The sequence below is a fragment of the Gilliamella sp. App6-5 genome (assembly GCF_001690525.1).
GTDB lineage: Bacteria > Pseudomonadota > Gammaproteobacteria > Enterobacterales > Orbaceae > Gilliamella > Gilliamella apicola_H.
The window spans coordinates 1-57,441 of sequence record NZ_LZGT01000050.1 but is presented as its reverse complement, the minus strand read 5'-3'; the positions used below and the strand labels follow the sequence as shown (position 1 = coordinate 57,441).

General features: G+C 37.8%; 70 protein-coding genes (1 of these 70 only partly in view). 18 read left to right on the top strand and 52 right to left on the bottom strand.

The window, feature by feature from the left end:
• Window positions 1-1,089: the 3' portion of an SLC13 family permease gene (locus A9G24_RS06710; RefSeq protein WP_218056242.1), read on the top strand. The gene continues 819 nt to the left of window position 1, outside the view; only the last 1,089 of its 1,908 coding nucleotides appear in the window; its start codon lies beyond the left edge, outside the window; it ends in the stop codon at window positions 1,087-1,089.
• Between the two features lie 1,523 nt (window positions 1,090-2,612).
• On the opposite strand, the gene A9G24_RS12710 is transcribed toward A9G24_RS06710, so the two are convergent.
• Window positions 2,613-3,077 (bottom strand): hypothetical protein, encoded by a 465-nt coding sequence (locus tag A9G24_RS12710; RefSeq protein ID WP_141673095.1) that lies wholly within the window; start codon window positions 3,075-3,077, stop codon window positions 2,613-2,615.
• Between the two features lie 477 nt (window positions 3,078-3,554).
• Between A9G24_RS12710 and fmt the strand changes: the two genes are divergently transcribed.
• Window positions 3,555-4,517, top strand: coding sequence for a methionyl-tRNA formyltransferase (fmt, locus tag A9G24_RS06700; protein WP_065638319.1), 963 nt, complete (start codon window positions 3,555-3,557; stop codon window positions 4,515-4,517).
• A 43-nt stretch (window positions 4,518-4,560) separates the two neighbouring features.
• Here the strand turns inward: fmt and tehB are convergent, their stop codons facing one another.
• On the bottom strand, window positions 4,561-5,421 hold the full coding sequence (tehB, locus tag A9G24_RS06695; RefSeq protein WP_065638318.1) for an SAM-dependent methyltransferase TehB: 861 nt from the start codon (window positions 5,419-5,421) through the stop codon (window positions 4,561-4,563).
• Between the two features lie 194 nt (window positions 5,422-5,615).
• On the opposite strand from tehB, the gene fabI reads away from it, so the two are divergent.
• The 4 genes from fabI to A9G24_RS06675 all read left to right on the top strand — a co-directional run bounded on the left by fabI (window position 5,616) and on the right by A9G24_RS06675 (window position 8,287).
• Window positions 5,616-6,404 carry an enoyl-ACP reductase FabI gene (fabI, locus tag A9G24_RS06690; RefSeq protein WP_065638317.1) on the top strand — a complete coding sequence of 263 codons (789 nt, stop codon included), beginning with the start codon at window positions 5,616-5,618 and terminating at the stop codon, window positions 6,402-6,404.
• Window positions 6,405-6,607: 203 nt separating this feature from the next.
• Window positions 6,608-7,183: a peptidylprolyl isomerase gene (gene slyD / locus A9G24_RS06685; protein WP_065638316.1), complete on the top strand. Its 576-nt coding sequence runs from the start codon at window positions 6,608-6,610 to the stop codon at window positions 7,181-7,183.
• A 172-nt stretch (window positions 7,184-7,355) separates the two neighbouring features.
• Window positions 7,356-8,024 (top strand): RadC family protein, encoded by a 669-nt coding sequence (gene radC, locus A9G24_RS06680; RefSeq protein WP_065638315.1) that lies wholly within the window; start codon window positions 7,356-7,358, stop codon window positions 8,022-8,024.
• Between the two features lie 59 nt (window positions 8,025-8,083).
• Entirely contained in the window at window positions 8,084-8,287 is a 204-nt protein-coding gene (locus tag A9G24_RS06675) for a SlyX family protein (RefSeq protein ID WP_065638314.1), read from the top strand.
• 191 nt (window positions 8,288-8,478) lie between these two features.
• Here the strand turns inward: A9G24_RS06675 and rplQ are convergent, their stop codons facing one another.
• From rplQ to iscR, 35 genes are all read right to left on the bottom strand, one after another.
• Complete coding sequence (gene rplQ, locus A9G24_RS06670) at window positions 8,479-8,865, bottom strand: 50S ribosomal protein L17 (RefSeq protein ID WP_034884211.1); 387 nt, start codon at window positions 8,863-8,865, stop codon at window positions 8,479-8,481.
• Between the two features lie 29 nt (window positions 8,866-8,894).
• Window positions 8,895-9,884: a DNA-directed RNA polymerase subunit alpha gene (locus A9G24_RS06665; RefSeq protein WP_034911133.1), complete on the bottom strand. Its 990-nt coding sequence runs from the start codon at window positions 9,882-9,884 to the stop codon at window positions 8,895-8,897.
• 25 nt (window positions 9,885-9,909) lie between these two features.
• Window positions 9,910-10,530: a 30S ribosomal protein S4 gene (rpsD, locus tag A9G24_RS06660; protein WP_034911134.1), complete on the bottom strand. Its 621-nt coding sequence runs from the start codon at window positions 10,528-10,530 to the stop codon at window positions 9,910-9,912.
• A gap of 41 nt (window positions 10,531-10,571) precedes the next feature.
• Window positions 10,572-10,961: a 30S ribosomal protein S11 gene (rpsK, locus tag A9G24_RS06655; protein ID WP_025314405.1), complete on the bottom strand. Its 390-nt coding sequence runs from the start codon at window positions 10,959-10,961 to the stop codon at window positions 10,572-10,574.
• Window positions 10,962-10,976: 15 nt separating this feature from the next.
• Window positions 10,977-11,333 (bottom strand): 30S ribosomal protein S13, encoded by a 357-nt coding sequence (gene rpsM / locus A9G24_RS06650; protein ID WP_065638313.1) that lies wholly within the window; start codon window positions 11,331-11,333, stop codon window positions 10,977-10,979.
• Between the two features lie 169 nt (window positions 11,334-11,502).
• Window positions 11,503-11,616, bottom strand: a complete 114-nt coding sequence (rpmJ, locus tag A9G24_RS06645) for a 50S ribosomal protein L36 (RefSeq protein ID WP_025314403.1) — start codon at window positions 11,614-11,616, stop codon at window positions 11,503-11,505.
• A gap of 26 nt (window positions 11,617-11,642) precedes the next feature.
• Window positions 11,643-12,983 (bottom strand): preprotein translocase subunit SecY, encoded by a 1,341-nt coding sequence (secY, locus tag A9G24_RS06640; RefSeq protein ID WP_065638312.1) that lies wholly within the window; start codon window positions 12,981-12,983, stop codon window positions 11,643-11,645.
• A gap of 8 nt (window positions 12,984-12,991) precedes the next feature.
• On the bottom strand, window positions 12,992-13,426 hold the full coding sequence (gene rplO / locus A9G24_RS06635; protein WP_065567153.1) for a 50S ribosomal protein L15: 435 nt from the start codon (window positions 13,424-13,426) through the stop codon (window positions 12,992-12,994).
• Window positions 13,427-13,431: 5 nt separating this feature from the next.
• Window positions 13,432-13,611, bottom strand: a complete 180-nt coding sequence (gene rpmD, locus A9G24_RS06630; protein ID WP_025314400.1) for a 50S ribosomal protein L30 — start codon at window positions 13,609-13,611, stop codon at window positions 13,432-13,434.
• Between the two features lie 6 nt (window positions 13,612-13,617).
• Window positions 13,618-14,118 carry a 30S ribosomal protein S5 gene (gene rpsE / locus A9G24_RS06625; protein ID WP_025314399.1) on the bottom strand — a complete coding sequence of 167 codons (501 nt, stop codon included), beginning with the start codon at window positions 14,116-14,118 and terminating at the stop codon, window positions 13,618-13,620.
• Window positions 14,119-14,132: 14 nt separating this feature from the next.
• Window positions 14,133-14,486, bottom strand: coding sequence for a 50S ribosomal protein L18 (gene rplR / locus A9G24_RS06620; protein WP_025314398.1), 354 nt, complete (start codon window positions 14,484-14,486; stop codon window positions 14,133-14,135).
• Window positions 14,487-14,495: 9 nt separating this feature from the next.
• Complete coding sequence (rplF, locus tag A9G24_RS06615; protein ID WP_065638311.1) at window positions 14,496-15,029, bottom strand: 50S ribosomal protein L6; 534 nt, start codon at window positions 15,027-15,029, stop codon at window positions 14,496-14,498.
• Window positions 15,030-15,040: 11 nt separating this feature from the next.
• A complete protein-coding gene (rpsH, locus tag A9G24_RS06610; protein WP_065567155.1) occupies window positions 15,041-15,433 on the bottom strand; it encodes a 30S ribosomal protein S8 in 393 nt (130 codons plus the stop codon).
• A gap of 17 nt (window positions 15,434-15,450) precedes the next feature.
• Complete coding sequence (gene rpsN / locus A9G24_RS06605) at window positions 15,451-15,756, bottom strand: 30S ribosomal protein S14 (RefSeq protein WP_025314395.1); 306 nt, start codon at window positions 15,754-15,756, stop codon at window positions 15,451-15,453.
• A gap of 11 nt (window positions 15,757-15,767) precedes the next feature.
• Window positions 15,768-16,307 (bottom strand): 50S ribosomal protein L5, encoded by a 540-nt coding sequence (rplE, locus tag A9G24_RS06600; RefSeq protein ID WP_065558584.1) that lies wholly within the window; start codon window positions 16,305-16,307, stop codon window positions 15,768-15,770.
• Window positions 16,308-16,324: 17 nt separating this feature from the next.
• Window positions 16,325-16,639: a 50S ribosomal protein L24 gene (gene rplX, locus A9G24_RS06595; protein ID WP_065561017.1), complete on the bottom strand. Its 315-nt coding sequence runs from the start codon at window positions 16,637-16,639 to the stop codon at window positions 16,325-16,327.
• A gap of 10 nt (window positions 16,640-16,649) precedes the next feature.
• Window positions 16,650-17,021 carry a 50S ribosomal protein L14 gene (rplN, locus tag A9G24_RS06590; RefSeq protein ID WP_025314392.1) on the bottom strand — a complete coding sequence of 124 codons (372 nt, stop codon included), beginning with the start codon at window positions 17,019-17,021 and terminating at the stop codon, window positions 16,650-16,652.
• 195 nt (window positions 17,022-17,216) lie between these two features.
• The gene (gene rpsQ / locus A9G24_RS06585; protein ID WP_034911151.1) at window positions 17,217-17,477 is read right to left on the bottom strand and encodes a 30S ribosomal protein S17; all 261 of its coding nucleotides are present in this window, start codon (window positions 17,475-17,477) and stop codon (window positions 17,217-17,219) included.
• A 1-nt stretch (window position 17,478) separates the two neighbouring features.
• Window positions 17,479-17,670 (bottom strand): 50S ribosomal protein L29, encoded by a 192-nt coding sequence (gene rpmC / locus A9G24_RS06580; protein WP_034902373.1) that lies wholly within the window; start codon window positions 17,668-17,670, stop codon window positions 17,479-17,481.
• Window positions 17,671-18,081: a 50S ribosomal protein L16 gene (rplP, locus tag A9G24_RS06575; protein ID WP_034911153.1), complete on the bottom strand. Its 411-nt coding sequence runs from the start codon at window positions 18,079-18,081 to the stop codon at window positions 17,671-17,673. It lies immediately after the preceding gene.
• A gap of 12 nt (window positions 18,082-18,093) precedes the next feature.
• Window positions 18,094-18,831, bottom strand: a complete 738-nt coding sequence (gene rpsC, locus A9G24_RS06570) for a 30S ribosomal protein S3 (protein ID WP_065638310.1) — start codon at window positions 18,829-18,831, stop codon at window positions 18,094-18,096.
• Window positions 18,832-18,845: 14 nt separating this feature from the next.
• Window positions 18,846-19,178, bottom strand: a complete 333-nt coding sequence (gene rplV / locus A9G24_RS06565) for a 50S ribosomal protein L22 (protein WP_034884235.1) — start codon at window positions 19,176-19,178, stop codon at window positions 18,846-18,848.
• A 13-nt stretch (window positions 19,179-19,191) separates the two neighbouring features.
• Window positions 19,192-19,470, bottom strand: a complete 279-nt coding sequence (gene rpsS / locus A9G24_RS06560; protein ID WP_024496505.1) for a 30S ribosomal protein S19 — start codon at window positions 19,468-19,470, stop codon at window positions 19,192-19,194.
• A 19-nt stretch (window positions 19,471-19,489) separates the two neighbouring features.
• Window positions 19,490-20,314: a 50S ribosomal protein L2 gene (rplB, locus tag A9G24_RS06555; protein WP_065558580.1), complete on the bottom strand. Its 825-nt coding sequence runs from the start codon at window positions 20,312-20,314 to the stop codon at window positions 19,490-19,492.
• An 18-nt stretch (window positions 20,315-20,332) separates the two neighbouring features.
• Window positions 20,333-20,635, bottom strand: coding sequence for a 50S ribosomal protein L23 (gene rplW, locus A9G24_RS06550; protein WP_034885052.1), 303 nt, complete (start codon window positions 20,633-20,635; stop codon window positions 20,333-20,335).
• The gene (gene rplD, locus A9G24_RS06545; RefSeq protein WP_065638309.1) at window positions 20,632-21,234 is read right to left on the bottom strand and encodes a 50S ribosomal protein L4; all 603 of its coding nucleotides are present in this window, start codon (window positions 21,232-21,234) and stop codon (window positions 20,632-20,634) included. Before rplD ends, rplW begins: the two co-directional genes overlap by 4 nt.
• A gap of 16 nt (window positions 21,235-21,250) precedes the next feature.
• A complete protein-coding gene (gene rplC / locus A9G24_RS06540) occupies window positions 21,251-21,877 on the bottom strand; it encodes a 50S ribosomal protein L3 (RefSeq protein WP_065634454.1) in 627 nt (208 codons plus the stop codon).
• A 31-nt stretch (window positions 21,878-21,908) separates the two neighbouring features.
• The gene (rpsJ, locus tag A9G24_RS06535; protein ID WP_006120582.1) at window positions 21,909-22,220 is read right to left on the bottom strand and encodes a 30S ribosomal protein S10; all 312 of its coding nucleotides are present in this window, start codon (window positions 22,218-22,220) and stop codon (window positions 21,909-21,911) included.
• A 374-nt stretch (window positions 22,221-22,594) separates the two neighbouring features.
• Complete coding sequence (gene fdx / locus A9G24_RS06530; RefSeq protein ID WP_065638308.1) at window positions 22,595-22,933, bottom strand: ISC system 2Fe-2S type ferredoxin; 339 nt, start codon at window positions 22,931-22,933, stop codon at window positions 22,595-22,597.
• A gap of 14 nt (window positions 22,934-22,947) precedes the next feature.
• On the bottom strand, window positions 22,948-24,807 hold the full coding sequence (gene hscA, locus A9G24_RS06525; RefSeq protein ID WP_065638307.1) for a Fe-S protein assembly chaperone HscA: 1,860 nt from the start codon (window positions 24,805-24,807) through the stop codon (window positions 22,948-22,950).
• Between the two features lie 36 nt (window positions 24,808-24,843).
• Window positions 24,844-25,362, bottom strand: coding sequence for a Fe-S protein assembly co-chaperone HscB (gene hscB, locus A9G24_RS06520; protein WP_065638306.1), 519 nt, complete (start codon window positions 25,360-25,362; stop codon window positions 24,844-24,846).
• Between the two features lie 15 nt (window positions 25,363-25,377).
• Window positions 25,378-25,701, bottom strand: a complete 324-nt coding sequence (gene iscA / locus A9G24_RS06515) for an iron-sulfur cluster assembly protein IscA (protein WP_065638305.1) — start codon at window positions 25,699-25,701, stop codon at window positions 25,378-25,380.
• Entirely contained in the window at window positions 25,701-26,087 is a 387-nt protein-coding gene (gene iscU / locus A9G24_RS06510; RefSeq protein WP_065586702.1) for a Fe-S cluster assembly scaffold IscU, read from the bottom strand. Before iscU ends, iscA begins: the two co-directional genes overlap by 1 nt.
• Before the next feature lie 15 nt (window positions 26,088-26,102).
• Complete coding sequence (locus tag A9G24_RS06505; protein WP_065638304.1) at window positions 26,103-27,317, bottom strand: IscS subfamily cysteine desulfurase; 1,215 nt, start codon at window positions 27,315-27,317, stop codon at window positions 26,103-26,105.
• 38 nt (window positions 27,318-27,355) lie between these two features.
• Window positions 27,356-27,811: a Fe-S cluster assembly transcriptional regulator IscR gene (gene iscR / locus A9G24_RS06500; protein ID WP_065638303.1), complete on the bottom strand. Its 456-nt coding sequence runs from the start codon at window positions 27,809-27,811 to the stop codon at window positions 27,356-27,358.
• Window positions 27,812-27,975: 164 nt separating this feature from the next.
• On the opposite strand from iscR, the gene sltY reads away from it, so the two are divergent.
• Entirely contained in the window at window positions 27,976-29,916 is a 1,941-nt protein-coding gene (sltY, locus tag A9G24_RS06495) for a murein transglycosylase (protein ID WP_065638302.1), read from the top strand.
• An 11-nt stretch (window positions 29,917-29,927) separates the two neighbouring features.
• Window positions 29,928-30,218, top strand: coding sequence for a trp operon repressor (gene trpR / locus A9G24_RS06490; RefSeq protein WP_218056241.1), 291 nt, complete (start codon window positions 29,928-29,930; stop codon window positions 30,216-30,218).
• Window positions 30,219-30,263: 45 nt separating this feature from the next.
• On the opposite strand, the gene robA is transcribed toward trpR, so the two are convergent.
• From robA to A9G24_RS06475, 3 genes are all read right to left on the bottom strand, one after another.
• Window positions 30,264-31,181 (bottom strand): MDR efflux pump AcrAB transcriptional activator RobA, encoded by a 918-nt coding sequence (robA, locus tag A9G24_RS06485; protein ID WP_065638300.1) that lies wholly within the window; start codon window positions 31,179-31,181, stop codon window positions 30,264-30,266.
• A gap of 95 nt (window positions 31,182-31,276) precedes the next feature.
• On the bottom strand, window positions 31,277-31,852 hold the full coding sequence (gene nfuA / locus A9G24_RS06480; RefSeq protein ID WP_065638327.1) for a Fe-S biogenesis protein NfuA: 576 nt from the start codon (window positions 31,850-31,852) through the stop codon (window positions 31,277-31,279).
• Between the two features lie 106 nt (window positions 31,853-31,958).
• Entirely contained in the window at window positions 31,959-32,522 is a 564-nt protein-coding gene (locus A9G24_RS06475) for a phosphoribosyltransferase family protein (protein WP_176701171.1), read from the bottom strand.
• 380 nt (window positions 32,523-32,902) lie between these two features.
• Here A9G24_RS06475 and A9G24_RS06470 point away from each other — a divergent pair, with 380 nt between their 5' ends.
• Window positions 32,903-33,475, top strand: coding sequence for a peptidylprolyl isomerase (locus A9G24_RS06470; RefSeq protein WP_442902756.1), 573 nt, complete (start codon window positions 32,903-32,905; stop codon window positions 33,473-33,475).
• A gap of 57 nt (window positions 33,476-33,532) precedes the next feature.
• On the opposite strand, the gene pepB is transcribed toward A9G24_RS06470, so the two are convergent.
• A complete protein-coding gene (pepB, locus tag A9G24_RS06465) occupies window positions 33,533-34,813 on the bottom strand; it encodes an aminopeptidase PepB (protein ID WP_065638297.1) in 1,281 nt (426 codons plus the stop codon).
• Between the two features lie 103 nt (window positions 34,814-34,916).
• Here pepB and A9G24_RS06460 point away from each other — a divergent pair, with 103 nt between their 5' ends.
• Window positions 34,917-35,690, top strand: a complete 774-nt coding sequence (locus tag A9G24_RS06460; RefSeq protein WP_065638296.1) for a tyrosine-protein phosphatase — start codon at window positions 34,917-34,919, stop codon at window positions 35,688-35,690.
• A 50-nt stretch (window positions 35,691-35,740) separates the two neighbouring features.
• Here A9G24_RS06460 and A9G24_RS06455 read toward each other — a convergent pair whose 3' ends face one another.
• Window positions 35,741-36,361, bottom strand: coding sequence for a 4'-phosphopantetheinyl transferase family protein (locus tag A9G24_RS06455; RefSeq protein ID WP_065638295.1), 621 nt, complete (start codon window positions 36,359-36,361; stop codon window positions 35,741-35,743).
• A 104-nt stretch (window positions 36,362-36,465) separates the two neighbouring features.
• Between A9G24_RS06455 and metC the strand changes: the two genes are divergently transcribed.
• The 5 genes from metC (at window position 36,466) to A9G24_RS06430 (ending at window position 40,960) form a co-directional block, all read left to right on the top strand.
• Window positions 36,466-37,683, top strand: coding sequence for a cystathionine beta-lyase (metC, locus tag A9G24_RS06450; protein WP_065638326.1), 1,218 nt, complete (start codon window positions 36,466-36,468; stop codon window positions 37,681-37,683).
• A gap of 32 nt (window positions 37,684-37,715) precedes the next feature.
• Entirely contained in the window at window positions 37,716-39,014 is a 1,299-nt protein-coding gene (gene tilS, locus A9G24_RS06445; RefSeq protein ID WP_065638325.1) for a tRNA lysidine(34) synthetase TilS, read from the top strand.
• A gap of 154 nt (window positions 39,015-39,168) precedes the next feature.
• Window positions 39,169-39,477, top strand: coding sequence for a hypothetical protein (locus tag A9G24_RS06440; RefSeq protein WP_065638294.1), 309 nt, complete (start codon window positions 39,169-39,171; stop codon window positions 39,475-39,477).
• Between the two features lie 29 nt (window positions 39,478-39,506).
• Entirely contained in the window at window positions 39,507-40,520 is a 1,014-nt protein-coding gene (locus A9G24_RS06435; RefSeq protein WP_065638293.1) for an FAD-binding oxidoreductase, read from the top strand.
• A 38-nt stretch (window positions 40,521-40,558) separates the two neighbouring features.
• Window positions 40,559-40,960 (top strand): hypothetical protein, encoded by a 402-nt coding sequence (locus A9G24_RS06430; RefSeq protein ID WP_065638292.1) that lies wholly within the window; start codon window positions 40,559-40,561, stop codon window positions 40,958-40,960.
• 59 nt (window positions 40,961-41,019) lie between these two features.
• On the opposite strand, the gene A9G24_RS06425 is transcribed toward A9G24_RS06430, so the two are convergent.
• Window positions 41,020-43,209 carry a heavy metal translocating P-type ATPase gene (locus tag A9G24_RS06425; protein ID WP_065638291.1) on the bottom strand — a complete coding sequence of 730 codons (2,190 nt, stop codon included), beginning with the start codon at window positions 43,207-43,209 and terminating at the stop codon, window positions 41,020-41,022.
• A gap of 121 nt (window positions 43,210-43,330) precedes the next feature.
• Window positions 43,331-44,134: an inositol-1-monophosphatase gene (suhB, locus tag A9G24_RS06420; RefSeq protein ID WP_065638290.1), complete on the bottom strand. Its 804-nt coding sequence runs from the start codon at window positions 44,132-44,134 to the stop codon at window positions 43,331-43,333.
• Window positions 44,135-44,309: 175 nt separating this feature from the next.
• Between suhB and A9G24_RS12705 the strand changes: the two genes are divergently transcribed.
• Complete coding sequence (locus A9G24_RS12705; protein ID WP_141673093.1) at window positions 44,310-44,459, top strand: transposase; 150 nt, start codon at window positions 44,310-44,312, stop codon at window positions 44,457-44,459.
• Window positions 44,460-45,610: 1,151 nt separating this feature from the next.
• Here A9G24_RS12705 and tssE read toward each other — a convergent pair.
• The 8 genes from tssE to A9G24_RS06380 are packed head-to-tail and all read right to left on the bottom strand — an operon-like array spanning window position 45,611 to window position 55,800.
• Entirely contained in the window at window positions 45,611-46,045 is a 435-nt protein-coding gene (tssE, locus tag A9G24_RS06415) for a type VI secretion system baseplate subunit TssE (protein WP_065638289.1), read from the bottom strand.
• Window positions 46,046-46,561, bottom strand: coding sequence for a type VI secretion system lipoprotein TssJ (gene tssJ / locus A9G24_RS06410; protein ID WP_065638288.1), 516 nt, complete (start codon window positions 46,559-46,561; stop codon window positions 46,046-46,048).
• A 19-nt stretch (window positions 46,562-46,580) separates the two neighbouring features.
• Complete coding sequence (gene tssG, locus A9G24_RS06405) at window positions 46,581-47,627, bottom strand: type VI secretion system baseplate subunit TssG (RefSeq protein WP_065638287.1); 1,047 nt, start codon at window positions 47,625-47,627, stop codon at window positions 46,581-46,583.
• Entirely contained in the window at window positions 47,591-49,354 is a 1,764-nt protein-coding gene (tssF, locus tag A9G24_RS06400; RefSeq protein ID WP_065638286.1) for a type VI secretion system baseplate subunit TssF, read from the bottom strand. Before tssF ends, tssG begins: the two co-directional genes overlap by 37 nt.
• Window positions 49,355-49,412: 58 nt before the next feature.
• Window positions 49,413-51,023 carry a type VI secretion system protein TssA gene (tssA, locus tag A9G24_RS06395; protein WP_065638285.1) on the bottom strand — a complete coding sequence of 537 codons (1,611 nt, stop codon included), beginning with the start codon at window positions 51,021-51,023 and terminating at the stop codon, window positions 49,413-49,415.
• A gap of 33 nt (window positions 51,024-51,056) precedes the next feature.
• On the bottom strand, window positions 51,057-54,395 hold the full coding sequence (locus A9G24_RS06390) for an ImcF-related family protein (protein WP_065638284.1): 3,339 nt from the start codon (window positions 54,393-54,395) through the stop codon (window positions 51,057-51,059).
• Window positions 54,396-54,398: 3 nt separating this feature from the next.
• Window positions 54,399-55,529 carry a hypothetical protein gene (locus A9G24_RS06385; protein ID WP_065638283.1) on the bottom strand — a complete coding sequence of 377 codons (1,131 nt, stop codon included), beginning with the start codon at window positions 55,527-55,529 and terminating at the stop codon, window positions 54,399-54,401.
• 4 nt (window positions 55,530-55,533) lie between these two features.
• Window positions 55,534-55,800 carry a PAAR domain-containing protein gene (locus A9G24_RS06380; RefSeq protein ID WP_065638282.1) on the bottom strand — a complete coding sequence of 89 codons (267 nt, stop codon included), beginning with the start codon at window positions 55,798-55,800 and terminating at the stop codon, window positions 55,534-55,536.
• A gap of 1,016 nt (window positions 55,801-56,816) precedes the next feature.
• Between A9G24_RS06380 and A9G24_RS12700 the strand changes: the two genes are divergently transcribed.
• The gene (locus tag A9G24_RS12700; RefSeq protein ID WP_081297217.1) at window positions 56,817-56,984 is read left to right on the top strand and encodes a transposase; all 168 of its coding nucleotides are present in this window, start codon (window positions 56,817-56,819) and stop codon (window positions 56,982-56,984) included.
• 20 nt (window positions 56,985-57,004) lie between these two features.
• On the top strand, window positions 57,005-57,441 hold a 437-nt coding region (locus tag A9G24_RS06370), incomplete at its 3' end, for an IS3 family transposase (RefSeq protein ID WP_141673092.1).

The following is a 57,441-nucleotide window of genomic DNA, read 5'->3' as shown; positions in this document are numbered from 1 at the left end:
CATTTGCGAAGTGAACATGGCGTAAATGTTATTGGTATTGAACGTTGGCGCAAATTTCACAAAGTATTAATTCCCGTTAATGGTTCAACTGAGTTTCGTGAAAATGATATTTTACTACTGGATATGTCGCACTCCGAAGCAGATTATCGCACTTTTTTAACCACCAATAACCTTGAACCCAAAGTTTTACGCGGTGAGTATTTTTCAGAACAAGTAAAACAAGTCGGTATGACCGAAGTCGCCCTACTGCCCGAATCTACACTATGTGGAAAAACACTTAATGAAATTAATTTTAGAGGGAAATATTTCCTAACAGTAATTGGCATTTGGCGTAATCATGCCCCCGTTGAAACAAACAACTTATTCCAAGAACGTTTACAAATGAGCGATACACTATTGGTTTGTGGTGACTGGGGCTCAATACAAAAATTACAAACGCGAACCAGTGATTTTGTGGTATTAGACTATCCATCGGATATTGATGATATCGCACCGGCAAGTTCACAAGCGCCAATGGCGTTAATTAACCTAGCGATTATGATTACGCTAATGGTGACAGGCATTGTGCCCAATGTAGTTGCTGCGTTAATTGCCTGCTTATTAATGGGCGCAACACGCTGTATTGATATGACCAATGCCTATAAATCCATACACTGGCCAACCTTAATTTTAATTATCGGTATGATGCCTTTTGCACTCGCTCTCAATAAAACGGGCGGAATTTCGCTTATATCTGCTTGGCTTGAAGTTCACCTGCGCTCTTTCGGCCCTTATATGGTGCTGACCTTTATTTTCTTATTATGCTCAACGATTGGATTATTTATATCCAATACCGCAACCGCCATTTTAATTGCACCAATCGCCATTGATTTAGCACTAAAATTTGGGTATTCGCCCTACCCATTTGCCATGACGGTTGCCATTGCCACATCCGCATCATTTATTACCCCTGTATCATCACCAATTAAAACCATGGTGGTTGCACCGGGTGGGTATAGTTTTGGGGATTTTGTTAAAATTGGGGTGCCGTTAACATTTTTAGTTATGGCGGTGGATATTGCTTTAGTGCCTGTGTTTTTTCCATTTTAGTATTTAGGAGGGGTGGTTAAAAACCGTTAAATAAAAAATTTAATAAAATCAACTGATTTTCTGACTGGTTTTTGGCAGGAAATAAAGCCTTTTTTTATTTGGTGGTTAACATGGATTATGTGCAGTGGTTTTGGACGATTGTAGTTTGAAAGTTCAAAATAACTACAGTGACCACGAATTTAAACCGCAACAGCGTAATCCATTAGGGTCGCCAACCACGCTTTCGGCGTCATTGGGCGGGGGAGAGGCGCTTTTTTGACTTTCCGTCATTAAAGCGCAAAGCTCGCAGGTCTTGCCTGCCCAGCGCCCCAACTACTCAGGGGCACTGTTCTTTGCTATATTATCCTCTATTTGCCTCATAATCGACCCCGCGCCCCCAGAATTAAGGACTAAGAAATTAAAGCTAAGGTGTAGTGCAAACAGCGTAGTAGGAGCTGTACATGTCCGAGTCGACGCTGATGCTGTCGACGCAGCCGTCTTCCGAGTCGACAGAGAAGCCCTTGCCACCTGCGACATCACTCGTCCAGTAGGTGAAGTTGATGAAATCCACATCAGCGTAGTTGCCCAAGGGTCCCCACTCCGTGAAAAAACCTGCACCTATTCGACGCTGGTAATTCCAACCACTACCTGACGACGGCGTGGCACCATCTATGCCTCCAGAACATGGAAAAAGACTATCCTCACCACACTTTGCGTTACTCAAATCCCTGACCCGTGACAAACGATAACCCAAACTTCTACACCAAGATATTTGCTTAGACTGAATATCCTGTTTATTACCCCGAGTGACGAACCACTGCTTTAAGACAAATCCATATTTCACCTCATTACCACGACTATCCCTTCCCACCAACTCAAAGGTCTGTGGCAAAGATGGTATTGTAAGTCGACTAGGATTAGCTGACTGTATTTGAGAGCTACTCGCCCTAGGTCCATGTAACGTTACCCGTGTTACATAACTGGATTTATCACTAATCCATTCATCAGCTAGTATGGCATCTCCTAGTAGCCCTATGAATGTACCCGAACGCGGCCTTGTCCAACTCACCGTAGCCGTTATTCCACCACGAGTGACCGGAGACCACGTCAACTGACTTGCATCGATTCCGCCGATATCCAAATCAAAATACAATCCATCAGCACCCGTCGTCGGAAAATTTCGGTCGTAAGATGAAAAATTTGTAGATTGAGTCAAGAACCCCTTTGTAGGACTCCAAATGTTAGCGGGGCCTGCGAAATTGCTTGTGCCCCGAATAAGATTCGGTCTTGTAGAACAAACACTGGCACCACTGCCATACGGATTGATATAATACGTCACTGTACTACCACTAAAATAATTGGTATTAGGTAAACCATACTGTGTTTGTAAATATCCCCCTGTATTACTTAATGTCACCTTATAAGGGGCACTACATTTACTTAATATATCGCTACGACTTACTGTATTACCACTCTTATCGGTAAAATTCACCGATATACTCCCTGATGCTATTACACCATTAGCTCCCTGACCATCTCCATCATCATCCCCCCCAATAATGATACCTATGGATTAAATCACTAAAACTCACTGAACTCACTGATGAGGGAATTAACGTATCTATATTACCCAAAGTACTACTCACATAAGGCAAACTTATCGGATTTGTCGCACTTGATGTATTCGTCGACGGCGTAATAACTCGACCATCCTGCAACTTAATAGACAATAACATGTCAGTACTTGTTGCCTTAGTCTGTCCCCCATCAAACGTTAAATACGGCACACTACCCTGAATCTCTTGGCTAGTATGCGCCGTTAATGCCTGTGAGCTGAGCGAATACGGCAATGATAACAAAGACCCCCATGCCAATGGGATTTTTGCGAATAATTCTGTGGATAATTTTGATGATATAAACGAGGGAAAGATAAAAAACCGTCTAACTCGATTATTTGATAAATTTAAGACATAGGTTTGCCATGTCTGTTGTCCATAATTATACTTCATAACATCCTGTATGTTACTTAACACATTGTTTTACTTTTCTTTTTTTATGTTCGTTAGCCTATAAAATAAGATAACTTAATTTTCACCGTCAAAATTATAATGTTAAAAAAAAAGTTTGGCTAGTTTTTGGGGTGATTTTTATATAGATTTATTAAGATTAGCTGGTTAAACGATTAGGTAACGCTTTAACAGGCTGAACTTGTTGTTTTTTTTATTAAAAATAACAATAAAATAAAAGCACAAAAAAACAATCACATAAATAAGTATTTTTTAATGGTATAGAGCTTTTGGTTCAGCTAATTTGGACTCAGTTAGGTTTCAGACGTTGTCACCGTTGTTATTTATTTCCCCCAAAAGGCCAAAAAGTCTAAAACCCTAACTCCCTGCCATGTCCCAAAACCACTTTATTTTGATTAAGATTCTCACTAAAATTTCAGGTATAATCCCTATAAATTTTCGATTATGGACATAATACTTATGCCACATACAACTAAACCATTAAATATCATTTTTGCAGGAACGCCTGATTTTGCAGCTACTCATTTAAAAGCGCTTATTGATGCAAAGCATAATGTGATAGCGGTTTTTACTCAACCGGATCGCCCTGCTGGTCGTGGTAATAAATTAACCGCAAGTCCTGTTAAACAATTAGCGATTGAAAATAGTCTGCCGGTTTATCAACCGGTAACCCTCAAAAAAGAAGAAAATCAAAAAATCATTGCTGAACTTAATGCTGACATTATGATAGTCGTTGCTTATGGCTTAATTTTGCCACAAGCTGTGCTTGATATGCCTAAGCTAGGTTGTTTAAATGTACATGGTTCATTACTACCGCGCTGGCGTGGCGCAGCACCGATTCAGCGTGCTTGCTGGGCAGGAGATCAAAAAACGGGTATTACCATTATGCAGATGGATGCAGGACTTGATACAGGTGATATGCTTTATAAGCTTACCTGCCCAATTGAGCCAATCGATACTAGCGCATCGCTGTATGAAAAACTCGCAAAACTTGGTCCGCAAGGCTTGCTTGATACATTAGCGTTAATCAGTGAAGGGAAAATCCAACCAGAAAAGCAAGATGAAGCAAAAGTCACCTATGCCGAAAAGCTTTCAAAACAAGAAGCCAAACTTGATTGGAATTTATCTGCCGAGCAACTGGAGCGTTGTGTTCGCGCTTTTAACCCATGGCCGGTTAGCTATTTTGTCGTTAATGGCGAACCGGTTAAGGTATGGCAAGCTCAAGTCGTTGAAATTGATTCAAAACAGCCTGCTGGCACAATTTTGCAAGCAGACAAAAGCGGCATTTGCATCGCAACAAGCAAAGGCGCATTAAATATGACAAAGCTCCAACCAGCGGGTAAAAAACAAATGTCAGCACAAGATTTATTAAATTCTCGTCAGTCTTGGTTTGTTGTTGGCGAAAAGCTCAGTATGGATTAAGCATCCAAACTGAAATATTACAGGATATTTTATCCTGTAATATTTATCGTTTTCTCGCTAACAGCGTTGCAAATCTCAATTTTATACGATTACCATAAATATCAGTTTTATGTAATTGACCAATATTTTCATTGTATTTTAGAATTTCCCAACCTTGATAATAATTGAGTAATTGTTGTTCTTTAAATGTGAATGAAAATCCCACAGAACAAGGATAGTCAGCCGTTGACATTGCACAGACGATAAGATTATAACCGCCACGTTTGGTGATAGCCTGCATATTATGAATAATATCTGGGATTTTATCTGGTTGTAAAAACATCATTACAACCGTTGAGATAATGAAATCATATTCACCTTTTAAGTTGGCTTGGTTAATATCATAGAGAGAAGCATTGATATGGTTTAGATTCTCATTATGAATAATCTGCTGTAAATTATTAATACTCTGTTCCGATTTATCAACAGCGTTGACGTCAAAACCTAATAATTGCAAATAAAGCGAATTACGACCAGAGCCACAACCAAGATCTAATACTTTACCTTTAGGGATAAATTGGCAAGCCAACACCACTTCAGAATGTGTTTTAGTCATCTGGTATTTTTTATGAGTATAGTCCTCAGGCTGACAATAAAACGCAAACTGGCACTGTAGATCATCCGATACCTTAGTAATACGGTACCACTGCAACGGTGATATGAGTGGTGGTTGATGCAACATATCATAATAGTGTTGACTTTTCATCTCGCCTTGCTCAGTTAATATCTCACAATCTAAACTACCCGCAATAATGTGTAACTTTACCCATGCTCCCTCTTGGATATGGTATTTTTCACAAAATACTTGTGGTAATTTTTTAGCATCCCAAACGGGTAACATTTTATAATTAACTAAATTTTCCAAAATAATATCATCCTTAAAATAGAGCAATAGTTGACTATTATAGTCAATTATTAAACGTCTAAACAACTCGCACTGACACCAGATAAAATAATAACAAATAGCGAAACATAAATTTATTGTAGCGAAGTTGGCTTGATCAACATATAATCTTCACCATCCTAGACTATATAGTGAAAACATTAGAGGAACAATTTATGGGATTTTTAACAGGCAAACGTATACTTGTTACGGGTGTTGCAAGTAACCGTTCTATTGCTTACGGTATTGCACAATCTATGCATCGTGAGGGTGCTGAACTCGCTTTTACTTACCAAAACGATAAATTAAAAGGACGTGTTGAGGAGTTTGCCGCTGATTTTGGTTCAAAAATCGTTCTACCTTGCGATGTTGTACATGATGAAAGCATCACAGAACTATTTACTGAACTGGCAAAAACATGGGATAAATTCGACGGTTTTGTCCACGCTATCGCTTTCGCCCCAGGTGATCAATTAGATGGAGATTATGTTAATGCTGTGACTCGTGAAGGTTTTTCAATTGCTCACGATATCAGCTCTTACAGCTTTGTAGCCATGGCTAAAGCATGCCGATCAATGTTAAATCCAGGCTCTGCATTGGTTACGCTTTCTTACCTTGGCGCTGAACGTGCAATTCCTAACTATAATGTGATGGGGCTTGCTAAAGCGTCACTCGAAGCCAATGTGCGCTATATGGCAAATGCAATGGGACCAGAAGGGGTACGTGTGAATGCCATTTCAGCTGGACCAATTCGTACGCTTGCCGCATCAGGGATTAAAGATTTCAAAAAAATGTTATCTCACTGTGAATCAGTAACCCCAATTCGTCGCACAGTGACCACTGAGGATGTCGGCAATTCAGCAGCATTTTTATGTTCTGATTTAGCTTCAGGCATTACCGGTGAAGTAATTCACGTTGATGGCGGATTCAGCATCGCAGCAATGAATGAGTTAGAACTCAAATAAGTAATTCTCATTATATATAAAAAAGGCGCTAAACCATTAATGTTTGCGCCTTTTTAATTATATTTAATATCAAATTACTATCTTAGTTACTTATATTATTCTTTTGTAAGTTTTGAACAAAAACATAAAATTTAGAATACATATACTGTTTTTTCCGTTAAAATCTATGCCAATTTGCACGGTAACAGTTTGTTGGAGAAAAAATGAAAATAGCAAAAAATACAGTAGTGAGTATGGCGTATCAAGTGCGTACTACAGACGGAGTCTTAGTTGACGAAGCAACCGCTGCTGCACCACTGGAATATCTACAAGGTGCTGGTAATCTATTACAAGATCTTGAAAAAGCGCTAGAAGGTCATCAAGTTGGTGATAAATTTGAAGTTGAAATAATTAATGCCTATGGCGATTTTAACGATGCACTTGTACAAAATGTTCCTCGTGATGTGTTTGTCGGTGTTGATGAACTTGAAGTGGGCATGCGTTTTTTTGCTGATACTGATCAAGGTTCTTTACCAGTTGAAATTACCGCTATCGATGGCGATAACGTTACCGTTGATGGCAATCACATGCTTGCTGGGCAAGATCTAAAATTTAATGTTGAAATATTAGCTATCCGTGAGGCAACAGAAGACGAAATCGCTCATGGTCATATTCATGGTGAACATGGACATGATCACGGACACGGTGGTTGTGGCTGTGGCGGTCATTCTCATGAAGACGAAGATGATGAAAGCACTGGATGCTGTGGCGGTGGTCATGGAGGATGTGGTTGTCACTAATCCACCTATTAAAATGAAATTATAAAAGCGCTGTATAGCGCTTTTTATTTGCCATCTATTCCATTTTACTTAATAAGTTGTGAAATAACTCCCAATATTTTACATTATTATTTTACCTTGCTAATTTTTCCTTTAATAATCTGAATTTTACAATTATTGGAACCTAACAATTATGCCTTCACAACCAGTTACATTAATGCCACGTGAAAAGCTTTTGAAATTTGGAGTTGAAACACTCAGTGATGCAGAATTACTGGCTCTTTTTTTACGCACTGGCACGCGTAATTTACCAGTTTTAGAGTTATCGCAAAAATTATTAAATGAGTTTGGTTCAGTCTATCATCTAATAAATGCAAGCCATAATGATTTTTGCCAAAAAAAAGGATTAGGTACAGCCAAATACACACAATTAAAAGCGGTTGTCGAACTTTCATATCGATATTTAAAAGTAAAAATGACCAAAGAAAACTCGCTTACCTCACCAACTCTAACGTATCACTATTTAGCAAGTCGATTAGCGAATAAAGATCAAGAGGTTTTTATGGTGATTTTTTTAGATAATCAAAATTATGTTATTTATTCTGAAGAGATGTTTATCGGTACCTATAATTGTGTAGAAGTACACCCACGCGAAATAGCAAGGAGAGCATTACAACATAATGCAGCAGCTTTAATTTTAGCGCATAATCATCCTTCAGGAATGTCAGAACCAAGTCAAGCTGATCGTATTCTCACCCAAAAAATCGAACAAGTATGTAACTTAATTGATATTCGAATAGTTGATCATATCGTGATCGGAAAAGGTGAGTACGTCTCTTTTGCTGAACGCGGATGGATTTAATCGTTATTTTTACTTACAATGTAGTTTATTACCTAATAATTTATACATGAACGATTTTTATGAATAAACAACTAGAACTACTTGAAACTAAAGTTGCCTTTCAAGAAGTCACCATTGAAGAGTTAAACCAAATGGTGACACGCCTTCAGGCAGATATCAGTAAATTAAAAGAACAATTGACGCTATTGTCCCAAAAACTACAAGCTACTCAGGCATCAAATATTGCAAATTTATCTGAAGAAACCCCACCGCCACATTATTAATGATGCTTGTACAGCAAATCATTGCCATTTGCAAATTTATCTACCCAATCACTAATATCTTGGATACCGCTTAGTAGATAGCATTCCCTTAATAAGTTTAACGGACTGTAAATTAAGGTAATGACGATCAATCTAAATTAGAAAATAAAAAACCGGCCTATAGCCGGTTTTAATACACAATGATTTAATAATTATTCAGCTGCTGCTTCTGCTTCTACTGCAGGGCGGTCAACTAATTCAATATAAGCCATTGGTGCATTATCTCCATCACGGAAACCACATTTTAAAATACGTACATAACCACCTGGACGGGTAGCAAAACGTGGACCTAAATCTGAAAATAATTTTTTAACTGTATCTTTATCACGGATACGAGCAAAAGCCAGACGGCGATTAGCTACGCTATCGCTTTTGGCTAGCGTAATTAACGGTTCAACAACACGACGCAACTCTTTTGCTTTAGGCAATGTAGTTTTGATGATTTCATGTTCAACAAGTGAACTAGTCATGTTACGAAACATTGCTTGACGATGGCTGCTATTTCGGTTCAGTTGACGACCACTTTTACGATGGCGCATAACTTTATCCTTCTTATATAAATTTTATCTTAGTCTTCAACGATACTTGCTGGTGGCCAGTTCTCAAGACGCATGCCTAAAGATAAACCACGAGATGCGAGTACATCCTTAATTTCAGTAAGTGATTTCTTACCAAGATTAGGGGTTTTAAGTAACTCAACTTCGGTACGTTGTACTAAATCACCAATATAATGAACTGCTTCTGCTTTTAAGCAATTAGCAGACCGAACAGTTAATTCCAAATCATCTACTGGACGTAAAAGGATTGGATCAAACTCCGGTTTATCTTCTTTCACTTCTGGTTGACGCACATCACGTAAATCAACGAAAGCTTCAAGTTGTTCAGCCAAAATAGTTGATGCACGACGAATAGATTCCTCAGGATCGATAGTACCATTGGTTTCCATATCGATAACAAGTTTATCTAAGTCCGTACGTTGTTCCACACGAGCAGCATCAACAGAATAAGCAATACGCTCGACAGGGCTATAACATGCATCAACTAACAGACGACCAATTGGTCGCTCTTCATCTTCTGACTTAACGCGAGCAGAAGCAGGGACATAACCACGTCCTCGTTGTACACGAATACGCATACTAATTGAAGCATTGGCATCAGTAAGATGACAAATTACTAAATCAGGATTAACAATTTCAACATCACCATCATGAGTGATATCAGATGCTGTTACGGCACCAATACCTGATTTGTTTAAAGTCAGCATCACATCATCTTTAGTATGTACTCGTACTGCTAATTTTTTTAAATTAAGCAAAATATCAAGTACATCTTCTTGAACGCCTTCTTTAGTACTGTACTCATGCAGAACACCGTCAATTTCAACTTCGGTTACTGCATATCCCGGCATAGATGATAATAAAATGCGGCGCAGTGCATTACCTAAAGTGTGACCAAAACCACGTTCAAGTGGCTCTAAAGTCACTTTAGCATGTGTTTGGCTGTATTGAACAACATCAACTAGGTGAGGTTTTAAAAACTCTGTTACAGAACCCTGCATTATGTCCTCTCTTAAGTGCTAAACTTTACTTAGAGTAAAGTTCGACGATCAAATGTTCGTTGATGTCAGCAGATAAATCTGAACGTTCTGGTAAGCGTTTAAATACACCTTCCATTTTGCTAGCATCAACTTCTAACCATGTTGGTTTTTCACGTTGTTCAGCTAACTCTAAAGCGGCTTTAATACGTGCTTGTTTTTTTGATTTTTCGCGAACACTAATCACATCTTCTGGTGAAACTTGATAAGATGCAATATTTACAACGCGACCATTAACAAGAACAGCTTTATGACTAACTAATTGACGAGCTTCAGCACGAGTCGCACCAAATCCCATGCGATAAACAACGTTATCTAAGCGACGTTCTAAAAGACCAAGTAGGTTTTCACCGGTATTGCCTTTAATACGCGCAGCGCTTTTATAATAATTACGGAATTGACGTTCTAAAATTCCATAAATACGTCTAACTTTTTGTTTTTCACGTAACTGAACACCATAATCTGATAAACGCGGTTTACGCGCACCATGCTGTCCAGGAGCTTGTTCTAATTTACATTTACTATCAATCGCTCGGACGCCAGACTTAAGGAATAAATCTGTACCTTCACGGCGACTTAATTTGAGTTTTGGTCCCAAATATCTTGCCATTTTATTTCTCCAATAATCCTAAACATTCAATGTTTAAAAAATTAAACACGACGTTTCTTTGGTGGACGACAACCGTTATGAGGAATCGGAGTAACATCAGTAATGTTAGTGATGCGATAACCCGCTGCATTTAATGCACGAATTGTTGACTCACGACCAGGACCAGGTCCTTTAACCATAACTTCTAGGTTCTTAATTCCGTAATCTTTGACGGCTTCAGCACAACGTTCTGCGGCCACTTGAGCTGCAAACGGAGTTGACTTACGAGAGCCACGGAAACCAGAACCACCAGCGGTTGCCCAACCCAACGCATTACCTTGACGATCGGTAATAGTTACGATTGTATTGTTGAATGATGCATGAATATGAGCTATACCATCAGAAACTTGCTTTTTTACACGTTTACGTGTACGAACAGGTGTCTTTGCCATTTAATTATACCTCAATTATTTCTTGATTGGCTTACGCGGTCCCTTACGGGTACGAGCGTTAGTCTTTGTGCGTTGGCCACGGACTGGTAGTCCACGACGATGACGCATGCCACGATAACAACCAAGGTCTAATAAACGCTTGATACTCATAGTTACTTCACGTCGTAAATCACCTTCAACTGTGAATTTAGCGACTTGTTCACGTAACGTTTCAATCTGATCTTCAGATAGTTCTCTGATCTTCACATGTTCAGGAATACCCGCTTGAGCACAAATAGTCTTAGCACGAGTACTTCCAATTCCATAAATTGCTTGTAGAGCAATTACAGCATGTTGTTGATCAGGAATGTTAATGCCTGCTATACGGGCCACTATGCACTCCTTTATTGTTAATGTTTAGCGAATTCACCATACTGAAAAGCCCGTTTTCAGGATACTCAAACAGTGAATTCACAAATAAAACTAGGCTGGCTATTCTAGCCAGCTTTACTATACTTTGGCAAGAAAAATATGCAAAAGCGCAACTTTTCGGCTAAATAAATTAACCTTGACGTTGCTTGTGTTTACCTTCAACGCAAATAACACGAACAATGCCATTACGTTTAATGATTTTACAATTTCTGCATAATTTCTTGACTGAAGCACGAACTTTCATTTTTTTCTCCGTAACTTCTGGCTAACTTATCGACCGTAGCCTTTAAGGTTCGCTTTCTTTAACATTGACTCATAACGATTTGGTATCATTAAAGTCTGTACTTGTGCCATAAAATCCATGATTACAACAACAACAATTAATAAAGATGTTCCACCAAATTGAACAGGAACATTCATTGCACTTGTCATAAACATTGGTACCAAACATACAAAAGTAATGTAGATTGCGCCAATTAGCGTTAAACGAGTCATCACTTTGTCGATATACTTAGATGTTTGTTCACCTGGGCGAATACCTGGAATAAATGCACCAGATTTTTTAAGCTGATCTGCTGTTTCTCTTGGATTGAAAACCAATGCTGTATAAAAGAAACAAAAGAAGACAATCGCTGCTGCAAAAAAGATTATGTATAATGGTTGCTCATGAGAAAAATATTGCTTAATAAGTACAATAATATATCTCCATCCTTCACCATCCCCTTGAAACCAAGAAGCCATCATTGACGGTAACATAGCAATTGTCGAGGCAAATATTGCTGGAATAACACCTGCCATATTAATTTTTAATGGTAAATGTGTACTTTGTGCCGCGTAAACACGGCGACCTTGCTGCCTTTGTGCATAGTTAACAACAATACGTCGTTGACCACGTTCAACAAACACAACAAAATAGGTTACACCAATCACCAATGCAGCAACTACTAATAATAAAATCGGATGCAATGAACCAGAACGAGCTTGTTCAATTGTTTCATATATTGCATGAGGTAGACCAGCCACGATACCCGCAAAGATAATGATGGAAATACCATTACCTACACCTCGCTCTGTGATCTGTTCACCTAGCCACATAAGAAACATAGTGCCAGTAACTAAGCTAACCGATGCAACAAAATAGAAAGAAAATCCCGGATTAATCACAACTTCTTCATAACCAGGAATATTCGGCAAACCAGTCGCAATACCAACTGCCTGTACAATTGCTAAGGCAAGCGTGCCATAACGAGTGTACTGACTAATTTTTTTACGACCCGATTCACCTTCTTTCTTCAATTCTGCAAGTTTAGGGCTAATTGACGTTAATAACTGCACGATAATTGATGCAGAAATATAAGGCATTATCCCTAAAGCAAAAATTGAAGCACGGCTTAAAGCACCACCAGAGAACATATTGAACATACTAACGATACCATCAGACGATGCTTTCGTTAACAAATCCGATAACGCTTTAGTATCAATACCAGGAACAGGAATGTAAGAGCCAAGACGAAAAACAATAAGTGCCAAAAGCACAAACATCAAACGTCTTTTAAGCTCACCACTACCACTTCGTGCACTTTGAAAATCTAATCCTGGTTGCTTTGCCATCTTTCTAATTATTCCTCAATTTTTCCGCCAGCAGCTTCAATTGCAGCTTTAGCACCTTTAGTTACTCGAATACCACGAACAGTTACTGGTTTAGTTACCTCACCAGATAACATAATTTTTGCATATTCGATATGTGAATTAATCACATTAGCAACTTTCAAGCTATTTAGGTCAACAATATCGCCTTCGACTTTCATCAAATCAGAAAGACGAACTTGAGCTGTAACTAGAGCTTTACGTGAGGTAAAACCAAATTTTGGTAAACGACGATATAAAGGCATTTGACCACCTTCAAAGCCGCGACGAACGCCACCGCCTGAACGAGATTTTTGACCTTTAACACCACGGGTACCTGTTTTACCTAGTCCAGAACCGATTCCTCGGCCCAAACGTTTTGGTGCATGCTTTGAACCTTCCGCAGGAGATAAAGTATTTAAACGCATTACTATTACTCCTCTACTTTAACCATGTAATAAACTTGGTTTACCATACCGCGAATAGCCGGAGTATCCTCACGCTCAACAGTATGACCAATACGACGTAATCCAAGACCAACTAACGTCGCTTTGTGCTTCGGTAGACGACCAATAGAACTACGAGTCTGTGTAATTTTAATTGTTTTTGCCATGGTTAATTACCCCAAAATTTCTTCGACGGTTTTACCACGTTTAGCAGCAACCATTTCGGGTGATTTCATATTTTCTAAGCCATCAATCGTTGCACGAACCACATTAATTGGGTTAGTAGAACCATATGCTTTAGCTAGAACGTTACGAACACCAGCAACTTCTAAAACGGCACGCATTGCACCACCAGCGATAATACCAGTACCTTCTGATGCTGGTTGCATATAAACACGAGAACCTGTGTGAGCACCTTTAACTGGATGCTGTAATGTATCGTTATTTAATGCAACATTGATCATATTGCGACGTGCTTTTTCCATTGCTTTTTGAATTGCTGCTGGCACTTCACGTGCTTTACCATATCCAAAACCTACGCGGCCATTACCGTCACCAACAACTGTTAGTGCAGAAAAACTAAAAATACGACCACCTTTTACGGTTTTAGAAACTCGGTTAACTGCGATTAGTTTTTCCTGCAGTTCACCAGCTTGTTTTTCGATGTTTGACATCTTTAACTCCTACCTTAGAACTGTAGGCCAGCTTCGCGAGCAGCATCTGCTAGCGCCTGAACTCGACCATGATATTGGAAACCTGAACGATCAAATGAAACTTCTTTGATATCTTTCGCTAATGCACGTTCAGCAATTGCTTTACCAACCGCCGCTGCTGCATCTTTGTTTCCGGTGTATTTTAAACTTTCACTGATAGCTTTTTCTAATGTAGAAGCAGCTGCCAGTACTTCTGATCCGTTTGGTGCGATAATCTGCGCATAAATATGACGCGGAGTGCGGTGAACCACTAAGCGAGTTGCAAGTAGTTCATGCATCTTGCGACGCGCTTTAGTTGCACGACGGATACGAGCTGATTTCTTATCCATAGTGTTACCTTACTTTTTCTTAGCTTCTTTAGTACGCACAACTTCATCTGCGTAACGAACACCTTTACCTTTATAAGGCTCAGGACGACGATAAGCACGGATATCAGCAGCTACTTGTCCAATTAACTGTTTATCAGCACTTTTTAGCACGATTTCAGTTTGAGAAGGACATTCAGCTGTTACACCTGCAGGTAATTGATGTTCAATTGGATGTGAATATCCAAGAGATAAACCAATTGCATTACCTTTAACTTGTGCACGATAACCGACACCAACTAGCTGAAGTTTTTTAGTAAAACCTTCAGTAACACCAATAACCATTGCGTTAATCAATGCGCGAGCAGTACCTGCTTGAGCCCAAGCATCTGCAAAACCATCACGAGGAGCAAATTTAATTTGACCTTCTTCTTGATTAATCACAACAGCATTATTTATTGTGCGAGATAACTCGCCATTTTTACCTTTAATCGTAATTACCTGACCATTGAGTTTTACCTCTACGCCAGCAGGAACAACGACAGGTGCTTTTGCAACACGAGACATCTTTTTCTCCCTTACGCTACGTAGCAGATAATTTCACCACCAAGACCTGCTTGGCGTGCTGCACGATCAGTCATAACACCTTTAGAAGTAGAAACAACTGCGATACCTAGTCCAGCCATAACTTTTGGTAATTCATCTTTACGTTTATAAATACGTAAACCTGGACGGCTAACACGTTTGATACTTTCTACAACAGCTTTGCCTTGGAAATATTTTAAAGTAATTTCCAATTCTGGCTTAGTGTCACCAACAACTTTATAGTCCCCGATATAACCTTCTTCTTTTAGCACATTGGCAATAGCCACTTTCAGCTTAGAGGAAGGCATGGTGACTGCAACTTTATTCGCAGATTGACCGTTACGAATACGGGTCAACATATCTGCTATAGGATCTTGCATGCTCATCTATAACACTCCCCTGATTACCAACTTGCCTTTTTAAGACCAGGAATCTCACCACGCATGGCTGACTCACGAACCTTAATACGACTTAAACCAAACTTACGAAGGACGCCATGAGGACGACCAGTTTGACGACAACGACGACGTTGACGTGATGGACTAGAATCACGAGGAAGCGTTTGCAATTTAAGCACTGCATTCCAACGATCTTCATCTGATGCATTAAGATCAGAGATAATCGCTTTTAATTCTTGACGCTTTGCAAAATATTTTTCTGCTAGCTTTACGCGTTTTTTATCGCGTTCAATCATTGATTGTTTAGCCATTATGCCCTACCTTACTTACGAAATGGGAAGTTAAAGGCAGATAATAAAGCTCGGCCTTCTTCATCTGATTGTGCACTTGTTGTGATAGTAATATCTAAACCACGAACACGATCAACTTTATCATAATCGATTTCAGGGAAAACGATTTGCTCACGAACACCCATGCTATAGTTACCACGACCATCAAAAGATTTTGCGCTTAAACCACGAAAATCTCGAGTACGAGGAAGAGCAATATAAACTAGACGTTCAAAAAATTCCCACATACGTTCGCCACGTAAAGTGACTTTACAACCAATAGGATACCCTTGACGGATTTTAAAACCAGCAACTGATTTGCGTGCTTTTGTGACAAGCGGTTTTTGACCACTGATTGCAGCTAAATCTGCAACCGCATTATCTAATAATTTCTTATCAGTAATTGCTTCACCCACACCCATATTCAAGGTGATCTTTTCGATCCGAGGGACTTGCATGACAGATTTGTAGCCAAACTGTTCTTGCAGTTTATTTACTACCTGTGCTTTGTAGTAATCATGCAGTTTCGCCATCGTACACTCCAAATTACTTAATTGATTAATTCATTAGTAGACTTATAAAAACGGACTTTTTTACCGTCTTCAATACGAAAGCCTACGCGATCTGCTTTGCCTGTAGCTGGGTTGAAAATTGCTACATTAGAAACATTAATTGCTGCTTCTTTTTCAACAATTCCACCTTCTTGATTTAATGCAGGTACTGGTTTTTGGTGTTTTTTCACCAAATTAATACCTTCAACAATCACTTTCCCTGTAGACAAAACGCTCTTTACTTTACCGCGTTTACCTTTATCTTTACCGGTTAACACGATAACTTCATCTTCTCGACGGATTTTCGCTGCCATTACCCGCTCCTTACAGTACTTCTGGTGCTAATGAAATGATCTTCATAAACTTCTCAGAACGAAGTTCACGAGTGACCGGTCCAAAAATACGCGTACCAATCGGTTGCTCACTGTTATTATTTAAAATAACACAAGCATTACGATCGAAACGAATGACAGATCCATCAGGACGACGAACACCTTTTCTAGTGCGCACTACAACAGCTTTAAGCACATCACCTTTCTTAACTTTACCACGTGGAATTGCTTCTTTAATGGTAACTTTGATGATATCACCTACCGCTGCATAACGACGGTGCGATCCACCGAGAACCTTGATACACATTACGCTACGTGCGCCAGAGTTATCGGCAACATCTAGCCTAGTCTGTTCTTGGATCATTTTAATGCTCCGTATAAATAAATTATTGTCTAATCTACCTTCATCCACTTCAACTACCATGGATAAGAATAGACAACCAAAAACCCACTTACGTGAGTGGCGAATAGTATAACACCACTCAAATAAAATGGATAGCATAAAATAAACGGCCATTGAGCCGTTTATTATATTATGTACAGTTTTTAATCAAAAAGATTAGATAACTGCTTTTTCAACGATTCGAACAAGAGTCCAAGATTTGGTTTTTGATAATGGACGACACTCTTTAATTTCTACAGTATCCCCAATACCACACTCGTTGTTTTCGTCATGTACATGCAATTTAGTCGTACGTTTAATGAACTTACCATATAACGGATGCTTCACTTTACGTTCTATAGCTACAGTAATAGATTTATCCATTTTGTCGCTAATAACACGACCTTGCTGAGTACGAATTTTTACTTCAGTAGTCATATTACGCACCCGCCTTCTCAGTTAATAATGTTTTAACACGTGCAATATTACGACGCACTTGTTTTAACATATGAGTCTGTGTTAACTGACCTCCAGCTAATTGCATACGTAAGTTAAATTGCTCACGTAATAAATTAAGAAGTTCAGTATTTAACTCTTCAACGCTTTTTTCGCGTAGCTCTTTTGCTTTCATTTACATCACCGTCTTAATCACAAAGGTGGTTTTAATTGGCAGTTTTGCAGCTGCCAACGCAAATGCTTCACGAGCAACTTCTTCCGGTACACCGTCCATTTCATAAAGGACTTTACCTGGTTGAATCTGTGCAACCCAGTATTCAACGTTACCCTTACCTTTACCCATACGCACCGCAAGTGGTTTTTCAGTAATTGGTTTATCAGGGAAAACTCGAATCCAGATTTTACCTTGACGCTTAACTGCACGAGTCATTGCACGACGTGCCGCTTCGATCTGGCGCGCAGTCAAACGACCACGACCTACAGCCTTAAGACCGAATGTACCGAAACTAACATCAGTACTTACAGCAAGACCACGATTGCGGCCCTTGTGCACTTTACGGAATTTTGTACGCTTTGGTTGTAACATCAGCGACGCTCCTTATTGTTTTCGGCCTTTGCGCTGCTTTTTCGGTTGAGCAGCAGGTTGTTTTTCTGCTTGTTCAACGGCAGCCATACCACCAAGGATCTCACCTTTGAAGATCCACACTTTAACACCAATAATACCATAGGTAGTTAATGCTTCAGACAATCCATAGTCGATGTCAGCACGTAAAGTATGTAAAGGCACACGTCCTTCACGATACCATTCACTACGAGCAATTTCAGCGCCGCCTAAACGACCACTTACTTCAACTTTGATACCTTTAGCACCCGCTTTCATTGCGTTTTGTACCGCACGTTTCATCGCACGACGGAACATAACACGGCGTTCTAACTGAGAAGTAATGCTATCAGCAACTAATTTTGCGTCTAGTTCTGGTTTACGAACTTCGGCAATATTAATTTGTACTGCAACATCACGTTTCTCTTTTTTGTCTTTATATTTATTGACAATAGAAGCTACGGCATTACGTAATTTTTCAACGTCCTCACCTTTTTTACCAATCACAATACCCGGACGAGCAGTGTGAATAGTAATGCGAACGTTAGTTTCTGCTGAACGATCGATCACAATCTTAGAGATTGATGCTTGTGCTAATTCTTTGTTCAAGAATTGACGCACTCTAAAATCACTTTCTAAATTATCAGCGAATGTCTTTGTACCCGAATACCATGTAGATGTCCAAGGCTTGACAATGCCTAATCGGATACCATTTGGATTTACTTTTTGACCCATTGCTATTCTCCAGCCTAGCGATCTGAGACGATCACGGTGATGTGACTCGTACGCTTCAAAATTCGATCTGCGCGACCTTTCGCACGAGGCATAATACGCTTCATGGTTGGGCCTTCGTCTACGAAAATTTTCGCAACTTTTAGATCATCAATATCAGCACCATCGTTATGCTCTGCATTAGCAATAGCAGACTCTAATACTTTTTTAACAAGTACAGCCGCTTTTTTATTGGTGTACGTTAAAATATCTAGTGCCTGAGACACTTTCTTACCGCGAACAAGATCTGCAACTAAGCGAACTTTTTGTGCAGAAGAACGAGCGTGGCGGTACTTTGCAATTGTTTCCATCTCTTTCTCCTACTTATTTCTTCTTAGCTTTCTTATCAGCTGCGTGACCGCGATAAGTACGAGTCGGCGCGAATTCACCCAATTTATGCCCAACCATTTCGTCGGAAACATAAACTGGAACGTGCTGACGACCATTATGGACAGCGATGGTCAATCCGATCATATTAGGAAAGATCGTTGAACGACGGGACCAAGTACGAATTGGTTTCTTGTCCCCGCTTTCCACCGCTTTCTCTACCTTCTTCAGCAAGTGTAGGTCAATGAAAGGACCCTTCTTGAGAGAACGTGGCATAGCTAATCCTCTATATTAATTATTTCTTATTGCGACGGCGAACAATATACTTATCAGTACGTTTGTTGCTACGCGTTTTCAATCCTTTGGCTTTTTGACCCCATGGAGACACAGGATGTTTACCAAAGTTACGACCTTCACCACCACCATGTGGATGGTCTACCGGGTTCATTGCTGTACCGCGAACAGTAGGACGAACACCACGCCAACGCGTTGCACCCGCTTTACCTAATACACGAAGCATATGCTCTGAATTACCCACTTCACCAATAGTAGCACGGCAATCAGATAATACTTTACGCATTTCACCTGAACGCAAACGCAATGTGACATATGCACCATCACGCGCAACGATTTGAACATAACTACCAGCAGAGCGAGCAAGTTGTCCGCCTTTACCTGGTTTCATTTCAATATTATGCACGGTAGAACCGACTGGGATATTGCGCATTGGTAAACAGTTACCTGTTTTAATTGATGCGTCAACGCCAGATTGGATCTGATCACCTGCTTTTAAGCCTTTAGGCGCTAAAATATAACGACGTTCACCGTCTTTATATAAAACTAATGCAATATTTGCACTACGATTTGGATCGTATTCCAAACGTTCAACAACTGCTGGAATACCATCTTTATTGCGCTTAAAGTCGACAATACGATAATGTTGTTTATGACCACCACCAATATGACGGGTAGTGATTCGACCATTATTATTGCGACCACCAGTTTTGCTTTTTGAATCAAGCAACGGTGCATAAGGCTTACCTTTATGCAACTCTGGGTTAACCACTTTAACAACGTGGCGACGACCCGGAGATGTAGGTTTACACTTAACAACTGCCATTGTTCTTACTCCTCCGAATTACTCAGCGACGCCAGCAAGGTCTAAATTTTGACCTTCTGCTAAAGTAACGTAAGCTTTTTTCCAGTCGCTACGGCGACCGATTTGTTGACCACGACGTTTAACTTTACCTTTAACAACAAGGGTATTAACGTCATCTACTTTAACTTCAAATAGTTGTTCAACTGCGGCTTTAATCTCTCTCTTAGTAGCATCTTTAGCAACTTTCAATACTAATGTATTTGTTTTTTCCATTGAAATAGATGCTTTTTCAGAAACATGTGGTGCTCGCAGGACTTTAAGCAGACGCTCTTCACGAATCATGCTAACATCTCCTCTACTTGTTTAACGGCATCAACAGTGATAACCACTTTGTCAAATGCAATCAAACTAACTGGATCAATACCTGCCACATCACGCACATCAACTTTATGCAAGTTACGTGCTGCTAAGAAAAGATTTTCATCAACTTCAGAAGCGATAATAAGAACATCGTTAAGGTTCATATCATTTAATTTCTGAGTTAATAATTTAGTCTTAGGTGCTTCAACAGTAAATGTTTCAACCACAACTAAACGTTCTTGACGCACTAATTCAGAGAAAATACTTTTTAATGCACCACGATACATTTTACGGTTAACTTTTTGGCTATGATCTTGCGGTTTTGCTGCAAATGTTACACCACCACTGCGCCAAATTGGGCTCTTAACAGAACCTGAACGAGCACGACCTGTGCCTTTTTGACGCCATGGTTTTTTGCCTGAACCAGCGATTTCTGCACGAGTTTTTTGTGCGCGTGAGCCTTGACGAGCAGCAGATGCATAAGCAACAACTACTTGGTGAACTAACGCTTCATTAAACTCACGTCCGAAGGTAGTTTCGGAAACAGAAAGCGCTTGCGCGTCTTTTACTACTAATTCCATCTCTATCTCCTCGACGTTAAGCCTTGATTGCCGGTTTAACAATTACGTCACTATTGATTGCGCCAGGAACTGCACCTTTAATTAATAAAAGATTACGTTCAGCATCAACACGCACAATATCTAAGTTCTGAACGGTTACACGTTCATTACCTAGGTGACCTGCCATTTTACGACCTTTAAACACTTTACCCGGAGTTTGGTTTTGACCAATAGAGCCATGACCACGGTGTGCCAAAGAGTTACCATGAGTTGCATCTTGAGTACGGAAATTCCAACGCTTAGTGACGCCAGCAAAACCTTTACCTTTAGATGTTCCAGTAACATCAACTTTTTTAACGTCTGTGAAAATATCAACGTTAATACTTTGACCTACAGCGAATTCGCCTTCTTCAAAACGGAATTCCCATAGACCACGACCAGCTTCAACGCCAGCCTTAGCGAAATGACCTGCTTCAGGTTTGTTTACGCGGCTTGCTTTTTTACTGCCAGTAGTAACCTGAATAGCTTGATAACCATCATTCTCAAGGGTTTTTACTTGAGTAATACGGTTGCTTTGAACTTCTACTACGGTGACAGGAATAGAAACACCTTCTTCGGTGAAGATACGTGTCATTCCTACTTTACGACCGATTAAACCAATCATTGTTTCGACCTCTCAATCATTCAGCTTAGGATTAACCTAAACTGATCTGCACATCAACACCGGCAGCAAGATCTAGACGCATTAAAGCATCAACTGTTTTTTCAGTTGGCTCAACGATATCAACTAGACGTTTATGAGTGCGAATCTCGTATTGATCACGCGCATCTTTATTAACGTGCGGAGAAATCAATACAGTAAAACGCTCTTTGCGTGTCGGTAATGGAATAGGACCACGAACTTGCGCACCAGTGCGCTTCGCAGTTTCTACAATTTCAGCAGTTGATTGATCAATCAAACGATGATCAAACGCTTTTAACCGGATACGGATTCTTTGGTTCGACATGAGACCAGAGCTCCATTATTTAAAAGTTATAACAAAAGACTACTCCTCTTTCCCTGTTTCGATTGACAGGAGAGTGTAATCCGTTCTTTTTCGTAACCCCCAAATCGGGAGTATTGTTGATATAATTAGCTATTTTCTATATAACGATTATATCTTTTTATCATTTGCTTATAGAAAGGCAATAAACAAAGTGGATGGATTATACCCCTTTAGTTAACTAACGGCAAGAAATAAATACAGATATTTGGGTTTAAAGATAAAGCGTTTTTTCTGGTTATTGATTTACAAACATCAAATTTCAATCAAATAACCAGATTTAATATTAATTTTTATAGTGAACTATAATGGGTATCATTCGTCATTATGATAGCGAGTTAATGATCTTCTTTAGCATGATTAAGGCTATATCTTGGAATCTCGACTTCTAGATCTTGATTCGTAACGCGAGCTTGGCAACTTAAACGGCTATGAGGTTCAACACCCCACGCTTTGTCTAACATGTCATCTTCCTGCTCATCACTTTCTTCTAAAGAATCGAACCCTTTGCGAACAATACAGTGACATGTAGAACAAGCACATGACATTTCACACGCATGCTCAATTTCAATATCATTGCGCAATGCCACTTCTAAAATAGATTCGCCTTCCTGCGCCTCAACAGTTTTTCCATCTGGGCAAAGATCGGCATTCGGTAAAAAAGTAATTTTTGGCATAATAATCTCGTTAGTTAAATATCATCAACTCTATGACCAGTTAAAGCATGACGAATAGACCTATCCATTCGCTTGGCAGCAAAATCTTGTGTCAGGTTATCAACAATTTTTATTTGCTTTTCAATTGCGTAACTATTATCTGATTCACTCGCTACTTGTAATTGATGCTTAGCTGCTAAAATCAGGCTCAACTCCTTTTCATTTAATAAGTCAGCATCTTTATCTAAAGCGCTTTGTAAGCTTTCAAGTACTCTAGCTGCCTCAACTTTTTGTTCAGCAAGCATTCGAATCTGTTTATCTTGCTCTGCATTACTGATTGAATCTTGAATCATATCGGCAATTTCATTCTCAGTTAATCCATATGAAGGTTTTACTTGGATAGCAGCTTCAATACCCGTTGATTTTTCCATTGCTGTAACATTTAATAAACCATCGGCATCAACTTGAAAAGTCACCCTAATGTGCGCGCCACCGGCTGGCATTGGTGGGATACCTTGCAATGTAAAACGAGCCAACGATCGACAGTCAGAGACACTTTCACGTTCTCCTTGTAAAACATGAATCATCATCGCAGTTTGACCATCTTTAAAAGTGGTAAACTCTTGAGCCCTTGCACATGGAATCGTACTATTACGTGGAATGATTTTTTCAACCAATTCGCCCATGATTTCAATGCCTAACGACAATGGGATCACATCAAGCAATAACATATCCGAATCAGGTTTATTTCCAACCAAAATATCAGCTTGAATAGCTGCACCAATGGCAACTACTTTATCAGGATCAATAGATGTTAACGGATGTGTTTTGAAATAATGTCCCACTGATTGCCGAACTAATGGCACGCGAGTAGAGCCACCAACCATAACAACTTCAACCACTTCATCCACACTAATCTCTGCATCTTTTAACGCTCGGCGACAAACGGCCAAAGTACGTTTAACCAATGGCTCAATTAATTGTTGAAATTGCTGGCGGGTAATAGTCAATGACTGATTATCAAGCGACAATACAGCCGAATCTTGACGACTCAGTAAAATCTTTATTTCAGTCGCTTGATTACTGATTTTTTGATTAATATAAGGGTCTATATTATTAACTAACCCTAATTCCCTTTTTATATAGTCAGCCAGTAACCGATCAAAATCATCACCACCAAGTGCAGAATCACCACCGGTTGCTAGGACTTCAAAAACACCTTTATTTAAGCGTAAAATAGAAATATCAAAAGTACCACCACCTAAATCATAAACAGCGATAACACCTTCTTTTCCTGAATCTAAACCATAGGCAATAGCAGCAGCTGTGGGCTCATTGAGTAAACGCAATACATGCAAGCCAGCTAACTTTGCAGCATCTTTCGTTGCTTGCCGTTGTGCATCATCAAAATAGGCTGGCACAGTAATAACTACACCATCAATTTCACCTTGCAAACTCTCTTTTGCTCGCTCAGCTAAAGCGGTGAGAATTTCAGATGAAACTTGTATCGGATTGACTTGAACATTAGACAAGTTTAATAAAGGAACACCATTTTCAGTTTGCGAAAAAGTATAAGGAAAATGCGATAAATCTATATCAGATAAACTTCGCCCCATTAATCGCTTAATAGAGCTGACAGTATTTTGCGGATCATTAACGGCATTGTTTTTAGCATTTTTTCCAATTGTAATAATAGGGTTATCATCATAATCAACACCATAATGCACAACGGATGGTAACAGTGAATCACCTTCTAAATCAGGTAATACCTCTGCTTTTCCGCTTCGAACCGTTGCTACTAGTGAATTGGTTGTACCAAGATCAATCCCCACCGCAAGGCGACGCTGATGTGGTAGTGGAGTTTGCCCTGGTTCACTGATCTGTAATAATACCATTTAATCTATCTCTATCGATACGTTACTTATTTTAAATTATAAATCAAATTGCTTTTCTTGTAACTTTTCGATTTGTTCAATCAACCTAGCAAGATAGCGGATTTTATAGATCTGATTAAGTGCAGTTGACCAATCTTGATTAGCAATAAATTGTAATAATCCGTTATAAACAATATTCTGTCGCGCAACAACCTCAGCTTGAAAATCATCTAATAATTCAAAATTCCCTTTACTCTCTATTTCATCAAGCCTTTCACGTAAAACAAATTGCTCCATTAAAAAATCGGCATCATGAATAATATTTTGTTCAGTTGCCACATCAAAACCTTGTAGAGATAAAAAATACTCGGCAGCTTTGATTGGATTTTTTAACGTATGGTAACCATCATTAATGGTTGCTGATTTTTGAACAATTGCCACTTTATCATTATCGGTTGCAACGGCAAAATTATCTGGGTGATATTGCTTTTGCAATTGTTGATAACAAGTCGTTAGCTCAGCGGTATTCACCGGTAATTGAACCGGCAAATTAAATAGCTCAAAGTAATTAACCATAATTATTGTGTCCAATTACACATTAAAGCTTTCACCGCAACCACATTCGTGTTGCACATTAGGATTATTAAACTTGAAACCTTCGTTTAATCCTTCTTTAACAAAATCAAGTTCAGTGCCATCAATATAGACTAAGCTCTTTTTATCCACGATAACTTTGACTTGTTTGTCTTCAAAGACACTATCATCATCATTAATCACATCGGCAAACTCTAAAACATACGCCATACCAGAACAACCGGATGTTTTAACACCTAATCGTAACCCAATACCTTTTCCTCGATTGGCAAGGAAAGCTTGGACACGATCAGCTGCGCTATTAGTCAATGTGATTGCCATTAGCGTTGTCCTTTTTTGGTTTTATAGTCTTCAATAGCTGCTTTAATTGCATCTTCCGCTAGTATCGAACAATGAATTTTTACTGGGGGTAAAGCAAGCTCCTTAGCAATATCCGTATTTTTGATCGCTCCAGCTTCGTCTAATGATTTACCTTTTATCCATTCTGTAACCAAGGAACTTGATGCAATTGCACTACCACAACCATAAGTTTTGAACTTAGCATCTTCAATAATCCCATTATCATTCACTTTGATTTGTAGACGCATCACATCGCCACACGCTGGTGCGCCAACCATACCGCTACCAACATTAGGATCATTTTGATCAAATGAACCAACATTACGTGGGTTTTCATAATGATCAACGACTTTTTCACTATATGCCATAATTTACTCCTAATTTTAATGTGCTGACCATTTAATTTTTGTTAAATCAATGCCATCTTTAAACATTTCCCAAAGTGGCGATAAATCTCTTAATTTTCCAATAGATTCTTTAATTAATTTAATAACATAATCAATTTCTTCTTCTTTGGTAAAACGGCCAATAGAAAAACGAATTGAACTATGCGCAAGCTCATCATTCAGACCTAATGCTCGAAGTACATAAGAGGGTTCCAAACTTGCAGATGTACAAGCTGAACCCGATGAAACGGCTAAATCTTTTAAAGCCATCATCAATGATTCACCTTCAATATAAGCAAAGCTCACATTTAAAATATTTGGCACACTATGTTCTAAAGATCCATTAAGATAGACTTCTTCAATATCTTTTAAACCATTCCATAAACGGTTTTTTAGGGCTAATAAGCGTGGCATTTCGGTTGCCATCTCTTCTTTAGCAATACGATATGCTTCGCCCATCCCTACAATTTGGTGTACAGGTAAAGTACCTGAGCGCATCCCACGTTCATGGCCACCACCGTGTATTTGTGCTTCAATGCGCACACGTGGTTTACGTCTTACATAAAGCCCACCAATACCTTTTGGCCCATAAATTTTATGACCCGAAAATGACATTAAATCAACTTTTAAGTTGGTCACATCAATGGGTAATTTACCAACCGATTGTGTTGCATCAACATGAAAAACAATGCCTCGCTCACGACACATCTCACCAATTTTTTCAATATCTTGCATTACACCTGTTTCGTTATTAACATGCATAATTGAAACAACGGTTGTATCACTGCGCATTGCTGCTGCAAGTTTATCTAGATCGAGTATACCATTAGATTCTGGTGCTAAATAAGTCACTTCATAACCTTCTCGCTCAAGTTGGCGACAAGTATCAAGCACAGCCTTGTGCTCAGTTTTACAAGTAATAATATGCTTACCTTTGGCTTGATTAAAATGAGCAGCACCTTTGATTGCTAAATTATCGGCTTCAGTTGCACCTGACGTAAAAACGATTTCACGAGAATCTGCTCCGATAAGATCGGCAATTTGATTACGTGCAATATCAACGGCTTCTTCCGCTTGCCAACCAAATTTATGGGAACGAGATGCCGGATTACCAAATATACCGTCTGGCGTTAAATATTGCATCATTTTTTCAGCAACTCTAGGATCTACGGGCGTTGTCGCTGCGTAATCCATATAAATAGGTAGTTTCATTAATTACTCCAATGACAAATTCTGTATTGTATATTTTATTAATTAATTTGAACGTGTTGTATATTACTTTGTCGACTAGCTACGGCTTTAACTTCTTTATTATTGACTAGTTCACTCAATGTAATGCTCGTTAAAAAGTCCTCAATTCGTTCACTTAAATCATTCCATAGTGTATGAGTTAAACACCTAACACCGCCTTGGCATCCATCTTGCCCGTGACATTTTGTTGCATGCACTGTCTCATCGACAGCTTTAACAATTGAACTAATAGCTATTTGATCCATAGAACGGCTCAGTATATAACCACCGCCAGGACCTCTGACACTCTGAACCAAACCATTTTTTCGTAATCGAGCAAACAATTGTTCCAGATAAGAAAGTGAAATTTCTTGACGCTCTGAAATATCAGCAAGTGATACCGGTCCTGAATCAGCGTGTAGAGCAACATCAAGCATTGCCGTCACCGCATATCGTCCTTTTGATGTCAGTTTCATTGATTATTCCCCTATATTTGTTAACGCTTATTGTATATATCCTCTTAATTTAGTCAAGTATTTAGTTGAGTGTTTTAGTAGGAATTAAGCGGTAGTTCATCATCGACGAATCATAGCTTAATATGCTAATCTAATAAAAATGAATTCTCATAGGGGGTTAAAGGATGAAATTAGTTTTACGTTATTTTTTAATAATAGGCCTACTGTTCACAAGTAACACTTACGCGACTGATTCTCAAAAGGCGCTACGAGAACATTATCAAAGATGGCTTAATTATTATCAATCACTGACTTTTGAAGAACAGCAAACATTGCTCACTGCCATAAAAGATTATCCACTATATCCCTATGCTGCTGTACAGTTTTTTCAGAATAATATTAGATTAGTTTCACCACAAATGGTAAGTGATTTTGTCAAAAAATATAATGACTTTCCGCTAACCGCTACATTAACGCAATCTTATCTAACGGAATTAAGCAATCGTCAAGATTGGAATACAATCGTTTCATTCCCCAAAGATAATTCCACACTCTCTAAGTGTCGCTATCAATATGCATTGCTACAACAAGGAAATAACGAGGCGGCCTTTAGTGCTATTGAATCCCTTTGGATGACCGGTAAAGAACTTCCTTCTGCATGCGATCCATTACTCGATGCATGGGCTCAAGCAGGTAAGCGAACAGCTAATTTAGTACTATTACGTATTGAACTGGCTATTGAAGCAAATAATTTAAAATTAGCCAGACATCTAGCTAACTTACTTGATGACAACTACAAAACAACCAAAAGTCATTTACTTGCTGTACTTGATAATCCTAAAAAATTAGAAGCTTTTTCAAAAAATATTAAAGCTAGCCCTTTCACTAAAAAGATCGTTCTAGCATCATTTTCTCGCTTAGTAAAAGCAGATAGCAACTTAGCGGCATCGTTATTGCCAAAACTAGTTAAACAGCAAACGTTAAGTGAAGCTGAGCAAGTTGCATTACAAAAGAGTTTGGCTAACAGCTACTTTAAAGATTCTGCAACTGATGAACAAATTAAATGGCGTGATAACTATATTGCCAAATATCATGATACTACATTAGTCGAAAAGCGCATCCGCCTTGCTATCGATGCCTATAACTTTACTGACATTGCCTATTGGCTAGCACAATTATCGCCGGAAGATAAATTGAAAGAAGAATGGCAATATTGGCGAGCTCGAGTATTACTCAATAAAAATCAAAAAAATGAAGCTAACCAAATTTTACAAACACTAACAACCAAACGTGGATTTTATGGTATGGTAAGCGCACAAACACTTAATCAACCTTATTCGCTCAATAACCAATCTAAAAAGATTACACCATCTGAAATATCAACACTAAAAACCAAATATGATAATCAACCCTATGTAAAAAGAATCAACGAATTATATTATTTTGGTATGGTATCTGAATCAAGCAACGAATGGCGATATATGTTAAATAGGCAAACCAACAAAAATGAATATTTAGCATTAGCTCAATATGCCTTACAAAAAGGCTGGGGTGATCTTAGTATTCAAGCAACCATTGTTGGTAAGCTTTGGAATAACTGGACTGAACGTTTACCGATTATGTACAAGGACTTATATAACAATGCATTAAAAGATAAAGCGATTGCGTTATCTTATGCTTTAGCTATTTCTCGTCAAGAAAGTGCGCTGGATACCACTGCCAAATCCCCTGCCGGCGCCCGCGGACTTATGCAATTAATGCCTGCGACAGCAAAAGAAACCGCTAAAAAAGTTAATTCAGTCACTTATGTTTCATCGGGACAATTGTTTGATCCTAAAACGAATATAGAATTAGGTACTTCCTATTTAAACACTGTTTATCAACAAAATGAAAATAATCGTATATTGTCTTCAGCAGCTTATAATGCAGGCCCTAATCGTGTAAAAAGATGGCTTAATAATAGTCATGGAAAACTGGATGCTATTGCATTTATTGATAGCATACCGTTTACCGAAACGCGTAATTATGTGAAAAATGTATTGGTATATGATTACATTTACCAAATAATCTTAGGGCAAAAAAATGTCAATATTCTTAATTCAAATGAATTTAATAAACAATATTAATGGTGATTATAATGAAAACTAACGAATGGAAACAGACAGTTGCAATATTACACCAAGCATTTAACGATGGTTATTCACTTGATATATTAAAATTATTAATGACCGCTGATGAGCGCGACGCTTTAATTACTCGCGTCAAAATTGTACATTCATTACTTGATGGTTCAATCAATCAACGCCAACTAAAAGAGCAACTTGGGATAGGAATTGCAACTGTAACACGTGGATCGAACAGTCTAAAAGAAGTAACCCCAGAATTCAAAAAATGGTTAGAAAATATCTTTTTAAATTCAAATAATTAAATACATCAGTCAATATCTATTAACCGATTTTTATATCACACTATACTATAAATTGGGTTGGATATTGACTTCACTTTCAGTAACAACCGGCACACAATAATCACATTCCATACGGGTGATATCCTTAACCGATTCGGCGGTGCCATCATGATGGTTATGATGAATTTCAATTACACAACTAGAGCTACGCAAACGTACTTTTAATGCTGGCATAGCAGCTAAATGCACTTGCGAAATAAAATCACTAAACTCATCAGGAGAGCCAATATATTTAAAACAAAGATACAAGCCACCCTCACTCACAACCTGTTCAATACTTTCAAGATTATTATTATGATCTAAAGCAATGGTATAAAGAAGCTCTTGTTCATTAGCATTCTCTTTGCTTTTCAATATACGGCTAAAAGCATAAATTTTATCTGGTAGATTTTCACATTTATGGTTACAGCGAGATATATAATTATAAAAAAATTGCGATCTTAGTTTATTTTCTTCATCCAATAATTGACTCAAATTACAATTATTCTTAAAGGTGATACCCCAAAAAGTTTTTTGAGGCATATTCACAAATTTTGGCTCGGGCAATGAAAGTCGATTTTTATTAAGCTCAATAGCTGGTGTTAACCCTGTAGGATCCCAAAATTCCCCCCGACGGTAACTTGCTGGAGTTTCATTAAATTGTTTTTTAAAAGATCGAGTAAATGTTTGCTGGGAATCAAAACGATATTGCATTGCAATATCTAAAATGGGTTTACTTGTCATACGTAAAGCAAGTGCGGCATAAGTTAAACGACGATGACGAATATAAGTACCAAGAACTTGGCCTGTGACTTCTTTAAACATACGTTGTAAATGCCACTTTGAATAACCTGATTTTTGTGCAACATGATCAATAGATAATGGTTGTTCCAAATTTTTTTCAATCCAAACGATAAGATCTGAAATAATACTCACTTGATTCATATAACCCCATCAGAATATCAAATGGCAAACGTCATCCGATTATGACTTAATCCCAGCAATAAGCAAGGCTTAAATAAAAATTATTTTCTTCATTTTTAGCAAAAAGAATGCGATCCAGCTTGATGTTCAGTAATATCTTTTACACCAGCAAGTTCAGGAAACTCTGCCATTAATTGTTTTTCAATACCTTCTTTCAAAGTGTAATCAACCATTGAACAACCATTACATCCTCCGCCAAATTGCAATATAACATAATTATCGTCGGTCAACTCAACTAAACTCACATGCCCGCCATGACTAGCTAACTGAGGATTAACCTGCGCTTGAATTGCATAATTAACACGTTCAATAAGTGGTGCATCATCAGCCACTTTTTTCATTTTTGAATTTGGTGCTTTTAATGTTAACTGCGAACCTAACTCATCAGTCACATAATCAATAACCGTTTCTTCTAAAAATGGTGCACTCATTTCATCAATATAAACAGAAAAATCAGCAAACGTTTCTTCTATGTCGCTATCTTCTACAGTATCAGCCGGACAATAAGAAACCCCACATTCTGCGCTTGGCGTACCGGGATTCATAACAAAGACCCGAATTTGTGTTCCTTCAGGTTGATTAGCAAGCAATTTTTTAAAGTGCTGTTGAGCTGACTCAGAAATAGTGATAATAGACATAATCCCTCACTTTAATATAATTAGGTAATAAACAGACCTAATATCATTGATAATAATAGTTGACTAACTTTCTTGGTTATTATAGGGGTTGTTCAGGATTTTACAATACTGTACGACATAAACAAACTACATGAACACTTGTTGCACCACATTTTTTTAGTTGCTGACTAATGGCATTAATCGTATTACCAGTTGTAACGATATCGTCAATAAGCATGACCGATTTATGAGAAAGATCTTGGTGGCACATAAAAAGCGTTTCGACATTAGCAATTCGTTCTGTAAGCGATAGATTTTTTTGATCTTGCATAGTTGGCTTTCGAGATAACAAATAAGGAGAAAAGTCACGATTTAACCATCTTGCAATCGGTTTTGCTAATAATTCAGCTTGATTAAAACCACGAGACCAATAACGAATATGGTGCAATGGCACACAAGTGACCAAATCAGGTTTAATTAAAGCATCGACTTCTCGCCGTTGATACCAAGCTAAAAACATCAATCTTGCCAATGCAGTATTCAGTTCAATTTTTCTATAGAACTTTAAATGATGAATCAATTTTTTTAGTGGATTAATATATTCAGAAACAGCAATAAGCTCATCCCAGTATGGTTTCTTTGCACAGCAACGATAACATATATCAGTCGATAAAGAATGCGGCAAACAGCACTGATGACAGACCTTATTAAATTTAGGTAAATTTTTAACACATTGACAACAAATACCCTGATGAGGCAAAGATAAGGGCATATCACACAAAACACACCGCATAGGATCCTATATACTTATTGGTAAAAAAGTTTCAGGTAACATGACGTTGCAATATAAAAACTAAAGCCATAAAAAACCATTTTTTATAACCCCCTGACTTTTGCTTTTCTTATCAAGCAAGACTAATATAATAGGCAAACTCATCTTATGACTGCACATAATTAAATACTTCTACGATCGACAACACAAAAAATTATCTGATTTTTCATAATAGTGATTTATAATAATTAAATATTCGGTATAATCAGCCTCCCCTTAGACTCAACAAATTAATATATATGAAAAAAATCAAACTATTATTTATTACAATATTACTAACTTTGCTTTCTACCGTTGCTTTAGCAGACACAAAAGTATTATTACAAACCAGCATGGGCGACATTGAAATTGAACTAGATAGCGAACATGCCCCAATTACTACTAAAAATTTTCTTGATTATGTCAATAGTGGCTTCTATGAGAATTTAACTTTCCATCGCGTCATTCCTGGATTTATGATTCAAGGTGGTGGTGCTGATGATCAACTCAAATTCAAAGACAATAATGCGCCTATTAAAAATGAAGCAGATAACGGCTTAAAAAATGATCGTGGCACCATTGCAATGGCAAGAACCAGTGAAGTAAATAGTGCAACCAGTCAATTTTTTATCAACGTAGTCGACAATAATTTTCTTAATTACCAATCTCCAGAAAGTTACGGCTATGCGGTGTTTGGTAAAGTGATTAAAGGTATGGACGTTGTTGACAAAATTGTTAATGCACCAACTAAACGTGTAGGTCCACATAGAGATGTCCCTGTTGAACCAATTTATATTAAAAAAGTTGCGGTTATTAAAAATAATTAAACAATCTTTACTTTTTAAAGAAATAAAAAACCACTTTTTCAAGTGGTTTTTTCGATATTATTGAAGCTGACAAAGTAAATTAGCAATTGTCCTCACCCCAATTCCCGTTGCGCCTGTTGCCCATAATGCTGTAGCGCTTTTACGGAATGTTGCGGAGCAATCAACATGTAACCAGTTTTGTTGATAGTTTTTAATAAAATGTGATAAAAAAGCTGCGGCAGTACTCGCACCCGCGGTATTAGGTAAACCTGAATTTGCCATATCGGCAAACGATGACGGAAATTGAGAACGGTGAAATTCGGCTAATGGTAATCGCCAAAAAGCTTCATGCTCAATATCGCTACTAGCTAACAATTGGCTAGCAAAGTTATCATCAAACGAAAGTAATGACTGATAATCATTCCCCACCGCAATCTTAGCCGCTCCAGTCAGTGTTGCACAATCAATAATATAATGAGGCTGATCATTATCAGCACAAATTAAACCATCAGCCAAAACTAGTCGCCCTTCTGCATCAGTGTTATCAACTTCAACCGTTTTACCGTTACGGTAATGAATAATATCGCCTAACTTAAACGCATTGCCACTGACTAAATTATCGGCACAACATAAATAGAGTTTGATCCGATGATGTAGCCCTCGTGCAATCGCTAGCGCTAAAGCCCCCGTTACTAATGCAGCACCGCCCATATCTGAACGCATTGATTCCATAAAGCTACTTGGTTTTAAACTATAACCGCCCGAATCAAACGTAATCCCCTTGCCAACTAAACAAGCAGTAATCGGTGCGTTAGGGTCTTTAGTGGGATTATAATCAAGCTCAAGTAACGTAGCTGGCCTATCTGACCCCTTACCTACCGTATAAATCCCCATATAATCGCGCTCTTTTAAAGCTTCGCCTGAAATGATGTTATAAGTGGTATCAGCTGAATAGGCACTGACCAATTTTGCACTTTGTGTTGCTAGTGCTAACGGACTTAATGTTTCGGCTTGCTCATTAACAATGTCCCGACACCAATCAATAATCGCTAAGCGATGTTTTAATTCTTGCTTATCTTTGCTATTGAGTTTTGGCCAAGTTACCTTGGTGCTTTTTTTGGCATTACGATAACCTAACCAAAAATGCCAACAAGCCTCAAGATCCCAGTTTTCGCCACTTAGTTTAACCAAATTTATTCCTTGCTGATCAAGTTTTCTTCCCGCACGTTGAATCGCTCCTAAGCGATGCTCCGGTTTATAGTGAATAGTAATTGTATCGTTCGAAAAACTCAGCAGTGCATCTTTTCCCCATTGCGTTGGCGCAGCTTTATCAGAAAGTAAAACAGATAACATTGACATAATAAGTACCTTAAATCATTCGTAATAGTAGAAACAGTGGATTAATTCTAATCAGAAACATGTTAATATAGCAAGAAAAGTTAAGTATAAATAAGGGGTAGTAATGACTTGTGTTGTACCAATAAAAAATGGAGTTAATTTTCGTGATTTAGGTGGAATCAAAACAACCGATGGACGTCAAATTCGATCGGGTCTGCTATACCGCTCAGGTGCATTCTCATTGATCACGCCAGAAGAGCAATCTTTTTTATCTGATGAGTTAAACCTACACTATATTTTAGACTATCGCGATCCCGATGAAATTGCTCGAAATCCAGATAAATTATGGCAAAACACTCATTATATTAATGTACCTGCTAACCCTTTGAGCGATACAGTCACCGCAAGTTTAACAAGCGATCTAGCCAATGCCCACCAAGCAATGAAAAAAAATGCACCATTTGATTTTATGGTTAAACTATACCAGCTACTACCATTTAATAACCCTGCCTACCAAAAACTTTCGTCAATCTTACTGACCTCACAAGGTAAACCACTAGTGCAACATTGCGCGGTGGGTAAAGATCGCACGGGTGTTGGCGTCGCATTAACGCTGTTTGCTTTAGGTGTGAGTGAAGAAGTTATCATGCAAGATTATTTGCTAACTGAACAACTATTGTCGGATTATCGTGAAAATCTATTACGACAATACCAACATAAGGTTACTCCTGATGAATTTGAAAACCGCAAATTAATTTTTGCCGCCAAAAAAGAGTATTTAACAGCCGCATTTGACGCAATTAAAATGCGTTATGATTCTATTGACGATTGGTTATCACAGGAATATCAATTAAATGCAAACAATAGAAAAAGAATCCAAGATATCTATCTAGTTTAATAAATTGTAATGATTTATTTTGCCATAAAAGATAATGGCAAAATGCTATATTAAGATAACAAAATCCATTTAGAAATCGGTTGATTACTGTTTACAGACAGATGAACATTGCCCACTTGACGATATTGATAATAGAAATCTTGCCCAAAAGGCGCTGTAATCATCTGCTGTTTTAAGTTAACTTTAACCGATTTTATTTGCCAAACCCCTTTGGCATATAGTTTTAATGCAGACTCTTTCAACGTCCATAATTGCCAAAAAGCCGCTAATGTATCGTCTTGCTTAAGCATCCATTGATATTCATCATCCGCAAAAAAATTTTTAGCCACATTTAAATAATTTTTGCGCGGGCGTGCCACTTCAATATCGAGCCCAATCATCCCTGTTAATGAAATGGCTACCGCCACCTCATCTTGGCTATGACTAATATTAAAGTCTGGTAAATGGCGTTCTAAAAAACAAGGGCGACTATTATCGCCAATGACCATTTCCGGTAAAGTTGGAATATGACAGTACTGCTTAAGCAAATTGGCCAATATTGAGCGACACACTAAAAATTGTTTTTTGCGTTCATCATTGAATTTATCAGCTTCAGCAACAATCTGTGGAGGCAATAATGAAAAGTCAATTTCGGTATGATTCAAATTAGCAAGTTGAATTATTAGTGTCATCAGTCAGTAAGCATTCACAAAAATTATTTTTTACTATTTTAGCAGCATGCTATTCTAACTGTTATAAAAATATAAAAATTTATAAAATTGCAAAAGGAATCATTATGTCATTACCAACAAAATTAGTTCATGCAGGACGTAAAAAGCGATATACACAAGGTGCGGTTAATTCGGTTATTCAACGTGCATCCTCACTGGTTTTTGATTCTATTGAAACCAAAAAAGAAGCCACAAAAAATCGTGCCAATGGTGCATTATTCTACGGCCGCCGCGGCACATTGACCCATTTTGCACTACAAGAAGCGATGGTTGAAATTGAAGGGGGAGCAGGTTGTTACCTTTATCCATGTGGTGCAGCGGCTATTACTAATGCCATTTTAGCTTTTGTGAAAACAGGCGATCATATTTTAGTATCAGAAGCCGTTTACGAACCCACTCAAGATTTTTGCCAACACATTTTAAAAGATTTTGGTGTTCAAACCGATTACTTCTCGCCATTAATTGGTCGCTATATCACAAATCACATTAAGCCGAATACGAAAGTCGTATTTTTAGAATCACCAAGCTCAATTACGATGGAAATTCACGATATACCATTGATTGTTAAAGCCATTCGTAGTGTTAATCCTGAAATCATCATTATGATAGATAACACATGGAGTGCCGGGATTTTATTTAAAGCGTTAGAACATGATATTGATATCTCAATACAAGCGGGTACTAAATACCTTATCGGCCATTCTGATGCCATGATAGGTACCGCGGTTGCTAACGAGCGCTGTTGGGAAACTTTGCGCGAACGATCTTACTTAATGGGACAAATGTGTGATGCGGATACCGCCTATATGGCTGCACGCGGTTTACGCACATTAGCAATACGATTAAAACAACATCACGAAAGCGGTTTAAAAGTAGCAAAATGGTTAGCAAGTCACCCAAAAGTGGCGACCGTCAATCACCCAGCATTAGAAAGTTGTAAAGGACACGAATTTTTTAAACGTGACTTTTCGGGCGCAAGTGGCTTATTTTCATTTATACTCAAAGATCGATTAACCGACGTGCAATTGTCTGATTTTCTTGATAACTTAACTTATTTTTCAATGGCTTATTCATGGGGTGGATTTGAGTCATTGATTTTAGCTAATCAACCCGAAGAACTCGCAAACATTAGACCAGTATCTGGCATAGACTTTGCGGGAACACTGATTCGGCTACATATAGGTCTTGAAGATCCTGATGATTTAATTGCCGATCTTGCGGCTGGTTTAGACAGAATCAAACAACACAAAAATAAAGCCAATGCATTACAAAGCTTGGTATAATTAAACAGAAGATGAATAACCCACACCAAACAATGTTTGATGAAAGCATCAAACAAACAATTATGCATAAAATCACACACCACAAAGCACTACTGGTTGCTTATAGTGGTGGTGTGGATTCAACTGTATTAATGCATGCACTAGTTGCACTCAAACAGCAATTATTACCTGATTTAAAGCTAAGGGCAATCTATATTCATCATGGTTTGAGCAGCTATGCTGACAACTGGGCAATGCATTGCCAAAAACAATGCCAAACATGGCAAGTTCCACTGATTATTGAAAAAGTCAAACTCGACCCTAATGCAGGAAATATCGAAGAACAAGCCAGAAATGCGCGTTACCAAGCTATCTATCGTCATTTAAAAAATGATGAAACCTTATGTACTGCGCAACATCTTGATGATCAATGCGAAACTTTCTTTTTAGCATTAAAACGTGGTAGTGGTCCTGCGGGATTGGCCGCCATGCCACAGGAAAATCAGCAACATCTTCGCCCTTTATTAACAATTTCACGCGCACAAATTGAAGCTTATGCTAATCATCATCAACTCAACTGGATAGAAGATGAAAGCAACCAAGATGATCGTTATGACCGCAATTTTTTACGCTTAAAGGTCTTACCAATACTGAATCAACGCTGGCCACATTTTTCGCAAATGGTGGCACGCAGTGCTGAATTATGTCAGCAACAAGAAGCGTTAATTAATGAATTATTATTAGCTGATTTTCAACAAATGGTTAGCCAACAAGGACAGCTAAATCTAGCGCCTTTAATGACGTGTTCAGAATATAAACGCAATGCTGTGTTGCGCATGTGGCTGCGTTCCCAACAAATGACTATGCCAAGCCAAAAGCAAGTAGCACTCATTTGGCAAACGGTTGTGCTAGCAAAAGAAGATGCCAACCCTAAATTCATACTACATTGCAGGCAAATTCGTCGCTATCAAAATCAACTCTATTTATTACCGTTATACCAAAATATTGAACAACAAATCCTCAACTGGGATTTGGCTTTACCTTTAATTCTGCCAGATAGTGTTGGTGAATTGCAGATTAATTATCACACTGATTTATCTTGCCGTTTACCATATGCAGATGAACAAGTCACCGTACGATTTCATGCCCAAGGACAATTTCAAATTATCAATCGCAATGGCTCGCGATCAATAAAAAAGTTATGGCAAGAACATAACATTCCACCGTGGATGCGTACACGAATCCCGTTAATTTACTATAATGAACAACTGATCTGCGCTGTTGGTAAGTTTGTTACCGAACAAGGAAAAGGCACACAAATCGGTTTTAGACTCGTGAATAATGGCTTATAGGTTTTATCGATGATGTTTAATATGCAAAACAATAATACACTTAAAAGATTAGCTAAAATAATCATATTTGTTAAAGGCAATATAGCTTAGTTAAATAAACAAAAGCTATTAAGGTTAATATGATTATCAGCAAATATCAGGATTTATCACCATTATGCTTCTATCTGATTATCTAAAATCTACAGATATTGAATTAATCCATAATAGGTTAAAAAAACTAGCTATGACAAGCTTAAAGCACATTCTTAATAATAACCACACCGAATTAGAGCTTAATACTAAGCAAGATATCAAAACACTGACTTTTCGTGAAAGTCTAAGTGTGATTTTAACGGGAGGTTATACTGAACCTGTTTTTCAAATGTGCTTAAAAATTTATAAAGATGAAATGTATCTTGGTTATTATCACTATTTGACAACATTAGACTTTACCTTTGTTGATGAATTCTTTGTAATCAGATAGAATCAATTATTTTATTGTAGATCAAGTAGATGTTAATTTATGATAAAAAAATACATTTATTAAGCTACTGTCTTTGCCTGTTACTACCATTAAAAACGCAAGCAGTTGTTGTCAATGATGTTACAGGTATGACACCAGTACAAGTCGCTGCGATTGTGCAACCAGAATCGACCCAGCAGGTCGCCGAACTGGTCAAAAATGCCACTGGTCCAATTAGTATCGCTGGAGGAAAATATAGCATGGGTGGACAAACAGCAATAACAGGCGCAATCCAGATAGATACGCAAAAGCTGAACCATGTGATTGATTTTAATCCTGAGCAAAAACGTTTAACCATTGAGACCGGCGCAAGTTGGCGTCAAGTACAAGAACTTATTGATCCCTATAACTTATCGGTAAAAATCATGCAAAGCTATGCCAATTTCAGTATTGGCGGTTCAATGAGTGTGAATGTGCATGGTCGCTATATTGGAGAAAGGCCCATTATCCTATCTGTCGAACAGTTCAAAATCGTACTTGCCAATGGTTCAGTAGTAATAGCCAGCCCAGAAGAAAATCAGGATATATTTTATGGTGCTATTGGCGGCTATGGTGGCTTAGGCGTTATCACAGAAGTCACATTGCAACTTACTGATAATGTTAAGGTAAAACGTATTAATGAAGTTATGCCTATGACAAAGTATCACTCGTATTTCACTCAGCATATCCGTCCTGATAAAACCGCAATATTTCACAATGCCATAATCTATCCGCCTGATTTTAAAAAAGTCCGTGCAGTCACATTTAAACAAACACAAGAACCACTGACTATTTTGGATAGATTAAGACCTAACGATAAATCTTCAAATAATCAACAGGTAAAACTAAAAATCGTCTCTTCATCTACTTTAGGCAAAGAATTACGAAAAGTTCATGATGATGGCGATTATATAAAACAACCCGTGATGTGGCGTAATTATGAAGCCAGTTACGATGTAGCCAGTTTACAGCCTATTGCTGAAAAAATAAAAGTTATGCGCTACAAAAATATTTTATACCGGTAGAACGGTTTGATGATTTTTATCCCCAATTAATTGCTATTGTGAAAAAACATCAGGCGAATATCATCAATATTTCTATTCGACATGCAAATCCAGATAGCGGTTCGTTGCTGACATGGGCCAAAACGGAATTGTTTGCTTTTGTTATTTATTATCAGCAAACGACCGATGAACATAGTAAAGAGCAGGTAGGGATCTGGACTCGAGAGTTAATCGATGCGGTACTAGCCAATGCTGGCAGTTATTATTTACCCTATCAATTACATGCAACCGCTGAACAGTTTCAGCGCGCATATCCACAAGCCGAGCGTTTTTTTAAACTTAAAGCACGGTTAGATCCAGAAAATAAATTTAGTAATATGCTGTTGGATCGATACCGTCCTAAAACTATTGAGTCACCAAAACAAAAATATAGTTATCTTGGCTATTATTCTATTCAATGACTTTTAATTCTAACCAAGAATAAAGGAGGCTATAAGCCTCCTTACCAAACCAAACTACACTATCTATTTTCCGATCTTGCTTTCCAACGTTTAAGTAACAACGCATTAGTAACCACACTCACGCTACTTAACGCCATGGCAGCACCGGCTATCATTGGATTTAAAAAACCGAATGCCGCTAGCGGAATACCAATCAAATTATAGAAAAATGCCCAAAATAGATTTTGTTTAATTTTATGATAAGTTCGGCGCGAAATATCAATTGCATCAGCAATTAAAAACAGATTACCACGCATAAGAGTAATACTTGCTGCATGCATAGCCACATCGGTGCCCGTGCCCATGGCTATACCAATATCCGCAGCAGCCAATGCTGGCGCATCATTAATCCCATCCCCCACCATTGCCACTCGATTATGGCTATCAACATGACTTTCTTTTTGTAATTGATAAACATAATTGGCTTTATCTTGCGGTAACACTTCAGCAATGACTTTATCCAAGCCTAACTGCTGCCCAACGTAATTCGCCGCTTTCTGGTTATCTCCGGTTAACATAACGTTTTTTACATTTAACTGATGCAATGCTTCAATGGCATTTTTTGCTTCTTGCTTGATTACATCAGCAAAACCAAATAGCGCTAATATCACCACATTACCTTCTAATTGCTGCTTAGCTAAAAATGAAATGGTGTAACCTTTACTGGCTAACTCATTAATCTTATCATCCATACCAACAAAATAGGCATTTAATGATTTCATCCATCGCAAGCTACCTAAATAATACTCCGTATTATCAACAGTTGCCATCACCCCCGATCCTGCTACCGAGGTAATATTTTGAGCATAACCATACTCTTTAGCCTTACTTAAAATGGCTTTGGCAAGTGGATGCTCACTACCAGCTTGTAATGATGCGGCGAGCGATAAAATTTGATCGGGCGTCTCACTGCCTATAATATCCATTTCGACTAATTCAGGCTTACCGATGGTGAGAGTGCCGGTTTTATCAAATGCGACCGTATTAACATTGTGCAGCGTTTCTAACGCTTCGGCATCTTTAATTAAAATACCATGGCGAGCAGCCACCCCAGTCCCCACCATAATCGCGGTTGGTGTTGCCAAGCCTAACGCACATGGGCAAGCAATTACTAACACCGCAACCGCATAAAGTAATGCTTGCTGCCAATCATGCAATATCATTCCCCAAGCCAATAGCGTAACTAGTGCAATCAATAAAATCACCGGCACAAAAATCGCACTAATGCGATCAACGATTCGTTGAATCGGCGCTTTCTTGGCCTGAGCCGATTCAACCATTTCAATGATTTTAGATAAAGTAGAATCGGCCTGAATAGCTGTGGTTTTAACAAGTAGTAAGCCTTCACCATTAATCGTACCACCAGTCACCACATCGTTAACGGATTTATTTACAGGCAAGCTCTCACCGGTTAACATCGATTCATCGCTACTTGATGTACCTTCAATCACAATACCATCAACAGCAATACGCTCGCCGGGCTTAACAATAACAATATCCCCCACATTAACTTGGCTAATGGGTAAACTCACTTCTTGATCACCTTGCTTGACTAACGCAACATCTGGCCGTAGCGCACTAAGCGCTGCAATTGCTTGGGTGGTTTGATGTTTAGCTCTTGATTCTAGCCATTTACCGATCAAGATTAAGGTAATAATAATAACTGACGATTCAAAATAAAGATGTTCACCATTGCCAGTCATCACCTGATAAACCGATAATCCATACGCAGCACTTGTGCCGATAGCAACCAATAAATCCATATTGCCAGCCCCTGCTTTAACAGCACTAAAGCCACTTCGATAAAATTTAGCCCCCAAGCCAAATTGTACAACCGATGCAATCCCCCATTGCAACCAAGCAGGTATCATCCAATTTATCCCAAACGGCGCTAATAACATAGGCAACACAAAAGGCATAGCCAGTATTACAGCAGTAACAATAGTCCAGTTAGCTAATTGTTTTTTCAATTTTTTTTGATCACCTGCTGTCTCAGTAATTTTAACCGCATGATAACCCGCTTTATCAACCGCAGACATCAATGTTTCGAGCTTTACATATGCATCAGCATCAACCGTTGCTTTTTCGGTGGCGAGATTAACGCTAACATCAATCACACCATCGACTTTTTTAAGTGCTTTTTCAACGCGCCCAACACAAGATGCGCAGCTCATATCTTCAACAATAAAATGATATTGGACCGTGTTCATGATATATACCCTATATGGTTTATGGAGTTTAAAGTTAGTATATACTGAATATTAGAGGTTATGCACAAAAATAAAGCGGTGATCACAGGGCTTATAAAACCCTGTGAAAAAAGAAAGGAAATTAGTTACGTAATTTTTCTGGCCAATCGTTTTGGGTAGAAACTAATAAATCTTTTACAATTCTAGGATTACCAGCCACAACATTGCCCGAAACCATATAATTATTACCACCAGCAAAATCGGTAATAACGCCGCCAGCCTCACGCAAAATCAGCTCACCAGCAGCGATATCCCATGGTTTTAAGCCAATTTCAAAAAAGCCATCTAAACGACCTGCGGCAACATAAGCCAAATCTAAAGCGGCCGAACCTGCGCGACGAAAATCGCCACACTTAACAAACAACTTTTGCAAAACAGCAAAATAGCTGTCGCTGTATTGTTTAGCTTTAAACGGGAAAGCTGTTGCCAGTACGCTACCGTCTAAATCTTTGGCATTACTTACACGAATGCGGTAACCATTAAGTTGAGCGCCTTTACCACGAGCAGCTGTAAACAGCTCATTACTCATTGGATTATAAACCACGGCAATTTCGGTTTTCCCTTTAACTCGCGCAGCAATTGATACAGCAAAATGAGGGATATTTTTGATAAAGTTAGTCGTACCATCAATTGGATCAATTATCCACTGTGTATCGGCATCATTACCTTTAGCAAGCCCACTTTCTTCGGCAATAATAGTATGGTCGGGATAGGCTTTTTTGATTGTTTCAATAATCAAAGCTTCAGCCGCACGATCAGCATTAGTGGCAAAATCATTAGCGCCTTTGGCTTCGATTTCGATTGAACTAGGATTTTCATAAGCCTTAATGGCCACATTGCCTGCTTTACGAGCAGCGCGAATAGCAATATTCAGCATCGGATGCATAATTTTCTTCCAATTGATGATGTTAAAGAACGGATTGATTTAGTAAGACTGATTCAGAGATACTAAAAATTACCGCATAGTATAAAGGTTTTGCGACTTTATTGCCAGAGTGTGTTGGAATTGATAGGTAAAATAGTTTTGGCTGGGCTGTTAGTAAAAGCCATGGAAACTTGGGATGTTTGTGGTCAAAAAACAGCACAAAATAGAACATTCTATTTATAACACCGAAAGACCGCATAAGGCATTAAATAATAAGACATCCATTGAATATAAAACACTAAAACAAGCGGCGTCATTTTCTACGTCAGTTGTATGCTCACTATGAGGTATTTACATCACTGTTCACTTTATAGGTTATATTTTTGTAAAAAATATTCAGGATTCTATACCGTTTCGTGATGAGTCGAAGCTTCGCGGTAACCATTCGTTAAAACCTGCGATCAGCATCGATCAATCAAAAATTCACAAACCGCCTAGCTCAAACAACGGGGAAAAGCCGACAGCGATAGGGACTTGAATAAAGACAATGCAGTTAATTTTAGGCTGTATTTTTTGTAAAAAATATTCAGGATTCTATACCGTTTCGTGATGAGTCGAAGCTTCGCGGTAACCATTCGTTAAAACCTGCGATCAGCATCGTATCAATCAGAAATTCACAAAACCGTCTAGCTCAAACAACGGGGAAAGCCGAAAACGATAAGGACTTGAATAAAGGCGGGTTGTTTACTTTTAGACTGTATTTTTTGTAAAAAATATTCAGGATTCTATACCGTTTCGTGATGAGTCGAAGCTTCGCAGTCACTATTCGTTAAAACCTGCGATCAGCATCGTATCAATCAAAAATTCACAAACCGCCTAGCTCAAACAACGGGGAAAAGCCGAAAGCGATAGGGACTTGAATAAAGACAAGGCAGTTAATTTTAGGCTGTATTTTTTGTAAAAAATATTCAGGATTCTATACCGTTTCGTGATGAGTCGAAGCTTCGCGGTAACCATTCGTTAAAACCTGCGATCAGCATCATAATTAATCAGGAATTCACGATACCCGCTTGCTAACGGGACTTTTATGGCGATGTGGCATAACCAGCAAATAGTTAGAGATGTAAAAGAGAGAGAACAAAAGCTTAAGCAATGTCTGGTAAAAAGCCCTATGTGTTTTTAGCGGGTTAATTTAATCATAAAATGTAAATAACCCGATATTTTCTTACACAGATTATACTTTGTATGATAGAAAATGATTTTAAAAAATATGATAGATGAATTTTAAATCACCAAGCTAAATTTTATTATCGTCATTTTCCCATCCTAGATTTTGTGCAATTGCCTTTACGGGTGAAACGCGATTCCGTCACTATATGCTTTTAGTTTAAGTAAAAGTAACTGAAAGACTTATTTTATTCATCTTTCCCCCATTTTGCCAAAATAAATACCGATGCATAATTAGCCTATATCAGCTTAAGTATGAACTACTGTTTCTTAGCTGTATCTATAATTGCGTTCTTTTCGTGTATATTTCAAACACGCTTTGCCATCAGGCATAAAATAAGTTCCATACTTAACTAGTCCACCTTCTTTAAAATGACAAATAAGTTCATAACCAAGCACCATTGAATCACTGCTTTCTTCTGCAATATTAACCTTAATTGATGCAAGCCTTGGTTCATAAAGAAGCAGTGTTTTCTCAATTGCTCTCATTAAAACATAAGCCGATGACGGTAAAGCTTGAAAGATCGTTGACATATCGGGTAATCCATAATCTGGCATGTGTTTTACAGCACCTGCTCGGCTATTTAAAATACGTTCAATATTATCCATTACGCTGATAATTGTCTGTTCATTTTCACTTACATCTTCAACGGCTATGCCTGATTCAAAATAACCATAAAGCTGGTCGTATAATGACGCACCCATTTATTTTTCTTCCACCAATTTTATTGTGTATTGACTTGCGATTATTTGACGTGGTTGAGTAATGTTTAAGTCTCCGCGTTTTAACACTAGTCGCCAGCTATTATCTTTTAAGTCTGGTTCTTTATAAAGCGCAGCAATACCTACCACTTTAGCCTTTTTATCAAATGCAACATCAATAGAAATCGCGGTATCTGGCTTTAATACTATTTCTTTACTTTCAATCAATGAATCTTTTAGTTCATCACTATCTTGATCAACTAACTCTTGATAAGCAACAGAATTAAAAACGTCAGCTTCTTTTAATTGATAAATTCGAATCACAACTGGTGAGGATCGCCCTTCATCATCTATATTTAACTCAGCTCTTGCTGTAATATCTAAATGTAAAGTTCTTACATCCCATTTAAAAACAGAGTTGCTCAAATCAGTTGCTTTTTCTGAGACACTTTGCGCAATACCACATCCTGTTAGACACATAGTTAATAAGATAGTAATGAATATATTAATTATTTTCATATTTATTCCTTTCTTTATATTATGCTGCATAACTAATGCCGCAATAGCAGCCTAAATTTACAGCGACTTCATCTTGAATAGGTTCACCATCTACTGTTTTTTTAGTAAACGATGCGGTTTGTCCTAATCGACTATTTTTAGATACCAATTGACTACGAGGTAAAAATTGGCGCTGAATATAGAGCGTCATTTTGGCATCCACTTGATATCCCAAGTAAGCGCGTAATAGAGCCAATAAGTCATGATATAATTGCCCACCAGGTAGTAAGTCTGCAATCTGGCTTTCGTATTGTGGAGTAATTGCAATATGGATGGTTTGATTACATTCTCTAAAGCGAGATCCTAATATAGCACCACCATCTAAAGCAGCTCGTTCATGTCGTTTCCCCCCCAACTGTGCGGGATTATCAATTGATTGCCAAACTGGATGAAACTCACTTACAACAACTTTTGCATCATTGACTAACACTCGCACTAACCCAACTATACCTTCGGCTGTACGTGTTTTTTGTGTAATTAAACCTAATAATGCTAAAAAACGAGATAGTGGCGTACCAATTTGTTTACTTGTCCCTTCAATACCAAATCCCGTTAATCCAAGTAAACATAATGATATTGGATCTTTTCCACCATCTAAAAAGCTTGCTGGATAATGATATTTCAACCAAATCCGATAAAATTGGGTTATTATTCGATGGTTAAATATATCTAAAAAGTCGGTCATGGCTTGATAGTTTTCTTCACGACGAATAATATTATCAAGTAAGCCAAGAGGTAATACAGCATCAACACCATACAACCCTAAAAATCGAGTTCTAACTGTTGTTGGCCGATTAATATAAGGTGCCCTCTCTATATATTTCAATTCACTGGCAGGAAAAGACATATCGATAGATGGAGCAAAACGCAAAGGATCCGCTGTTGGGGTTTCGTGTTTACCCAATACAGGACCATCTGCATAAATTTGTTCAATTAATTGACAAAAACGATAAAAATTCATTTTTGGCAGGTTCTTTTCAAGAGCCTGCATTAAAGGACTGCTTTCGATGCTTTGCTGTGATGCCATACAATTTTATTTCCTGTTGGTAAAACTATAATCGCTAATTGCGTAAATAAGTTAACATCGGCATATAATGCAAAAAATTGGTGTAACAATTCACCAAAAAGCATCACATCACCATCACCTGTAAATTGGTAACTATTAATTGTCACCTCAATTTCTATACCGCGTTGCAACATCCCTTTTTCAACACGTTTAATCATTCGATGAGAAACGTCTACTATTCCCTCTAAACGCCGGCGATTTAATTCGTTATCTGTCCAATCATATAAAGCAAGTGTTCCACGCAATACTTCTGCATTCATTAATGACAGATAATTAGGTGCTAAATGCGATAGCACTCGCCAATAAAAGCGATCTTCTGTTGGAGGATAACAAGGTAACGTTGGAGAACATAAATTTCGCACTTTTGCAATAAAATTTTGCGAATGACACAGCTCATGAATTCGAGCATTACGTAATGCTTTACGCGGTAACATGCCATTAGTGCCAGTAATGCGTAATGATAAAGTTTCTGGCTCAAGCTCATCGTCTTTATCCCAAACCTTACCGCCCAAAATCAACCAAGTATCGTGTAAACCCGATGCACCTTTACGAACTCGAGTATGATAATACCTTTCTGGAGCATCATGCCGTAACATACCACCTCGATGTTTAAAGCTCGTAAAAGGGACATAGTGGTAACGTCCATTACGAGTGATAGACTCGACATGCTCAACAGAATGAACCTCAACATGTCCACTTTGACGCAATAATGGACGAAGCAAATATTCACTTTCTAATTGGTTAACAACAATAGGATCAGCTTCCATATCGAATAAATTAATGGCTGGTACACAATGCAAACGAATATTGCTATGGTCAAAAGGCATATCACTTGGCCAAGTTTGATTAAGCAATAGTTCGATATCAATGTAATCACATTGTTCCGGAATAGCATGTTGCTCTAATCCATGTAAATCAACAAACATAAATTTTTCACGAAATGCAAAATACTCTAATAATAGTTGATACCCAGCAAAAGCATTATCAGGTTTTAACCACAAACGCTCATCGTCACCAAAACCGACTGGGGTTATTTTACCTTGCAAATTTATGCGTTTTTCAGGTTGGGTTGCATAACGCAAGTATATTGAAGCTACCTGCTGTGTTAACGCATAATATAACGCTGATGCAATCGGTCCATCTGCATTTAAATATAATCGTAGTTGGGACAAGTCAAGTAGTTTAAGATCAGCTAACTCACCAAAACGGAGACGAAGCGTAATCATGCTTCGACCATCATAATTGATACCTATTTTTGCTTGACTGATTTGTATTGGTTGTAGTTTTACTGCTTGTGTCGTACGATATGGGCACTGCGTACCTGCCTGACCAAGTGGTTCTGTCTGTACTTGTAATCCTTTGGGAATCACTTCTGGGCAAGATAATGTCATATAATTTGGCGTTAATTCAATAATAGACAATGACGGAATTAACCGCAAATAGTGTGGCCAAAGTAGGCTTACTAAACTTTCAGTAAGTTCAGGTAAATCATCATCAATTTTTTGGCGTAGCCGCCCAGTTAAAAAAGCAAAGCCTTCAAATAATCGCTCCACATAAGGATCACGATCACCAACGCGATCTAAATTCAGTTGACTTGCTCTATCAGGGTGAATTTTCGAAAATTCTTTTCCTGCATCTCGCAAGTAACGCATTTCTGATTCATAATAACGTAAAATTAAATCATCCATTGTTTATCTCTTTATTCTTTATATTATTTAGTCTGATTATTTTTTATCGTTGATAAAATTACATCACACTTAATGCCCTTGCTGGATCTAGATGAATTAGCTCTTGTTGTAATAACTCAACTAACTCTAACAAATGTGGCTTGATTATCTCTTTAGATTTCGTTTTTTGCTTGATTAATCGCAATAAACATCGCTTAACCTCAAACACCAATTCTTGCTCCCACTGTAATAATGTCAAGGATTGTTGCTGATTATTCAAACCAATAAATAACTTTAATGCAATATCTTGCTTGCCAAGTTGCTCTGCAACTCTTGCCTGTGTATATTGCAATAAAAAGCGTTGTTTAGGGGAACGTAACAATGGCAAGTTTTGTAGCCAATAAAACGCTTTTTCTAAACTTTCAGCATGAGCTAGCTCTAAAGCTTGCTTTTCAATTTCATTCCAATCATCATCAGCAGATACTGCAATGGGTTGCATACTGTCACCTTCATCTAAATGATGAATACGCGCATTATTTGCAATCCAATCTAATGTTTCATCATCAGCAAATGGCATACCATTTTCAAAAAATAGGTGCTCAACACCATTTAACCGCTCTAACATCAACCCAATATCGGTTAAATAAATATCCGCCCATGATTGATAAGGCTGTCCCATTTTTTGTAACGACATTACCGTTGCCCGTTGCAAATCTAACCAAAAATGATTAGCACTTTCCATAAAAGCAGCTTCAACACGTTCAAAAAGCTCTGACCATTGTTGTTGAAGAATTAAACGGTTAATATGCTGTTTAAGCTCTGTTCTTGGGGCAGGTAGTCGTGTTTTTCCCCGATGATCAGCAGGCGGTAAATCAATAATCGTATCCCATCTCAGCACCCTTAAAAAGCGACCAGCAGCAAGATAACCATCAGGCTTTTCACGTAAAAAAGTCGCCATTTTTCGGGCCAGATCGAGCAAATCCCGTTGAGAACCAATCTTCATGCCAGTTATATTTTTAGGCGAATCTAATTGCGAAGAAGGTTCTGGGGCTACCGGAGAGGCTTGCGCAACATTGGCCGTTTTAACAGGTTGACTTATACCACTATTAAAAAAGTGAACTAACGCTGACAAATCTGGCGAGTCAATAGGTTGATTAGGATCATCACTAACAAAAAGTTTTTGGCAACAATGATCAATTTGATTTAACGCAACAATAATACGCGTCAAGCAAAGTTCAGGTATAGGACGTAATTGAGTAAGTTGATCAACAAATTTTGCATTAGCAAGCCATTCTACCGCATTTTTACGAATATTATGCCGTGAAGGGTAAATTGATGAACCAAATTTATCCAGTAACCCAGCTAACAGCTCAACACCATCAGCAAAGCCATCCGCACCATCGATATATAAGCGTGCCAAACAATAATAAGTTGCAACACGAATATCTTTACTATTTTGTTTTAATATTGTTTCACTTTCAGTAATAATCAGTGGGTAATCAACCCCTGACAATTTTGCGATCTCTTCTTTAATTTCTTGGAATGTATCGTGATAGGTTAGATCCTCACCTGTAGGCTTGTCTGGTGCAATGGGTTGCAACCAATCATTCCAACGTTGGTTTAACTCCCTTGTCACAGATTGACTAGGGGTTTGTTGCCCTAAAAAACGGCTTAATAATTGGCTAAACATAATAATAATCCAATATTTTATTTTAATTAATTGTTATTCAAATACCGTTTTCGGTAAAGTAAAATTACGTAACTTCAATAATGTTAATGGACCACCCCCTAACTGAGTACGTAAAATAAATCTTAACTTACGTTGATCTGGTGCTTTCCAAACAATTTCATAACGGCTTGAATCCAACGGTTTGACAGAAGCTGAACCAAGTAAACGGATCCACGCCCAATCACCACTATAGTATTTATAAAGCCGTAATCCTGACGTATCACTACTCCAGCTTAGCTGTGAATAAGGTGAGTATCCATCGCCTGGCCAATTAAAGCGTTTCCAAGTAGGAGACTGGTTAAAATACTCCAGCTTTTGCTTATTAACCACCAATTCTGTCCGCGTAATTTTGCTACCACTACGCGGCATGATATCAAATGATAAAGCGACATCCCCTGTTGTAAGCAGCTCTGCCGATAATTCATTAAATAATTCCAACGCATCAAGAAACTTGGGTGAAAAATTAAGACCTTGAGCATTGACAGAATTGATAACCCAACTTCCACCTTTCTTTTCCAACACGCCACTTAGCTCACTGGTGATAAAACTATCAATAATTCCTGTATCGGCACGTAAAAAACGGGCTAGCTCAGCCAATGATGCTTCGTTGTCACTATTCTTAAAAGGATAGCGACCAGCAAAAGATTTTTCCCATTGGCTAACAATATAATTTTGCCAAACCTCATTAAAACTATTGGCCGCTGGTGCTAACACCACTTGCCATGATTGTTCTAGCGGTCGTTTAAATAAGCTATAACCAAATCCAGACCACTCTTCACCTAAATTAGCGGCAATTAAGTTTCCATAATCTCGCGTTTCGGTTAAATCAATCGAAGTACCTTTAAAAACACTTTTCGCTAATCCTTGCATCATCGCTTGAGGATCGGCACTATTGGCTATATTTTGTAATTTTAAACGAACTTGAGTAATGCGTAACAAATAGGTCTGCAAAGAAAGTCCATTCGTATTGTTATTATTAAGCAAACTAGTAACAGGTAAAAATGTTGCTGTTAATGGTCCAGAGGCCTCGTTATTTATCGGCAATCCTGTCTTTGATTTATTTCCAATCAACTCTTGGGCAGAACGAATTAAATTATCGGATAAACCATCACCTGAATAAGCAACTTCAGACTGATACTTAACCACATTGATTAAAGCAATTAAAGGAGACTGACGAGTATCAGCAAGTAATGTCAGTTGCTCAATAACATCTGAAACATTATTAGATGAATGCCACTGGATTGTATTTAAAAAGTTTAACCATGCAGCACCATATTCACTAAAATAACGGTCGGTTAGTTGTTTTTTTAACGTATCAGGGGAAATTGAAGCCGTTAAATCATTTTCTCCATCACTCAATACCCAATCAATTTGTTCTTTTCGATATTTTGCCACCTCAGCAATTTCATCTTTAATAGTATTATCCCAAGCTTTGCGAGTATAAACGCCAGGAATCTCGGTATCCGTTGAAAACAGCATTTGACTATCTAACCCTTCAAGTAACTGATTCAAATTTTGATTTGCATAATGCTGGCTCGCTCGTTGAATCATCTCTTGATAAAGTGTATTAACAGCATTTTGTACACCAATTTTATTAATTAAAATTTGTCTAACGTCTTTTACTAAACGAGTATCATTACTTTGCGCCCAATCAGGATGTAAATTAAGCATCTGCCCCCAAAAACGAACCAAATCAGGCATAAGTCGTTGCCAATCACCATCACTCACACCTTCTGGCGCTCGCCATTTAGTTGTAGCAAACTGACTCAAATAAATCCCATCACTCTTATCTGGGTATCCCATCATTAAATAGGCTTTTAATACATCATATGCAGAATCGACTAATTTTTCCCGACGAGAATCACCTGGTGGTAATTCAGTTAATAAGTTCAAATAATCGGTCATGATATTATGAAATGGCGTAGCAATATTACGTGAATTTGTGGCGCGATAGGTAAGCCACATTCTTTTAAGTACCTCATCATTATGATTTAAGCCAAACCGATTAAATAAGGGCGCACCATGTTGTTGACGATAAAGTAACTGCTCTAAATGCTGTTGTAACTGCTGTTGTATTTGCAACCGTGAAGTATAATCTTGTTTAATGGAATCATCAGCTTGCTTAACAAGTTCAAAACTATCATCAATAAGCGATGCATTTCGAAAATACGAAGTACACAGCGCTATACACATTACGCCCATAAGTGAAAGTAGTGCATAACAAGACCAAATATCCCATTGGATCCCCATGCGTCGCCCCATTTGTGAATTAGCATCATCTCGAATTGATTGCCATGTCGGAGTCATGGCTAAAGAATGCTCAAAAATGGGCATATTTTCATTATTTGACTTTGATTGAGGAGGAGCAAAAAAGAGTCCTCGAACATGAGGAGAATAAGGAAAAGCAATTAGGGATGTTAAATAACGTCTAATATTCGTGATATCGCGCTTAACTAAATCCTGACTTAATTTGAGCAAAAACGAATAACAAGTATTATCTTTAAGTTGCCTTACGCCACGTTGACTACACTCTTTTGCTAATTGATTAAGAGACACAACAACCGATTCCATGTCCTCTTGTTTTAACTCAGTGAAAAGCACGCCAACACTCTGCTCTACCCGCCCTGTTTGTGACCATTCACACAGCTGCCCCGCAACTAAATAAAGCGGCGCAGACCATTTTAAAACTTTATTACGAGCTTGCAGCTTTAATACCGCCTTTTCAAGCAATAATTGTTGTTGGCGGTTATCATTAAGATAATGCTTAGGCGCAATCCAAATAACTGCATCAAGCGGTTTGCTAAAAAATGGTAAAATACGTGAGAAATATTTTTTTAAGGTTTCTAACCATTGTGTATTTGGCTCATCTTGAATATCGCCACCGTACACCATGAGTGTATTATCAGACAATTGCCATTGATCTTGTGACAAATTAGGTAATAAATGCTCAACGTCAGAGTGATGCCCCAAAACTAAACATTTACAAACTTTATAACGCCAAAAAAAGCCATAACGATATCGACACTGTTTTTGAATATCCAGAAATTCAGCAAATGGAATGACTTTTCGTTGTTTTTGCTTTTTATTTTCTGTTGGGTTAAGTCCCTCACGCTTAGCTTTTTCTTGATTCCATAATTTGTATCCCATTGTGAAGATAGCGGGTAAAAATAACAAACCTAATAGCAGTAACATTACTTGCACCCAAATGGAGGTTTTTTCCTTCATTGTGTCATAACCAAACTTATCACCAAAAAAAATAAGTGCTAAGGTTAATAATATGGTGCCTAAAAATATAAGCAAAATATAACCAATGTTTTTCCATTTATTTTTCATTTACTATTCCCCATTTACTGCTGTCACGACTGAAAGCAACCATTGATTTTGGTTTATTGCTGCAATTAAATTATTTTGTTTTGTTTGAATTACCGTTTCGCATGTCAATGCTAGTGAAAGCCAGAAAGAAAATTCTGTTTGATTACCAACAATACTTTCTAATTGATACATCTGTTCAGGAGAAATTTCCCATTCAGCCAACTGTTTAGTAACATCTACTTGTTTTTTGTTATCAAGATTTGAAAACCAAAGTTGTTTTATCTGATGAATGGCTGGTTGGATTTCGGCCATCTGCTGAACGCCTAAAGGCATATCCGAGGTTATCATTGGCCTTAAAATTTCACTTTTTGCTATGTCAATTGCTAAATCTTGATAGTATGCCTTATCCATCAATAAAAAAGCACACAAGAAAGCCGTTCCTGAAGAGCTAGTGTTATTAATAATAATTAAGTGTATGGCTGATTGAGAACTATCAATCCATTCATTTAATTTATCAATATCACTATGATTCATAACATGGTGGGATACTGTATAAGGTTGTGCTATTTTTACACTACCACAAACATCATTAAACTTATTTTCAATAAGACCATATGATTCAGGTGATGAGTAAACAATAACATTGATCGGTTCTTTAATAGGAAGTTGTGATAACACATCTCGCATTGACACAAATAAACTTTCAATAGATTCAATCAAATCAAATTTTTCTTCAAATGCTATTGATTTATTAATTTTAGAAGTCGCATCAGGATTATTTGTCAAAAGGTCTTTTAGTTTGAGTTCATTTGGTAAAACATAGAAACTATCAAGAACAACTAATGATTGCATTGCCCAATTTTGCCAATTTTGCTCAATATTCTTTTGTTCATGTAGCCATAGTTCATATTCTTCTTGCGCCAGCCCATAAAGATAAAGCCGAATACTAATAGCAATACCCTCTATTACGGTCGAAATCAATACAATGCTTAACCAAAACTGCCATTGCAAAAAATAATTGTTATCAGTCCACATTAAAGCAAGCGCGATACTTGAAATTAAAATTAATACGATAAAAAAGAATAGCCACCATCCACGATGTAATGCTTTAGGCGCTTTTAATGAATCAATGATGATAGGTTTAGACCAAGACATAATATTATTCCATTATTGCAGAGCTAATTGTAGAAAGAACCTTACAGCCACATTCACATAAACACTGATCAATGACCACAAGCTTACCATCAGAAAAGCCCATTTTAGCCCCTTCAATAATTTTATTTATGCCATGATCTTTTTTAGGACAACTGACAAGATCACCAATCAAAGCGACAGGTTTTCCTTCAATTATTGTCTTTGAGGATGCTGATATGACCGAACCACCATGTGTTGTTGGATCGCCTAATCGAACCACATTTTTACCCATTGTTTTATCCCTTCATTTTTATGTTTATTATTTATTGACTAATGTCTAAAGTTTTTATATTTGAATAGCTTTTAATTTTCTATAAAACAATACATTCCTACTTGTCATAAACTTATTGCCTAAAATTGATAAAGCCAACTTGGTTGATCTCCTCTATGTTGCAACTTCGCTTACATTTTCATTTTATATTTACGCGATATCTTATCAGGAATTAAAAATTACTCTAATTACCGTTTTTATTAATCAATATATAAAGATATCTTGTAGAAAGAAAATCTTTCACTATCAAATGTCATCTGCTTTAGAATTAACTTTAAATAACGGCTACCTTTATTATTTACATCGCTTTCTTTTTATTGTTAACCTCTATTCGCTTTTTTGCCAAGTACGTTGGCTCATAGTAAAAAGATATCATACTTTCCCCCCTGTGATTTAGGCCGTCTAATATCTAGATCGGCGACATCCTTATATTGGGCGAAATATTTTCTCTGCACAAAGAAATTGAGCAAAATATTGCTTGTTTATTATAGATAAATTAATATTATAGGCATCTTACCAACCTAAAAGCATAAAAATTTACCCCCGTAAGTGTAACATGTGTTGCTTAATTTTTTTATATAATATAATATAAAAAAATCCGGAGCACAAAAAGTATTCTATCCAAATATCAGCAAAAATAATATTATCCAGCGTAAATTCACCAGATAAAAACAGAAGAATTACTATAAAAAAATACATACAATAAAAGCTGATCTTCAAATTTTTTGAATATTGATTTTAATACGTTAATCTCTTGTTCTAGTAATGCAAATAAACTCATCGCCCAGACAAGGTAAAACAGGTGGTTTGGCATTGTAACTATCCCCTAAAATAGTACAGCACAAAAGTAGAAAATTCTCTATGATAAAAGTAAAGGGGATTTAATTATGAAAAAAATGACTGAACATCAAATCGTCGCTATTTTAAAAGAAGCTGAAGCAGGTATTCCTGTCAAGGAACTCTGCCGTAAATAGGGCATGGGGAATTCAACTTTCTATAAATGGCGAGAAAAATACGGCGGAATGGAAACTTCGGATATCAAACGCTTAAAAGAGCTGGAGGCTGAAAACCGTAAGCTTAAACAGATGTTTGCCGAACTGAGCTTAAAATCCCAGCTTCAGGAAGAAATCATAAAAAAGCTTTAGTGCCCACAAAGGTACGTAAAATGTGGGCACAGCAACTACAACAAAATCATTCAGTTACTATTGCTATGAGTTGTGCCATTGTTGGCTTAAGCCGTTGTGCTTACTATTATCAACCTAAGTTACAGGATGATTCAGTGATTATTTCGGTGTTGAATGCTGTCACAGACCGGCATTTACGCTGGGGTTTTCCTAAATGTTTTAATCGTATCAGAAAGCTCGGCTATCAATGGAATCATAAACGGGTATATCGGGTGTATTGTGAATTAAAGCTTAATCTCAGGGTAAAGCGTAAAAAACGCATTCCTCCACGATGCCCGGAAAGGTTATTAGTCCCCAATAAACAAGGTGAATGTTGGTCAATGGATTTTATGAGTGACAGTAGTCGTAATCAACGTCGCTTTAGGACATTCAATGTCATCGATGACTTTAATCGTGAGGCGTTAGGGATTGATATTGC

Bases quoted from the DNA above. Each gene is read 5' to 3' on its own strand.
- rpsD (WP_034911134.1), bottom strand. From the start codon at position 10,530: ATGGCAAGATATTTGGGACCAAAACTCAAATTAAGTCGCCGTGAAGGT.
- rpsE (WP_025314399.1), bottom strand. From the start codon at position 14,118: ATGTCAAACATCGAAAAACAAGCTGGTGAACTGCAGGAAAAACTAATC.
- iscR (WP_065638303.1), bottom strand. From the start codon at position 27,811: ATGAAACTGACATCAAAAGGACGATATGCGGTGACGGCAATGCTTGAT.
- A9G24_RS06435 (WP_065638293.1), top strand. From the start codon at position 39,507: ATGTTAATTTATGATAAAAAAATACATTTATTAAGCTACTGTCTTTGC.
- rpsJ (WP_006120582.1), bottom strand. From the start codon at position 22,220: ATGTCGAACCAAAGAATCCGTATCCGGTTAAAAGCGTTTGATCATCGT.
- rpmJ (WP_025314403.1), bottom strand. From the start codon at position 11,616: ATGAAAGTTCGTGCTTCAGTCAAGAAATTATGCAGAAATTGTAAAATC.
- rpmD (WP_025314400.1), bottom strand. From the start codon at position 13,611: ATGGCAAAAACAATTAAAATTACACAGACTCGTAGTTCTATTGGTCGT.
- tssE (WP_065638289.1), bottom strand. From the start codon at position 46,045: ATGGGTGCGTCATTATACGACCAGCTTTATGGTTATTTTGAATCAGGC.
- fdx (WP_065638308.1), bottom strand. From the start codon at position 22,933: ATGCCAAAAATTACTTTTTTACCGAATGCCGATCTTTGCCCAGATGGA.
- A9G24_RS06455 (WP_065638295.1), bottom strand. From the start codon at position 36,361: ATGACACTAATAATTCAACTTGCTAATTTGAATCATACCGAAATTGAC.
- rpsC (WP_065638310.1), bottom strand. From the start codon at position 18,831: ATGGGTCAAAAAGTAAATCCAAATGGTATCCGATTAGGCATTGTCAAG.
- rpsK (WP_025314405.1), bottom strand. From the start codon at position 10,961: ATGGCAAAGACACCTGTTCGTACACGTAAACGTGTAAAAAAGCAAGTT.
- A9G24_RS06675 (WP_065638314.1), top strand. From the start codon at position 8,084: ATGAATAAACAACTAGAACTACTTGAAACTAAAGTTGCCTTTCAAGAA.
- rplP (WP_034911153.1), bottom strand. From the start codon at position 18,081: ATGTTACAACCAAAGCGTACAAAATTCCGTAAAGTGCACAAGGGCCGC.
- rplR (WP_025314398.1), bottom strand. From the start codon at position 14,486: ATGGATAAGAAATCAGCTCGTATCCGTCGTGCAACTAAAGCGCGTCGC.
- A9G24_RS06505 (WP_065638304.1), bottom strand. From the start codon at position 27,317: ATGAAACTACCTATTTATATGGATTACGCAGCGACAACGCCCGTAGAT.
- rplD (WP_065638309.1), bottom strand. From the start codon at position 21,234: ATGGAATTAGTAGTAAAAGACGCGCAAGCGCTTTCTGTTTCCGAAACT.
- hscB (WP_065638306.1), bottom strand. From the start codon at position 25,362: ATGGTTAATTACTTTGAGCTATTTAATTTGCCGGTTCAATTACCGGTG.
- rplV (WP_034884235.1), bottom strand. From the start codon at position 19,178: ATGGAAACAATTGCAAAGTACCGCCACGCTCGTTCTTCTGCACAAAAA.
- rplC (WP_065634454.1), bottom strand. From the start codon at position 21,877: ATGATTGGTTTAATCGGTCGTAAAGTAGGAATGACACGTATCTTCACC.
- sltY (WP_065638302.1), top strand. From the start codon at position 27,976: ATGAAATTAGTTTTACGTTATTTTTTAATAATAGGCCTACTGTTCACA.
- tssJ (WP_065638288.1), bottom strand. From the start codon at position 46,561: ATGAAAATAATTAATATATTCATTACTATCTTATTAACTATGTGTCTA.
- rplQ (WP_034884211.1), bottom strand. From the start codon at position 8,865: ATGCGCCATCGTAAAAGTGGTCGTCAACTGAACCGAAATAGCAGCCAT.
- tssA (WP_065638285.1), bottom strand. From the start codon at position 51,023: ATGTTTAGCCAATTATTAAGCCGTTTTTTAGGGCAACAAACCCCTAGT.
- tssG (WP_065638287.1), bottom strand. From the start codon at position 47,627: ATGGCATCACAGCAAAGCATCGAAAGCAGTCCTTTAATGCAGGCTCTT.
- rplO (WP_065567153.1), bottom strand. From the start codon at position 13,426: ATGCGTTTAAATACTTTATCTCCTGCGGAAGGTTCAAAGCATGCACCA.
- A9G24_RS06440 (WP_065638294.1), top strand. From the start codon at position 39,169: ATGCTTCTATCTGATTATCTAAAATCTACAGATATTGAATTAATCCAT.
- slyD (WP_065638316.1), top strand. From the start codon at position 6,608: ATGAAAATAGCAAAAAATACAGTAGTGAGTATGGCGTATCAAGTGCGT.
- iscU (WP_065586702.1), bottom strand. From the start codon at position 26,087: ATGGCATATAGTGAAAAAGTCGTTGATCATTATGAAAACCCACGTAAT.
- A9G24_RS06425 (WP_065638291.1), bottom strand. From the start codon at position 43,209: ATGAACACGGTCCAATATCATTTTATTGTTGAAGATATGAGCTGCGCA.
- A9G24_RS12705 (WP_141673093.1), top strand. From the start codon at position 44,310: ATGTTTGTGGTCAAAAAACAGCACAAAATAGAACATTCTATTTATAAC.
- A9G24_RS12700 (WP_081297217.1), top strand. From the start codon at position 56,817: ATGGGGAATTCAACTTTCTATAAATGGCGAGAAAAATACGGCGGAATG.
- rpsQ (WP_034911151.1), bottom strand. From the start codon at position 17,477: ATGACTACTGAAGTAAAAATTCGTACTCAGCAAGGTCGTGTTATTAGC.
- rplF (WP_065638311.1), bottom strand. From the start codon at position 15,029: ATGTCTCGTGTTGCAAAAGCACCTGTCGTTGTTCCTGCTGGCGTAGAG.
- A9G24_RS06380 (WP_065638282.1), bottom strand. From the start codon at position 55,800: ATGGGTAAAAATGTGGTTCGATTAGGCGATCCAACAACACATGGTGGT.
- A9G24_RS12710 (WP_141673095.1), bottom strand. From the start codon at position 3,077: ATGAAGTATAATTATGGACAACAGACATGGCAAACCTATGTCTTAAAT.
- iscA (WP_065638305.1), bottom strand. From the start codon at position 25,701: ATGGCAATCACATTGACTAATAGCGCAGCTGATCGTGTCCAAGCTTTC.
- trpR (WP_218056241.1), top strand. From the start codon at position 29,928: ATGAAAACTAACGAATGGAAACAGACAGTTGCAATATTACACCAAGCA.
- A9G24_RS06460 (WP_065638296.1), top strand. From the start codon at position 34,917: ATGACTTGTGTTGTACCAATAAAAAATGGAGTTAATTTTCGTGATTTA.
- suhB (WP_065638290.1), bottom strand. From the start codon at position 44,134: ATGCATCCGATGCTGAATATTGCTATTCGCGCTGCTCGTAAAGCAGGC.
- rpmC (WP_034902373.1), bottom strand. From the start codon at position 17,670: ATGAAAGCAAAAGAGCTACGCGAAAAAAGCGTTGAAGAGTTAAATACT.
- rpsS (WP_024496505.1), bottom strand. From the start codon at position 19,470: ATGCCACGTTCTCTCAAGAAGGGTCCTTTCATTGACCTACACTTGCTG.
- rplW (WP_034885052.1), bottom strand. From the start codon at position 20,635: ATGATTCGTGAAGAGCGTCTGCTTAAAGTCCTGCGAGCACCACATGTT.
- rplX (WP_065561017.1), bottom strand. From the start codon at position 16,639: ATGGCAGCGAAAATCCGTCGAGAAGATGAAGTTATCGTGTTAACCGGT.
- metC (WP_065638326.1), top strand. From the start codon at position 36,466: ATGTCATTACCAACAAAATTAGTTCATGCAGGACGTAAAAAGCGATAT.
- fabI (WP_065638317.1), top strand. From the start codon at position 5,616: ATGGGATTTTTAACAGGCAAACGTATACTTGTTACGGGTGTTGCAAGT.
- pepB (WP_065638297.1), bottom strand. From the start codon at position 34,813: ATGTCAATGTTATCTGTTTTACTTTCTGATAAAGCTGCGCCAACGCAA.
- radC (WP_065638315.1), top strand. From the start codon at position 7,356: ATGCCTTCACAACCAGTTACATTAATGCCACGTGAAAAGCTTTTGAAA.
- A9G24_RS06390 (WP_065638284.1), bottom strand. From the start codon at position 54,395: ATGAAAAATAAATGGAAAAACATTGGTTATATTTTGCTTATATTTTTA.
- tilS (WP_065638325.1), top strand. From the start codon at position 37,716: ATGTTTGATGAAAGCATCAAACAAACAATTATGCATAAAATCACACAC.
- rplB (WP_065558580.1), bottom strand. From the start codon at position 20,314: ATGGCAGTTGTTAAGTGTAAACCTACATCTCCGGGTCGTCGCCACGTT.
- A9G24_RS06665 (WP_034911133.1), bottom strand. From the start codon at position 9,884: ATGCAGGGTTCTGTAACAGAGTTTTTAAAACCTCACCTAGTTGATGTT.
- rplE (WP_065558584.1), bottom strand. From the start codon at position 16,307: ATGGCGAAACTGCATGATTACTACAAAGCACAGGTAGTAAATAAACTG.
- rpsN (WP_025314395.1), bottom strand. From the start codon at position 15,756: ATGGCTAAACAATCAATGATTGAACGCGATAAAAAACGCGTAAAGCTA.
- secY (WP_065638312.1), bottom strand. From the start codon at position 12,983: ATGGCAAAGCAACCAGGATTAGATTTTCAAAGTGCACGAAGTGGTAGT.
- robA (WP_065638300.1), bottom strand. From the start codon at position 31,181: ATGAATCAAGTGAGTATTATTTCAGATCTTATCGTTTGGATTGAAAAA.
- tssF (WP_065638286.1), bottom strand. From the start codon at position 49,354: ATGGATGATTTAATTTTACGTTATTATGAATCAGAAATGCGTTACTTG.
- rplN (WP_025314392.1), bottom strand. From the start codon at position 17,021: ATGATCCAAGAACAGACTAGGCTAGATGTTGCCGATAACTCTGGCGCA.
- rpsH (WP_065567155.1), bottom strand. From the start codon at position 15,433: ATGAGCATGCAAGATCCTATAGCAGATATGTTGACCCGTATTCGTAAC.
- hscA (WP_065638307.1), bottom strand. From the start codon at position 24,807: ATGGTATTATTACAGATCAGTGAACCAGGGCAAACTCCACTACCACAT.
- fmt (WP_065638319.1), top strand. From the start codon at position 3,555: ATGCCACATACAACTAAACCATTAAATATCATTTTTGCAGGAACGCCT.
- A9G24_RS06385 (WP_065638283.1), bottom strand. From the start codon at position 55,529: ATGTCTTGGTCTAAACCTATCATCATTGATTCATTAAAAGCGCCTAAA.